At 64.8% G+C, this 57,671-nt stretch carries 47 protein-coding genes and 1 other RNA gene (2 of these 48 cut by a window edge); 25 read left to right on the top strand and 23 right to left on the bottom strand.

Going from position 1 to position 57,671, the window contains the following annotated elements; all coding sequences use genetic code 11:
* The 7 genes from BN2476_RS19690 to BN2476_RS19660 all read right to left on the bottom strand — a co-directional run.
* Positions 1–843, bottom strand: partial view of a bifunctional UDP-4-keto-pentose/UDP-xylose synthase gene (locus BN2476_RS19690; RefSeq protein WP_087735823.1) — the 5' portion only. Its footprint begins 204 nt before the window's first position; 843 of the gene's 1,047 nt are visible here — the first part of the coding sequence; it begins with the start codon at positions 841–843; its stop codon lies beyond the left edge, outside the window.
* Positions 840–1,775 (bottom strand): formyltransferase, encoded by a 936-nt coding sequence (locus BN2476_RS19685; protein ID WP_087735822.1) that lies wholly within the window; start codon positions 1,773–1,775, stop codon positions 840–842. Before BN2476_RS19685 ends, BN2476_RS19690 begins: the two co-directional genes overlap by 4 nt.
* Entirely contained in the window at positions 1,772–2,848 is a 1,077-nt protein-coding gene (locus BN2476_RS19680; protein ID WP_235850885.1) for a glycosyltransferase, read from the bottom strand. The genes BN2476_RS19685 and BN2476_RS19680 overlap by 4 nt, the downstream gene beginning before the upstream one ends.
* A gap of 18 nt (positions 2,849–2,866) precedes the next feature.
* Positions 2,867–4,018, bottom strand: coding sequence for a DegT/DnrJ/EryC1/StrS family aminotransferase (locus tag BN2476_RS19675; protein ID WP_087735821.1), 1,152 nt, complete (start codon positions 4,016–4,018; stop codon positions 2,867–2,869).
* 294 nt (positions 4,019–4,312) lie between these two features.
* On the bottom strand, positions 4,313–4,684 hold the full coding sequence (locus BN2476_RS19670) for an SMR family transporter (protein ID WP_087735820.1): 372 nt from the start codon (positions 4,682–4,684) through the stop codon (positions 4,313–4,315).
* A 52-nt stretch (positions 4,685–4,736) separates the two neighbouring features.
* The gene (locus BN2476_RS19665; RefSeq protein WP_087735819.1) at positions 4,737–6,578 is read right to left on the bottom strand and encodes a glycosyltransferase family 39 protein; all 1,842 of its coding nucleotides are present in this window, start codon (positions 6,576–6,578) and stop codon (positions 4,737–4,739) included.
* A gap of 420 nt (positions 6,579–6,998) precedes the next feature.
* Positions 6,999–7,373, bottom strand: coding sequence for an Mth938-like domain-containing protein (locus tag BN2476_RS19660; protein WP_087735818.1), 375 nt, complete (start codon positions 7,371–7,373; stop codon positions 6,999–7,001).
* Between the two features lie 634 nt (positions 7,374–8,007).
* Between BN2476_RS19660 and BN2476_RS19655 the strand changes: the two genes are divergently transcribed.
* From BN2476_RS19655 to moaE, 6 genes are all read left to right on the top strand, one after another.
* Entirely contained in the window at positions 8,008–9,255 is a 1,248-nt protein-coding gene (locus BN2476_RS19655; protein WP_087735817.1) for a pyridoxal phosphate-dependent aminotransferase, read from the top strand.
* A 57-nt stretch (positions 9,256–9,312) separates the two neighbouring features.
* A complete protein-coding gene (locus BN2476_RS19650) occupies positions 9,313–10,644 on the top strand; it encodes a homoserine dehydrogenase (RefSeq protein WP_087735816.1) in 1,332 nt (443 codons plus the stop codon).
* Between the two features lie 52 nt (positions 10,645–10,696).
* Complete coding sequence (gene thrC, locus BN2476_RS19645; RefSeq protein ID WP_087735815.1) at positions 10,697–12,148, top strand: threonine synthase; 1,452 nt, start codon at positions 10,697–10,699, stop codon at positions 12,146–12,148.
* A gap of 185 nt (positions 12,149–12,333) precedes the next feature.
* Positions 12,334–13,641, top strand: a complete 1,308-nt coding sequence (locus BN2476_RS19640; protein WP_438942889.1) for a molybdopterin molybdotransferase MoeA — start codon at positions 12,334–12,336, stop codon at positions 13,639–13,641.
* A 29-nt stretch (positions 13,642–13,670) separates the two neighbouring features.
* Positions 13,671–13,928, top strand: coding sequence for a molybdopterin converting factor subunit 1 (gene moaD / locus BN2476_RS19635; protein WP_087735814.1), 258 nt, complete (start codon positions 13,671–13,673; stop codon positions 13,926–13,928).
* A 30-nt stretch (positions 13,929–13,958) separates the two neighbouring features.
* The gene (moaE, locus tag BN2476_RS19630) at positions 13,959–14,435 is read left to right on the top strand and encodes a molybdopterin synthase catalytic subunit MoaE (protein ID WP_087735813.1); all 477 of its coding nucleotides are present in this window, start codon (positions 13,959–13,961) and stop codon (positions 14,433–14,435) included.
* A gap of 12 nt (positions 14,436–14,447) precedes the next feature.
* Here moaE and BN2476_RS19625 read toward each other — a convergent pair whose 3' ends face one another.
* A complete protein-coding gene (locus BN2476_RS19625; RefSeq protein ID WP_087735812.1) occupies positions 14,448–15,008 on the bottom strand; it encodes a group III truncated hemoglobin in 561 nt (186 codons plus the stop codon).
* 256 nt (positions 15,009–15,264) lie between these two features.
* Between BN2476_RS19625 and BN2476_RS19620 the strand changes: the two genes are divergently transcribed.
* Together BN2476_RS19620 and clpB are read left to right on the top strand one after the other, a co-directional pair.
* Entirely contained in the window at positions 15,265–15,768 is a 504-nt protein-coding gene (locus BN2476_RS19620; protein ID WP_087735811.1) for an Rrf2 family transcriptional regulator, read from the top strand.
* 288 nt (positions 15,769–16,056) lie between these two features.
* Positions 16,057–18,654, top strand: a complete 2,598-nt coding sequence (gene clpB, locus BN2476_RS19615; RefSeq protein WP_087735810.1) for an ATP-dependent chaperone ClpB — start codon at positions 16,057–16,059, stop codon at positions 18,652–18,654.
* A gap of 164 nt (positions 18,655–18,818) precedes the next feature.
* Here the strand turns inward: clpB and BN2476_RS19610 are convergent, their stop codons facing one another.
* The 4 genes from BN2476_RS19610 to BN2476_RS19595 form a co-directional block, all read right to left on the bottom strand.
* On the bottom strand, positions 18,819–19,265 hold the full coding sequence (locus tag BN2476_RS19610) for a YidB family protein (protein ID WP_087735809.1): 447 nt from the start codon (positions 19,263–19,265) through the stop codon (positions 18,819–18,821).
* 168 nt (positions 19,266–19,433) lie between these two features.
* Positions 19,434–20,006, bottom strand: a complete 573-nt coding sequence (locus tag BN2476_RS19605; RefSeq protein WP_087735969.1) for a ComEA family DNA-binding protein — start codon at positions 20,004–20,006, stop codon at positions 19,434–19,436.
* Between the two features lie 224 nt (positions 20,007–20,230).
* On the bottom strand, positions 20,231–22,633 hold the full coding sequence (pbpC, locus tag BN2476_RS19600) for a penicillin-binding protein 1C (RefSeq protein ID WP_173819643.1): 2,403 nt from the start codon (positions 22,631–22,633) through the stop codon (positions 20,231–20,233).
* Positions 22,634–22,667: 34 nt separating this feature from the next.
* Positions 22,668–28,730, bottom strand: coding sequence for an alpha-2-macroglobulin family protein (locus BN2476_RS19595; RefSeq protein WP_087735808.1), 6,063 nt, complete (start codon positions 28,728–28,730; stop codon positions 22,668–22,670).
* A 166-nt stretch (positions 28,731–28,896) separates the two neighbouring features.
* Here BN2476_RS19595 and BN2476_RS19590 point away from each other — a divergent pair, with 166 nt between their 5' ends.
* A complete protein-coding gene (locus tag BN2476_RS19590) occupies positions 28,897–29,304 on the top strand; it encodes a MerR family transcriptional regulator (RefSeq protein ID WP_087735807.1) in 408 nt (135 codons plus the stop codon).
* A gap of 9 nt (positions 29,305–29,313) precedes the next feature.
* Complete coding sequence (locus tag BN2476_RS19585) at positions 29,314–29,751, top strand: carboxymuconolactone decarboxylase family protein (RefSeq protein WP_087735806.1); 438 nt, start codon at positions 29,314–29,316, stop codon at positions 29,749–29,751.
* 262 nt (positions 29,752–30,013) lie between these two features.
* On the opposite strand, the gene BN2476_RS19580 is transcribed toward BN2476_RS19585, so the two are convergent.
* The 8 genes from BN2476_RS19580 to trxA form a co-directional block, all read right to left on the bottom strand.
* Positions 30,014–31,393 carry an MATE family efflux transporter gene (locus BN2476_RS19580; RefSeq protein ID WP_087735967.1) on the bottom strand — a complete coding sequence of 460 codons (1,380 nt, stop codon included), beginning with the start codon at positions 31,391–31,393 and terminating at the stop codon, positions 30,014–30,016.
* Positions 31,394–31,395: 2 nt separating this feature from the next.
* Positions 31,396–33,153 carry an ArnT family glycosyltransferase gene (locus BN2476_RS19575; protein ID WP_087735805.1) on the bottom strand — a complete coding sequence of 586 codons (1,758 nt, stop codon included), beginning with the start codon at positions 33,151–33,153 and terminating at the stop codon, positions 31,396–31,398.
* Between the two features lie 473 nt (positions 33,154–33,626).
* Entirely contained in the window at positions 33,627–33,890 is a 264-nt protein-coding gene (locus BN2476_RS19570) for a type B 50S ribosomal protein L31 (protein ID WP_008921611.1), read from the bottom strand.
* A gap of 170 nt (positions 33,891–34,060) precedes the next feature.
* Complete coding sequence (locus BN2476_RS19565) at positions 34,061–34,897, bottom strand: M90 family metallopeptidase (RefSeq protein ID WP_087735804.1); 837 nt, start codon at positions 34,895–34,897, stop codon at positions 34,061–34,063.
* A gap of 51 nt (positions 34,898–34,948) precedes the next feature.
* The gene (locus BN2476_RS19560) at positions 34,949–36,505 is read right to left on the bottom strand and encodes an MFS transporter (RefSeq protein WP_087735803.1); all 1,557 of its coding nucleotides are present in this window, start codon (positions 36,503–36,505) and stop codon (positions 34,949–34,951) included.
* On the bottom strand, positions 36,502–37,008 hold the full coding sequence (locus BN2476_RS19555; protein ID WP_087735966.1) for a MerR family transcriptional regulator: 507 nt from the start codon (positions 37,006–37,008) through the stop codon (positions 36,502–36,504). The genes BN2476_RS19560 and BN2476_RS19555 overlap by 4 nt, the downstream gene beginning before the upstream one ends.
* Positions 37,009–37,166: 158 nt before the next feature.
* Positions 37,167–38,429, bottom strand: coding sequence for a transcription termination factor Rho (gene rho / locus BN2476_RS19550; protein WP_012400357.1), 1,263 nt, complete (start codon positions 38,427–38,429; stop codon positions 37,167–37,169).
* 277 nt (positions 38,430–38,706) lie between these two features.
* Complete coding sequence (gene trxA / locus BN2476_RS19545) at positions 38,707–39,033, bottom strand: thioredoxin TrxA (RefSeq protein WP_007586494.1); 327 nt, start codon at positions 39,031–39,033, stop codon at positions 38,707–38,709.
* 457 nt (positions 39,034–39,490) lie between these two features.
* Between trxA and ffs the strand changes: the two genes are divergently transcribed.
* The 8 genes from ffs (at position 39,491) to BN2476_RS19505 (ending at position 47,437) form a co-directional block, all read left to right on the top strand.
* Positions 39,491–39,589, top strand: an RNA gene (gene ffs, locus BN2476_RS19540) — signal recognition particle sRNA small type.
* 184 nt (positions 39,590–39,773) lie between these two features.
* On the top strand, positions 39,774–42,134 hold the full coding sequence (gene dnaX / locus BN2476_RS19535; protein WP_087735802.1) for a DNA polymerase III subunit gamma/tau: 2,361 nt from the start codon (positions 39,774–39,776) through the stop codon (positions 42,132–42,134).
* Between the two features lie 62 nt (positions 42,135–42,196).
* Complete coding sequence (locus tag BN2476_RS19530; protein ID WP_006048866.1) at positions 42,197–42,523, top strand: YbaB/EbfC family nucleoid-associated protein; 327 nt, start codon at positions 42,197–42,199, stop codon at positions 42,521–42,523.
* Positions 42,524–42,614: 91 nt separating this feature from the next.
* Positions 42,615–43,211, top strand: a complete 597-nt coding sequence (gene recR, locus BN2476_RS19525; RefSeq protein WP_087735801.1) for a recombination mediator RecR — start codon at positions 42,615–42,617, stop codon at positions 43,209–43,211.
* Between the two features lie 76 nt (positions 43,212–43,287).
* Positions 43,288–44,529: a CaiB/BaiF CoA transferase family protein gene (locus BN2476_RS19520; RefSeq protein WP_087735965.1), complete on the top strand. Its 1,242-nt coding sequence runs from the start codon at positions 43,288–43,290 to the stop codon at positions 44,527–44,529.
* A gap of 90 nt (positions 44,530–44,619) precedes the next feature.
* Positions 44,620–45,657, top strand: coding sequence for an ABC transporter substrate-binding protein (locus BN2476_RS19515; RefSeq protein ID WP_087735800.1), 1,038 nt, complete (start codon positions 44,620–44,622; stop codon positions 45,655–45,657).
* 129 nt (positions 45,658–45,786) lie between these two features.
* Positions 45,787–46,611 (top strand): ABC transporter ATP-binding protein, encoded by an 825-nt coding sequence (locus BN2476_RS19510; protein WP_087735964.1) that lies wholly within the window; start codon positions 45,787–45,789, stop codon positions 46,609–46,611.
* A gap of 1 nt (position 46,612) precedes the next feature.
* Entirely contained in the window at positions 46,613–47,437 is an 825-nt protein-coding gene (locus BN2476_RS19505; RefSeq protein ID WP_087735799.1) for an ABC transporter permease, read from the top strand.
* 86 nt (positions 47,438–47,523) lie between these two features.
* On the opposite strand, the gene BN2476_RS19500 is transcribed toward BN2476_RS19505, so the two are convergent.
* Positions 47,524–48,498 (bottom strand): NADPH:quinone oxidoreductase family protein, encoded by a 975-nt coding sequence (locus BN2476_RS19500; RefSeq protein ID WP_087735798.1) that lies wholly within the window; start codon positions 48,496–48,498, stop codon positions 47,524–47,526.
* A 274-nt stretch (positions 48,499–48,772) separates the two neighbouring features.
* Here BN2476_RS19500 and surE point away from each other — a divergent pair, with 274 nt between their 5' ends.
* Genes surE through BN2476_RS19475 form a run of 5 tightly spaced genes read left to right on the top strand, consistent with a single transcriptional unit; the run spans position 48,773 to position 53,438 of the window.
* Complete coding sequence (surE, locus tag BN2476_RS19495; RefSeq protein ID WP_087735797.1) at positions 48,773–49,531, top strand: 5'/3'-nucleotidase SurE; 759 nt, start codon at positions 48,773–48,775, stop codon at positions 49,529–49,531.
* Positions 49,528–50,616 (top strand): protein-L-isoaspartate(D-aspartate) O-methyltransferase, encoded by a 1,089-nt coding sequence (locus BN2476_RS19490; RefSeq protein ID WP_087735796.1) that lies wholly within the window; start codon positions 49,528–49,530, stop codon positions 50,614–50,616. Before surE ends, BN2476_RS19490 begins: the two co-directional genes overlap by 4 nt.
* Positions 50,617–50,621: 5 nt before the next feature.
* The gene (locus BN2476_RS19485) at positions 50,622–51,545 is read left to right on the top strand and encodes a peptidoglycan DD-metalloendopeptidase family protein (RefSeq protein ID WP_087735963.1); all 924 of its coding nucleotides are present in this window, start codon (positions 50,622–50,624) and stop codon (positions 51,543–51,545) included.
* A 16-nt stretch (positions 51,546–51,561) separates the two neighbouring features.
* The gene (rpoS, locus tag BN2476_RS19480) at positions 51,562–52,656 is read left to right on the top strand and encodes an RNA polymerase sigma factor RpoS (protein ID WP_087735795.1); all 1,095 of its coding nucleotides are present in this window, start codon (positions 51,562–51,564) and stop codon (positions 52,654–52,656) included.
* Positions 52,657–52,661: 5 nt separating this feature from the next.
* The gene (locus BN2476_RS19475) at positions 52,662–53,438 is read left to right on the top strand and encodes a 3'-5' exonuclease (protein WP_087735794.1); all 777 of its coding nucleotides are present in this window, start codon (positions 52,662–52,664) and stop codon (positions 53,436–53,438) included.
* Between the two features lie 66 nt (positions 53,439–53,504).
* Here BN2476_RS19475 and BN2476_RS19470 read toward each other — a convergent pair whose 3' ends face one another.
* Positions 53,505–54,368, bottom strand: a complete 864-nt coding sequence (locus BN2476_RS19470) for an endonuclease/exonuclease/phosphatase family protein (protein WP_087735793.1) — start codon at positions 54,366–54,368, stop codon at positions 53,505–53,507.
* Positions 54,369–54,594: 226 nt separating this feature from the next.
* Between BN2476_RS19470 and rlmD the strand changes: the two genes are divergently transcribed.
* Positions 54,595–55,899 (top strand): 23S rRNA (uracil(1939)-C(5))-methyltransferase RlmD, encoded by a 1,305-nt coding sequence (gene rlmD / locus BN2476_RS19465; RefSeq protein WP_235850899.1) that lies wholly within the window; start codon positions 54,595–54,597, stop codon positions 55,897–55,899.
* Between the two features lie 160 nt (positions 55,900–56,059).
* On the opposite strand, the gene BN2476_RS19460 is transcribed toward rlmD, so the two are convergent.
* Positions 56,060–56,863, bottom strand: coding sequence for an outer membrane protein assembly factor BamD (locus BN2476_RS19460; RefSeq protein ID WP_438942891.1), 804 nt, complete (start codon positions 56,861–56,863; stop codon positions 56,060–56,062).
* A 92-nt stretch (positions 56,864–56,955) separates the two neighbouring features.
* On the opposite strand from BN2476_RS19460, the gene BN2476_RS19455 reads away from it, so the two are divergent.
* Positions 56,956–57,671: the 5' portion of an RluA family pseudouridine synthase gene (locus tag BN2476_RS19455; RefSeq protein WP_087735790.1), read on the top strand. Its footprint extends 574 nt past the window's final position; only the first 716 of its 1,290 coding nucleotides appear in the window; its start codon is at positions 56,956–56,958; its stop codon lies off the right edge, out of view.

The following is a 57,671-nucleotide window of genomic DNA, read 5'->3' as shown; positions in this document are numbered from 1 at the left end:
CTTCGCCGACTCCGCGTACTCGGAGAATTCGGCCGCGAGCGCGAGCATCTTGTGCGCGAGCTCGCGCACCGAGAAGTTGTTCTTCGGATTGCCGATGTTATAGATCTTGCCCGTCGCGACGCCGTTCTTGTTCTCGATGATCTTCATCAGCGCGCTGATGCCGTCGTCGATATCGGTGAACGCGCGCTTCTGCGCGCCGCCGTCGACGAGGCTGATGTTCTCGCCGCGCACGATGTGGCCGAGGAACTGCGTGACCACGCGCGAGCTGCCTTCCTTCGGCGTGTAGATCGAGTCGAGGCCCGGGCCGATCCAGTTGAACGGACGGAACAGCGTGAAGTTGAGGCCTTCCATGCCGTAACCCCAGATCACGCGGTCCATCAGCTGCTTCGAGCACGCGTAGATCCAGCGCGGCTTGTTGATCGGGCCGTAGGTGAGCGCGGATGCGTCCGGATCGAACTGCTCGTCCGCGCACATGCCATAGACTTCGGACGTCGACGGGAACACGAGGTGCTTGCCGTACTTCACGGCCGAACGCACGATGGGCAGGTTCGCCTCGAAGTCGAGCTCGAACACGCGCAGCGGCTGCTGCACATACGTTGCGGGCGTGGCGATGGCGACGAGCGGCAGGATCACGTCGCACTTCTTCACGTGATACTCGACCCACTCCTTGTTGATCGTGATGTCACCCTCGAAGAAGTGCATACGCTCGTGGTTGACGAGATCGCCGAGGCGCTCCGTCTGCATGTCCATGCCGAACACTTCCCAGTCGGTCGTTTCGAGAATGCGCTTGGACAGGTGATGGCCGATGAAGCCGTTCACGCCCAGAATCAGGACTTTTTTCATGCGTTACGGGAAGATTGAGTGAGCTGGGTGAATTCGGCGGGGGAGACGACGCGCTCTTTGCCGTCGCGCTGATGCCGCAATTCGTGGATGGCGATGACGCGGCCGTCGCCGCATGTCGCAAAAAAGACATTATCGCCTACGTGGACGCCGGGCGGCAAATCCGCGCCGGCCGCGCCGGGCTGAGCCAGCCGCGCCCGCGCAATGACGAACCGCTCGCCGTCGATGTCCGTGAACGCGCCCGGATACGGCGGCGCGACGGCGCGAATCAGGTTGTAGACCTGCTGGCCGCTCTGGCTGAAGTCGATGCGCCCGTCTTCGGGCTTGCGTCCGCCGAAATAGCTGCCGTGTGCGAGGTCGTTCGGCAGATGCGGCGCTTCGCCCGCGAGCAGAGCGGGTAGCGCGCGCCACAGCGTCTGCTCGGCGGCGACCGTCACCTTATCGAACACCTGCGCGGCCGTGTCGTCGGGCAGGATCGGGACGGGCGTCTGCGCAATGATCGCGCCCGCGTCGGGCTTCGCGCCCATTTCGTGCAGCGTCGCGCCCGTTTCGGTTTCGCCGTTGAGCACGGCCCAGTTGGTCGGCACGCGTCCGCGATATTTCGGCAGCAGCGACCCGTGCACGTTGTACGCGCCGCGCGGCGCGACGGCGAGCAGATCGACGGGCAGCATGTGCCGGTAGTAGAACGAGAAGATGAAGTCGGGCTGCGCGTTGACGACGAGCGAGCGCAACTCCGGACTCTTCGGATCGGCGGGCGTCACGACGGGAATGCCGTGCCCGGCGGCGACAGACGCCACGCTGCCGAACCAGATGTTCTCGGTCGGATTGTCTTCGTGCGTGACGACGAGCGTGACGTCGACGCCGCGCGCGAGCAGCACCTGCAGGCAGCGCACGCCGACGTTGTGGTAAGCGAATACGACGGCGCGCGGCTTCATTTGCTCGGCCCCTGATCGGCGCTGATGGCTTGCGGCGAGTGCGTCGACTGCCCGTCGTGCATGCCTTGCGCACCCTGTCCGGCCGGCTGGCGAGGCTGCGGCGGCATGGGGTCGCCTTCGCGCTGCTCGAGAATGGTCTGCACCAGATAGCGCGGACGCGCGCGCACCTGCTGATAGATTCGCCCGATGTATTCGCCGAGCAGGCCGAGCGCGAAGATGATCACGCCGAGCATGAAGAACGTGATCGCGAAGAGCGTGAACACGCCTTGCACTTCCGCGCCGATGATGAAGCGGCGAATCAGCAGCAGCACGAAGAGGCCCGCCGAGCCCATCGACAGGATCACGCCGATGAACGACAGCCATTGCAGCGGCACGACCGAGAAGCCCGTGACGAGGTCGAAATTCAAGCGGATCAGGCTGTAGAACGAATACTTCGATTCGCCCGCAAAGCGCTCTTCGTGCGCGACTTCGATCTCGACAGGATTCTGCGCGAACGTGTACGCGAGCGCGGGAATGAACGTGTTGATTTCGCCGCAGCGGTTGATCGTGTCGATGATGTGGCGGCTGTACGCGCGCAGCATGCAGCCCTGGTCGGTCATCTTGATACGCGTGATGCGCTCGCGCAGGCGGTTCATCGCGAGCGACGCCTTGCGCCTCCAAAGGCTGTCCTGGCGCTGCATGCGAATGGTGCCGACATAGTCGAAGCCTTCGCGCATCTTTGCGCACAGCTTGCCGATTTCCTCAGGCGGATTCTGCAGGTCGGCATCGAGCGTGACCACGATCTCGCCGCGCGACTGCTCGAAGCCCGCGAGAATCGCCATGTGCTGTCCGTAGTTGCCATTCAGCAGAATCACCCGCGTCGTGTCGGGACGGGCCCGGAACTGCTCCGCGAGCAGCGCCGCCGACCGGTCGCGGCTGCCGTCGTTGATGAAGATCACCTCGTAGCTCGTGCCGAGCGCGTCGAGCGCAGGGTACAGGCGCGAGAAGAGGGCACCGAGTCCCGCCTCCTCGTTGTACACGGGGATGATGACCGAGACTTCGGGGGCGACCGGGCTTGGGTCCGTTTGATTCATTTCCGCTGGGTTTCCGCTTTATTGACCGTATTGTTGGCAAATCTCGTTCACCGCGCGGCACACGCGCTCGACATCGCCTTCCGTCATCTGCGTGAAGAGCGGCAGCGTGACCGTGCTCGCGCCATAGTGCTCCGCATGCGGGAACATGCCTTCCCTGAAGCCGCGCGCGCGGTACAGCGAGAACAGGTGGATGGCCGGGTAGTGCACGCCGGAGCCGATGCCGCGCTCCTTCAGTTGCTCCATGAAGCCGGCGCGGCCGATCGACAGGCGCGCGAGCGGCAGCGTGACGAGGAACATGTGCCAGTTGCTGTTCTCGAAGTCGGCGAGCGGCAGGCCCATGCCGAGCCTGACGGCCACGCCGCCTTCGAAGCCCGCGAAATAGGCGCGCGCGAGCGCGTGGCGCTGCGCGCGGAAGCGCTCGATGTGCGGCAGCTGGCCGAGGCCGACGCGCGCCGCGACGTCCGTCAGGTTGTACTTGCCGCCGAGCAGCTCGCAGTCCATGCCGTCGAAGCCCGTGCGCACGATGCCTTGCAGGCGGTACTTCTGCGCGAGCACGGCTTCCTCCTCGTTGTTCAGCACGAGCGCGCCACCTTCGATCGAGGTCAGGTTCTTGTTCGCGTGGAAGCTGAACGACACGATGTCGCCGAGCTTGCCGATGCGCTCGCCTTTCCACGTCGAGCCGAACGCCTGCGCCGCGTCTTCGATCACGCGCAGCTTGTGCGCGCGGGCGATCGCGTAGAGGCGGTCCATGTCGACGGGCAGGCCCGACAGGAAGACGGGAATGATCGCCTTCGTGCGCGGCGTGATCGCCTTTTCCATTAGGTCCAGATCGATGTTGCGCGTTTTCGGGTCGATATCGACGAACACGGGCGTCGCGCCGACCTCGATGATCACGTTGCTCGTCGCGACCCACGACGCCGGCGTCGTGATGACTTCGTCGCCGGCTCCGACGCCCGCGATGCGCAGGCCGATCTCCAGCGTCGCGGTGCCCGAGTTGAACGTGCGCACCGGGCGGCCGCCGCAGTATTCCGACAACGCCTTTTCGAACGCCTGGTTCTGCGGGCCCGTCGTAATCCAGCCGGAGCGGAGCACGTCGGCAACACCGCGGATCGTTTCTTCATCGATCTCGGGACGAACGAACGGCAGGAACGGAACGGATGACTCGGTCATGGATGGTTTTGCTCGACAAAAAAAGGGGCACGGTCTGACACAATACTGACAATCGGCTTAATTCAAGCTTAAACTGCCGCGCCTACGTTGATCGGTACCTCGATGCGGCGGCGATAATGTGCGACTTCTGCACCGATGTCCAGTACTCGAAACAATTCAAGAGACATTAGCAGACGGGAACGTGCTTGCCAGGGGATTATTCTGCGGCAGGGCAGCGTCGATAGCGCCGACGATGCCCATAACGCGCGATCGCGCCGCCTCGCCACACCTCATGCCCGCTGTGTCCCACGTCCGTCAACTGCGCGCGACGAGGAACACACCCACCAGGATCACGCCGATGCCGACGAGACGCTGCGCCGACAGCACTTCGCCGAACAGATACCACGCAGCAATCGCGTTTACAACATAGCCCAGCGACAGCATCGGATAGGCAATCGACACATCCACGCGCGACAGTCCGACGATCCACACGACGACGCTCAGCACGTAGCAGGCGAGCCCGCCGATGATGGGCAACTGCGTCGCGATCCTGAGCCCGATGGGGACGATGTTGGCGACGGTGAAATCGAAGTGGCCGACGGCGTTCGTGCCGGCCTTCAAAAGCAGCTGGGCCGTCGCGTTCAGCGCGACGCCCGCGAGGATGCAGAAGAGCGAAATCGGATTCATGGAATAGACGTTTGGGTGATGGAGGCGGTCAGGGCTGCTGCGCTCGCGGCGTTCATTGCGTTTGCTGCGGCGCGGAGGCCGCCGGCGCGGCACCGGATTGCGCAACGGCTGGCGCGGCGGCGCCTTGCTGCGCGCCCGCCTGTTCGGAGCCCGGCTTCTCGACGATCACGCGCCGGGCGTCGCGCGCGACGACGGTCATCGGCAAGTGTTGCGCGCTGAGTTCCTTGTAGCGGTCCGGCGACATCAGCGCCATCGCGTAGCGGTCGGCTTTCCAGCGCTCGATCCATTGCGGGATCGTCGGCACCCATTTTTGCGGTTCGACCGACACGCCGAACGCCAGTTCGTCCGCATGCTCGACCATGATCATCGTGTGGCCGATGTAGAACGGCACCGTGTGATCGAGCACGCCAACCGAGTAGAACGGCGTGTCGGCGGGCAGTTTCGCGAGTTCGGCCTTCACGCCCGGGGCGAGCGGCGCGCCCGACGACAGCCGGCCGAACGCGTCGTGCCCCGTGCCCGCGATCACGGCGAGCAGCACCCATCCGAAGCCGAAAACCGTGGCGGCGCCGAAGAGGCCCGCACCCGGAGTCCGCGCTGCGCCGTTCTGCGCACCCGCCTGCAAGACAGCGGACGAGCCGTTCGCGGCGCGTCGCGTGCGCCAGTTGAGCCAGATCGACGCTAGCGTGAGGACAAAGCCGACGGCGAGCGCCGCGAACACCCAGATGCGGAACTCGAGGTACAGCGCATTCGGGTTGCGCTTGTCGCCGAAATGACCGAGGAACACTGCGCCGAATCCGGCTGCGACGAGAAACACCGCGTAGCCCGTCAGGTGCCGGTGGAACTGCTCGCGCGTGACGAGGGGCAGATACAGGCCGATCACGAGCGCGATGGGAGGCGCGACGGGCAGCGTGTACGACAGCAGCTTCGAATGCGACGCGCTGAAGAACAGGAAGATGAAGACCGTCCAGACGAACAGCATCGTCACGGGCGAGAAGCCGTTCGCCTGGCGCGGCATGCGCAGCGCGTTGCGCACGCTCTGCACGCTCACCGACAGCCACGGCAGGAAGCCGACGATCAGCACGGGCACGAAGTAATAGAACGGGCCGGGACGGTTCTGCTCGGGCGTCAGATAGCGCCTGAACTGCTGGACGATGAAGAAGAAGTTGAAGAATTCGGGGTTGCGATCCTGCACGATCACGAACCATGGCGTGACGATCGCGAAGAAGACGATCAGGCCGCTCACGAGGTAGAGGCGCTTCCAGATCGCCCAGTCGCGCGAGATCAGCGCGTACAGCACGAGCACCGCGCCCGGCAGGATCAGGCCGATGAGCCCCTTCGACAGCACGGCGAGCGCCATCGACGCCCACACCACCCACATCCACAGCCGATGCTCTCGCGACGCGAGGCCTGGGCGCTGCGCGAGCAGCAAGCCGAAGAGCGTCAGCTCCATCCAGAACGACAGGCCCATGTCGAGCGTGTTGAAGTGGCCCATCAGGTTCCAGTACGGCGCGCTCGCGAGCACGAGGGCGGCGAACAGGCCCGTCGCGACGTTGAACACGCGGGCCCCCGTGTAGCCTATCAGCAGCACGCCCGCGAAGCCGGTGAGCGCGGTATAGAGACGCGCCTGCCACTCGCCGATGCCGAACCACGCGAACGACAGCGCATTCGCCCAGGTTTGCAGCGGCGGCTTCTCGAAGTACTTGTAGCCGTTGTAGCGTGGCGTGATCCAGTCGCCGGTGACGAACATCTCGCGCGCCATTTCGGCGTAGCGGCCTTCGTCGCTCGGCAGCAGATGGCGCCAGCCCAGCGGCACGAACCAGATCACAGCCAGCGTGAGCACGAGCAGCAGGACCGTCGTGCGATTGAGCGTCAGCCCGAACGGCTTGTCGTTCATGTGTTGTTCAACCCTTCTCGGCGCCGCTTGCGCGGCTTCGTTCTTATCTCGACCGGACGGGAGTCCGGTTGTTGCGGTGCGCCCGGCGAGCACGCGGTGCGCATCGCCCGGCCGGTGCGCCGTCGGGCGCCAGGTGGCGCGCGTTATCGGCACGCTATCGGCATGTTATCGGGCCCGTTGCGCGGAGCAGCCGCCGATTCTCCATCGGCGACGCTTACGACACCCTTATCCGGCAGCTTGCGGCAACCGCCCACTCCTGCTTGCGGGCAGGCCTTTGGCAGCGCGCGATGCGGCGCGGCTGCCATGACGCGCGCAGGCGCGCAGTGTACTTGATCCGCGTGACGCGCCGGCCAAAAGGTGCCGGGGTGCCGCGCGAAAACGCCGTTCCGCCCTCGGCCCAATGGGCCGCGAGCGCCGCTGCTAGCCTTCGATCAGCAGCGCGGCGGCGACCTTGCGGCCTTCCGCCATCAGAATGTTGTAGGTCCGGCAGGCGGCCTTGAAGTCCATCGTTTCGACGCCGATCCGCTGGGCCACGAGGGCGGCCGTGAGCCGCGGATGCGGAAAGCGAAGGCGCTCGCCGCTGCCGAAGATGACGACTTCCGGCGCCGGTTCGATCAAGAGCGCGAAGTGCTCGGGCGAGAGGGCCTCGAATGACGATACAGGCCAGCTCATGACGGGGCCTTCCGGCAGCACGATGATGCTGCCCGTATGACGTTCGAGATTGATTTCGACATAGTCGGCGCCGTAACCCGTGACGGTGTTCAGGGCGCCGCTTGCATCCTGGTGTAATTTCAAACTGGTTTTCCGTGGTCGTCGTAAGGCACGCACTGCGTGCGTCGTGTGTCGCGTTTCGACCGAAAGGCGCGACAACGGGTTCAATGCACGGGTTCAATGCGGGTTCGATGCCATGTGCGCGGGCATCATGGCCTTGCGTGGTGCATTGCGGAAGTTGGCCAATATCCGCTAAATTATAACTTTTTAGCCGCCCGGCGGCTCCCCTCGAGGTCCGCGCGCCGCCACAAGCCGCGCCCGCAAGGCTGGCGACTGCGCCCGCCGTCCACAGTGGGGTGCCCGGAACGCGCCGGCACAGGCGTCAACGAGACGCCCGCCCGCGCGTCGACTGGGGTGTCGACCGAGGCGTCCGAAGTGTCGGCAGTGCGCGCGAATCGCCAGCGAATGGCCAGCAAAGCGGCCAGCAAAATGCGAGCAACGCGCGAGCAACACGCGCCGTGCGCATGCCGTACGCGATGGCGCATCAGGCGGCATGCCCGCGCCCGCTCAGCCGCTCGATGGCCGTGCGCGCCGCGCCGCCCGCGTCCCGCACGATGTCCTGCACCGGTCCGCCGCCCGGCTGTGCAAACTCCGTCCTCATGGCTTGCCCGCTGCATGGGGCGCAGCTCAGTGGTCCCGCTCATTTACCCAGGATGAAGTGCCCGTCGTGAAACCGATACTGAAATCAAACAAGCTGTTGAACGTCTGCTACGACATTCGCGGGCCCGTTCTCGAACACGCGAAGCGCCTCGAAGAAGAAGGCCATCGCATCATCAAGCTGAACATCGGCAATCTCGCGCCGTTCGGTTTCGACGCCCCTGACGAAATCATCCAGGACATGATCCGCAATCTGCCCGACTCGTCGGGTTATTCGGACTCGAAGGGCGTGTTCGCGGCGCGCAAGGCGATCATGCATTACGCGCAGCAGAAGGGCGTCGTTGGCGTCGAGCTGGACGACATCTACATCGGCAACGGTGCGTCCGAGCTGATCGTGATGGCGATGCAGGCTCTCCTCAACGACGGCGACGAAGTGCTGCTGCCCGCACCCGACTATCCGCTGTGGACGGCGGGCGTGAGCCTGTCGGGCGGCACGCCCGTGCATTACGTGTGCGACGAATCGAACGCGTGGATGCCCGACCTCGACGACATCCGCGCGAAGATCACGCCGAACACGAAGGCGATCGTCGTGATCAACCCGAACAACCCGACGGGCGCGCTGTACTCCGACGAACTGCTGCTCGCGCTGATCGAGATCGCGCGCCAGCACGGGCTCGTCATCTTCGCGGACGAGGTCTACGACAAGATCGTCTACGATGGCAAGAAGCACACGTCGGTGGCGGCGCTGTCCGAAGACGTGCTGACTGTGACGTTCAACAGCCTGTCGAAGAGCTACCGTTCGTGCGGCTATCGCGCGGGCTGGATGTGGGTGTCGGGCCTGACGGGCGAAAACCGCCGCCGCGCGAAAGACTACTTCGAGGGCCTCGGCATTCTCGCGTCGATGCGCCTGTGCCCGAACGTGCCCGGCCAGTACGCGATCCAGACGGCGCTCGGCGGCTATCAGAGCATCAACGATCTGATCGCGCCGGGCGGGCGGCTCTACAAGCAGCGCCAGCTCGCGTACGACATGCTGACGGCCATTCCGGGCGTGACCTGCGTGAAGCCCGAGGCGGCGCTGTACATGTTCCCGCGCCTCGATCCGAAGCTGTATCCGATCGAGAACGACCAGCAGTTCATCCTCGACCTGCTGCTGGAGGAGCGCGTGCTGCTCGTGCAGGGCAGCGGCTTCAACTGGAAGGCGCCGGATCACTTCCGTGTCGTGTTCCTGCCGAACGTCGACGATCTCGCCGATTCGATCCACCGGATCGCGCGCTTCCTCGACGGCTATCGCAAACGCCACGCGGCCTGAGGGCGCGCATCGGCGCCCGAACCGATTTTCCACTCTCTCACTAGACACACACGCTGCATGGAACCGATCAAAGTTGGACTGCTGGGCTTCGGCACGGTAGGCAGCGGCACCTTCACGGTACTGCGCCGCAACCAGGAAGAAATCAACCGACGCGCGGGCCGCGGCATCGAGATCGCGCGCATTGCCGTGCGCAATCCCGCGAAGGCCACGGCGGCGCTCGGCAGCGCGGCGGGCACGGTCGCGATCACCGACGACTTCGGTTCGGTCGTCGACGATCCGTCGATCGCCATCGTCGCCGAAATGATCGGCGGCACGGGCATCGCGCGCGATCTCGTGCTGCGCGCGATCAGGAACGGCAAGCATGTCGTGACGGCCAACAAGGCGCTGCTCGCCGTGCACGGCACGGAAATTTTCGAGGCGGCGCGCGCCAACGGCGTGATGGTCGCGTTCGAAGCGGCCGTCGCGGGCGGCATCCCGATCATCAAGGCGCTGCGCGAGGGCCTCACGGCCAATCGCATCCAGTACATCGCGGGCATCATCAACGGCACGACGAACTACATCCTGTCGGAGATGCGCGACCGCGGCCTCGACTTCGCGACGGCGCTGAAGGCCGCGCAAGAACTCGGCTACGCGGAAGCGGACCCGACCTTCGACATCGAAGGCGTCGACGCCGCGCACAAGGCGACCATCATGAGCGCGATCGCGTTCGGCGTGCCCGTGCAGTTCGACAAGGCATACGTCGAAGGCATCGGCAAGCTCGCCGCGATCGACATCCGGTACGCGGAAGAACTGGGCTACCGGATCAAGCTGCTCGGCATCACGCGGCGCAGTGACAAGGGCATCGAGCTGCGCGTGCATCCGACGCTGATCCCCGGGAAACGCCTGCTCGCGAACGTCGAAGGCGCGATGAATGCCGTCGTCGTGCATGGCGATGCCGTCGGCACGACGCTGTATTACGGCAAGGGCGCGGGCGCTGAGCCGACGGCGTCCGCCGTGGTCGCCGATCTCGTCGACGTGACGCGCCTGCACACGGCCGACCCCGAGCACCGCGTGCCGCATCTGGCGTTCCAGCCGGACCGTCTGTCGAGTACGCCGATCCTGCCCATCGACGAAGTGACGAGCGGCTACTACCTGCGTCTGCGCGTCGCCGACGTGACGGGCGTGCTGGCCGACATCACGCGCATCCTCGCGGACACGGGCATTTCGATCGACGCGCTGCTGCAGAAGGAATCGGAGCAGGTCGACGTGTCGAAGAAGGGCGAGACCGACATCATCCTGATCACGCACGAGACGGTCGAGAAGAACGTCAACGCGGCGATCGCGAATATCGAGGCGCTGAAGACGGTTGTGTCGAAGGTGACGAAGCTGCGCATGGAAGCGCTGAACTGACGCACGCAAAGCACACGACGTACGACACGCACACTCGTAACGAGGCAAGCTCATGAACTACATTTCCACGCGCGGCGCCGGCATCGGCGAGCGCCACACGTTCTCCGACATCCTGCTCGGCGGTCTCGCGAAGGATGGCGGCCTGTATCTGCCGGGCGAATATCCGCAGGTGTCGGCGGATGAACTCGCGCGCTGGCGCGCGCTGCCGTACGCCGATCTCGCGTTCGAGATCCTGCGCAAGTTCAGCGACGACATTCCCGTCGAAGACTTGCGCGAGCTGACGCGCCGCACGTACACGGCGCAGGTGTACTGCAATGTGCGCGACGAAGAGAACGCCGCGCAGATCACGCCGCTGAAGACGCTCGGCGTCGAAGAGGGCGCGCCGCTGTCGCTGCTCGAACTGTCGAACGGCCCGACGCTCGCGTTCAAGGACATGGCGATGCAGTTGCTCGGCAATCTGTTCGAGTACGCGCTCGCGAGGCACGGCGAAACGCTGAACATTCTCGGCGCAACATCGGGCGATACGGGCAGCGCCGCCGAATACGCGATGCGCGGCAAGAAGGGCATTCGCGTCTTCATGCTGTCGCCGCACAAGAAGATGAGCGCGTTCCAGACGGCGCAGATGTACAGCCTGCAAGATCCGAACATTTTCAACGTCGCGGTCGACGGTGTGTTCGACGATTGCCAGGACATCGTCAAGGCCGTGTCGAACGATCATGCGTTCAAGTCGCAGCAGAAGATCGGCACGGTCAACTCGATCAACTGGGCGCGCGTCGTCGCGCAGGTCGTGTACTACTTCAAGGGCTACTTCGCGGCCACGAAGCACAACGACGAGCGCGTGTCGTTCACGGTGCCGTCGGGCAACTTCGGCAACGTCTGCGCGGGGCACATCGCGCGGATGATGGGGCTGCCCATCGAAAAGCTCGTCGTCGCGACGAACGAGAACGACGTGCTCGACGAATTCTTCCGCACGGGCATTTACCGCGTGCGCAAGTCGGCGGAGACGTATCACACGAGCAGCCCGAGCATGGACATCTCGAAGGCGTCGAACTTCGAGCGCTTCGTGTTCGATCTGTTGGGCCGCGATCCGAAGCGCGTCCTGCAACTCTTCCGCGACGTGGAGGAGAAGGGCGGCTTCGATCTGCAGGCGAGCGGCGATTTCGCGCGCGTGCAGGAGTTCGGCTTCGTGTCGGGGCGCAGCAGCCACGACGACCGCGTCGAGACGATTCGCGACGTGTTCCAGCGTTACGACACGATGATCGACACGCACACGGCCGACGGCGTGAAAGTCGCGCGCGAGCACCTGCAGGCGGGCATTCCGATGATCGTGCTGGAGACGGCGCAGCCCATCAAGTTCGGCGAGACGATCCGCGAGGCGCTGGCGCGCGAGCCGGAGCGTCCGGCTGCGTTCAGCGGGCTCGAAGACCTGCCGCAGCGCTTCGAGGTGCTGCCGAACGACGCGCAGCGCGTGAAGGACTTCGTCGCGGCGCATACGAGGGCTTGAACAGGCGGTCAATCGATCGCAGCAGAGTCGCGCAAACGGCGCACGTTCTTGGACGTGCGCCGTTTTGTTTTGCAGCGCGCGTCGATCCGCGCAACCCTCGGTAACGCCAGGATAAAAGCGCCCGGCGACGCGACGCGGCTGCGCCCGCTACAATGATTCTTTTCGAATCGCTTCATTTCCGATCGATGTCCACACCTACGCCTCCGACGCCTCCGCAATCCGCGCCGCGCGCGCCGATGCTGTCGACGGCCGACGCGCTCGCTACGCTGCTCGGCGCCGCCGTGCAGATCGACGGCACCGAAACGCTGCCGACACTCGACGCGATCAACCGCGTGCTTGCCGCGGACGTGATCTCGCCGCTCGACGTGCCGCCGATGAACACGAGCGCGATGGACGGCTATGCGGTGCGTGTCGCCGAGCTATCGCAGGGTGAGCGGCGCTTGCCCATCTCGCAGCGCATTCCGGCGGGCCATGCGCCGCAGCCGCTGGCGGAAGGCACGGCGGCGCGCATCTTCACGGGCGCGACGGTGCCGCCCGGCGCCGACGCGATCGTGATGCAGGAGCAAACCGAACCAGCCGGCGACGAAGTGGCGATCCTGCACACGCCGAAAGCGGGCGAATGGATCACGCAGCAGGGCGCCGACATCCGCAAGGGCGCGACGATCCTGCCCGCTGGCACGCGGCTCACGCCGCAGGCGCTGGGGCTTGCGGCGTCCGTCGGATGCGCGAATCTCGAGGTCGTGCGCCGCGTGAAAGTCGCCGTGTTCTTTACAGGCGATGAACTGACGATGCCCGGCGAGCCGCTCAAGCCCGGCGCGATCTACAACTCGAACCGCTTCACGCTGACGGGCCTGCTGCAGAAGCTCGGCTGTGAAGTCACCGATTTCGGCATCGTTCCCGACAGGCTCGACGCAACGCGGCAAACGCTGCGCGAGGCGGCGCAGGCGCACGATCTGATCCTGACGTGCGGCGGCGTGTCGGTGGGCGAGGAGGATCACGTGAAGCCCGCCGTCGAAGCCGAAGGACGCCTGTCGATGTGGCAGATCGCGATGAAGCCGGGCAAGCCGCTTGCGTTCGGCGCGATTCGCCGCGCGTCGCCGAAGGGCAAAGGCGTGGCAGCGGAAGGGGCGGGTGCATCGGGTGCGGCAAACGAAACGTTCTTTATCGGCCTGCCGGGCAATCCCGTGTCGACATTCGTCACGTTCCTGCTGTTCGTGCGGCCGTTTCTGCTGCGCCTCGCGGGGGGGCGGACGGTGACGCCGCGCGCGCTGTCGCTGCGCGCCGACTTCACGCAGCAAAAGGGCGACCGCCGCAACGAATTCCTGCGCGCGCGCGTGAACGCCGCGGGCGGTCTCGATCTGTTCCCGAACCAGAGCTCGGCGGTGCTGACGTCGACGGTCTGGGGCGACGGCCTGATCGACAATCCGCCGAATCATGCGATCAGCGCCGGCGAGACCGTGCGCTTCATCCCGTTTTCCGAACTGCTGAACTGAGCGCGGCCGTTACCGGGCCGCTACCGAGAATGAAGATCCAGCTGAAATATTTTGCGAGCGTGCGCGAAGCGCTCGGCCGGTCGGACGAATCCGTGGACGTGCCCGAAGGCATCGCGACGGTCGGCGATGTGCGCGCCTGGCTACGCGTGCGCGGCGGTGCGTGGGCCGAGACGCTCGCGGAAGGCCGCGCGCTGCGCATGGCGTGCAACCACGTGATGACGGACGCGGGCACGCGCATCACCGACGGCTGCGAAGTCGCGTTCTTTCCGCCCGTCACGGGCGGCTGAATCGGGCCATTTGAAGCGGGAGGGCGAACGATGACGGTCCGTGTCCAGGCAGATGATTTCGACCTGACGACGGAAGTCGCCGCATTGCGCGCGCAGAATCCGAAGGTCGGCGCGGTGGCGTGCTTCGTCGGCACGGTGCGCGACATCAACGAGGGCGAAGCCGTCGAGACGATGGAGCTCGAGCACTATCCGGGCATGACGGAGAAGTCGCTTGAAGCGATCGTCGACGCGGCCCGCGAGCGCTGGCCGGGCACCGATGTGCTGATCGTGCACCGCGTCGGCAAGCTGATGCCGCTCGATCAGATCGTACTGGTCGCGACGACGTCGAAGCATCGCGCGAACGCATTCGCGTCGTGCGAATTCGTGATGGACTACCTTAAGACCCAGGCGCCATTCTGGAAGAAGGAAAAGACGGAAAGCGGCGAGCGCTGGGTCGATGCACGCGTGACCGATGACGAAGCGCTCGCGCGATGGGGACTGAAGTCGGCGAACTCGAAGGCGGATTGAGCGAAGTTCGAGTCAATCGCCGTCGCGCGATTTGCCGATGATTTTCGCCGGAAACGGCTCGCCGCGCGGCCGCGCATGTTCTGCCTCATGCTCTTCGCGCGAACGACGGCGCGGCGCGATGCGCTCCAGCAGCGCCTGCTGTTCGGCGGGAATCTGATAGTCCCAGCCGAAGCGGCTCAACTGCAAGCTCCGTGCGATACGCAGCGCCGGCTCCATGAAGCGCACGGCGGCGGCCGGTTCATAGCGCGACTCGACGGTATCGAGGAACAGATAAAGCCAGTGGCTGAAGTGCCGCGGCTCGACGCCGGCGAGCGGCATGTGCGCCTGCTGCACGTTGCCGCGATATTGCTTCGCGCCCAGTACGAGCGATCCCCAGAAAACGCACATCTTCGGCAGATGCTCGTCCCAGCGGCCCGCCAGCTTCTCTTCGAACACGGGACCGAGCAGCGCGTCGGCACGCACGCGGTCGTAGAAGGCGTAGACCAACTCGCGGATGTTCTCTTCGTCCGGTTCGGCGTAGCGCGTGGCGAGACGTTCGGCGGCGGAAATAGTGGAAGAAATTTCGGACTTCATAGCTGAAATAAGTGAGATGCGGCAAGCACTCCGACATCACGCGGACGCAAACCCGTCGCAAACGTTGGGCGCGCTCATCTAAAGTCAGAAAAAGTGCGCTTCAAACGAAAGTTAGCGTTTATAGTTACGCGAAATAACGAGATAAACGCGCCAATAAGATGTGACTTATACGCATGTTATTGCGCGCTGCAGTACCGGCGTTTATGGGTGTGTCGTGAACATTCCGCACGTCATCCCCGTCGCGACTTGCCTTTCAATGAGACTGACAGACTATACCGATTACTCGCTGCGCGTGCTGCTCTACCTCGCAGTTCGTCCCGAAGGACTGGCGACAATCCAGGACATTTCGGACGCGTACGGCATATCGAAGAACCATCTGATGAAGGTGGTTCAGCGGCTTGCGGAACTCGGCTGGGTCGAGACCGTGCGTGGACGCAACGGCGGTCTGCGGCTGTTCGAGCATTCGTCCGCGTTGACCATCGGCGAAGTGGTGCGCGCAGCCGAGAGCGACTTCACGCTGGTCAGCTGTTTCAACGGCAGCGATCCGGGCGCGCATCGCGAATGTGTCATTCAGTCGCAATGCCGGCTGAAGGGCGTGCTCGAAGCGGCGCGCGCAGCGTTTTTCCGCGAGCTCGACGGCTTTACGATCCGCGATATCGCCGAGCCTGCGTCGCCGCTGATGTCGCTGCTCGGGCTCAAGCCGTCGGCCACTGTCGTGCCGATCGTGCCCATCACGCCTGTCGTCCCGACGGGCACCTGAGCCAGCCGCACGATCGGTCGCCGGTGCGGCCGTTATTCGAAGCGGCATTTGCGCGTCTGAACGGCTTGCGGGCAGGCTCGCGCCCGTTCGCGGCGCCCGCCGAGCCGCTGCCTGCCATCTCCCGCCTTTGCTTTTCCCGTGCTGGTCGCGGGGCTAAACTGCGCTGTGTCCCGTGCCGGATGCGGCAACGCGGCCGCCGTGCGAATTCTCTCTCCCTGATGCAAAAAAGCGCTTGAAACCTGCCTAAAACGCCTCATTTTGGTGGTAATCGAAATTGGAGGTCTCTTGATGAGAATCGACAAACTCACCACTAAATTCCAGGAAGCGCTGGCCGATGCGCAAAGCCTTGCCGTCGGCCATGACAATCAGTACATCGAGCCCGTTCACCTCCTCGCGGCTCTCGTCGCGCAACAGGACGGCTCGGCGCGTTCGCTGCTGTCGCGCGCCGGCGTCCACGTGCAGGCGCTGCAAACCGCGTTGAACGACGCGATCACGCGTTTGCCGCAAGTGCAGGGGACGGACGGCAACGTGCAGATCGGCCGCGACCTCACGGGTCTGTTGAACCAGGCCGACAAGGAAGCGCAGAAGCTCAATGACACCTACATCGCGAGCGAAATGTTCCTGCTCGCCGTCGCCGACGACAAGGGCGAAGCCGGCCGTCTCGCGCGCGAGCATGGCCTGTCGCGCAAGTCGCTGGAAGCGGCCATCGTTGCCGTGCGCGGCGGCTCGCAGGTGCACAGCCAGGACGCCGAAAGCCAGCGCGAAGCGTTGAAGAAATACACGATCGATCTGACCGAGCGCGCCCGTGCAGGCAAGCTCGACCCCGTCATCGGTCGTGACGACGAAATCCGCCGTTCGATTCAGATCCTCCAACGCCGGACCAAGAACAATCCGGTGCTGATCGGCGAGCCGGGCGTCGGCAAGACGGCGATCGTCGAAGGTCTCGCGCAGCGCATCGTCAACGGCGAAGTGCCGGAGACGCTCAAGGGCAAGCGCGTGCTGTCGCTCGACATGGCCGCGCTGCTCGCGGGCGCGAAATACCGCGGCGAATTCGAAGAGCGTCTGAAGGCCGTGCTGAACGACATCGCGAAGGACGAAGGGCAAACTATCGTCTTCATCGACGAGATTCACACGATGGTCGGCGCGGGCAAGGCCGAAGGCGCGATGGACGCGGGCAACATGCTGAAGCCGGCGTTGTCGCGCGGCGAGCTGCATTGCGTCGGCGCGACCACGCTCGACGAATATCGCAAGTACATCGAAAAGGATGCCGCGCTGGAGCGCCGTTTCCAGAAGGTGCTCGTCGACGAACCGACGGTCGAAGCGACCATCGCGATCCTGCGCGGCTTGCAGGAGCGCTACGAGTTGCATCACGGCGTCGACATCACCGACCCGGCGATCGTCGCGGCGGCGGAACTGTCGCATCGCTACATCACGGACCGCTTCCTGCCGGACAAGGCGATCGACCTGATCGATGAAGCGGCGTCGAAGATCAAGATGGAAATCGACTCGAAGCCCGAGGAGATGGACAGGCTCGACCGCCGCCGCATCCAGCTGAAGATCGAGCGCGAAGCCGTCAAGAAGGAGAAGGACGAAGCGTCGCAGAAGCGCCTGCAACTGATCGAGGAAGAAATCGAGCGGCTCGACCGTGAATATTCGGATCTCGAAGAAATCTGGACGGCGGAAAAAGCGGCCGTGCAGGGCAGCGCGCAACTGAAGGAAGAGATCGAGAAGACGCGCGCGGAAATCACGCGTCTGCAACGCGAAGGCAAGCTCGAAAAGGTCGCCGAATTGCAGTACGGCAAGCTGCCGCAGCTCGAGGCGCAACTGAAGCAGGTCACGCAGGCCGAGGCGCAGGAGCAGAACAATCCGACGCGTCCGCGGCTGCTGCGCACGCAGGTCGGCGCGGAGGAAATCGCGGAAGTCGTGTCGCGTGCGACGGGCATTCCCGTGTCGCGCATGATGCAGGGCGAGCGCGAGAAGCTGCTGCAGATCGAAACGAAGCTGCACGAGCGCGTGGTCGGTCAGAACGAAGCGATCAGCGCCGTCGCCGATGCGATCCGCCGTTCGCGCGCGGGGCTGTCGGACCCGAACCGTCCGTATGGCTCGTTCCTGTTCCTCGGGCCGACGGGCGTCGGCAAGACGGAGCTGTGCAAGGCGCTCGCGGCCTTCCTGTTCGACGCGGAAGATCATCTGATCCGCATCGACATGAGCGAGTTCATGGAGAAGCACAGCGTCGCGCGTCTGATCGGCGCGCCGCCGGGCTATGTCGGCTACGAAGAAGGCGGCTATCTGACGGAAGCGGTGCGCCGCAAGCCGTATAGCGTGATCCTGCTCGACGAGATCGAGAAGGCGCACCCGGACGTGTTCAACGTGCTGCTGCAGGTGCTCGACGACGGCCGCATGACGGACGGCCAGGGCCGCACCGTGGACTTCAAGAACACGGTGATCGTGATGACGTCGAATCTCGGCTCGCAGGTGATCCAGTCGATGGTCGGCGAGTCGCAGGAAGCCGTGAAGGATGCTGTCTGGGAAGAAGTGAAGCTGCACTTCCGGCCGGAGTTCCTGAACCGGATCGATGACGTCGTCGTGTTCCATGCGCTCGGCCGCGACAACATCCAGTCGATCGCGAAGATCCAGCTGGAGCGCGTGCACGAACGGCTCGCGAAACTCGACATGCAACTGGTGGTGTCGGATGCGGCGCTGGAGTTGATCGGCAAGGTCGGCTATGACCCGCTGTTCGGCGCGCGGCCTTTGAAGCGCGCGATCCAGCAGGAGATCGAGAACCCGGTCGCGAAGCTGATTCTGGCCGGCAAGTTCGGGCCGAAGGACGTGATCCCCGTCGAGGTGGAGAACGGCAAGCTCGTGTTCGAGCGGGTGGTGCACTAAGGCACACAGGGACGGATGCGCCGACAACCGGTGTATCCTCTCGCGATCAGAAGCAAAAAAGCAAAAAGGCAACGAAGCGATTCGTTGCCTTTTTGTTTTTGTGCGCGGCGCTTCAAGCGCTACGCACGTCGAAGCAAAGCGGAAGCGAAGATGAAGTAACGCGCTCAGGCGCTCTTGTTGCCGCCGAACAGACCGGCCAGCGCGCCCAGCGAGCCGAGTGCGCCCGCGAGGCCGCCCGCGTCGACCTTGCCGTCGGCGGGCACTTCGCCGTTCGGCGTCGCGGCGTTGACGACGTGCGGCAGCACTTGCGACAACAGGCCCGTCACCGCCGACGGATCGACGCCGGCCTTCGATGCGATGTTGGTCACGGCGTCCGAGCCGAGCACGTTATGCAGTGCGTCGGCGGCGATCGGCTGGTTCTCGCCGTTGCTGACCCAGGAGTTGATGATGTCGCCCGCGCCGTTCTGCTGGAAGCGTTGGATCAGCCCGTTCAGGCCGCCCGGCTGGTTGTTGATGAATTCGAGCGCAGCGGCGATCAGCGCCTGCTGGCCGCCGCCTTCGGGCGTATTGCCCCCGCCGAGCATGGAACCGAGGGTGTCGAGTAGGCTCATGACGATCTCTCTCTGTGGAGGCCGGCGCGACGCTCGTGAAAGCGTGCGCCGACGGGTAATGAAACGCCGGAAACGCCGCGCGAGCGCGGCACCGACAGTGTTGACAGACGTAGACGTAAAGCAGTGAGGCCATCGGACGCGCAGCGAAGCGCGTCACGATTCGAGTCCTTATACGCCCGACGCAGCAGACGCGGCCTTGCTCTTCTTCGATTTCTTCGACTTCGAGGCGGTCGTATCCGACGCCATTGCAGGCGCGGATGCCGCCGCAGCAGCGGGCGCGGATGCCGCCGCAGCAGCGGGCGCGGATGCCGCAGCGGCGTCCGCCTTGCTCTTCTTCTTTGACTTCGAGGCCTTCGTGCCCGATGCCGCTTCGGCAGGCGCGGAAGGCGGCGTTTGCGCAGTGGTTGCGGGCGCAGCCGCCGGCTTCGACGTCGTCGCGGCGGGCTTGGTGCTTGCGCCCGTCGGCGCTGCGGACGAGCCGTTGATCGTCAGGCCCGCGGCTTCGAGGTTCTTCACCGACTTCTGGCCGATGCCCTTGACGCGATTCGCGAGGTCGTCGGCATCCTTGAACGGGCCGTTCTTCGTGCGTTCGTCGATGATCGCTTTCGCATGGACGGGGCCGATGCCCTTGACCGATTCGAGTGCCGCCTCGTCGGCGGTATTGACTTCGACGGCGGACGCAAATCCCGCCGACAACGACAGCATCAGCACGACGCAAAGCATTAACAGCTTTTTCAACATGGCAATCACTCCATTGAGGGCAAACAGGTAGCCGGAACGGACGATGCTTTCACGTTAGCAAGCACTGCGTTCAAGCATAGAACATTTACGGTTCTCTTTCGCCGAACGGCGCGCGACGTTGCGCGAATCGGGCGATTTATACCGGTGCGTCCGTGACAACACAATCGGGCCGCACCAAATTTAAAGCTTTTGCCAGCTCGCGGGGCTGGCATCGAGTACGGATGTCAGGGGAGTTTGATGGGGGATCGAGCCGGTCCGGGGCTCGCTGGTCCCGGCGCCATTGCGCTCGCTTTGGTCGTGTTAGCTTTCGTCGCGTCCGCTTTCGCGGGGCTACGCGCCGTCGCGCCGCGCACTTCGAAACGCACGGAATCGACGCTCGATCCATCCGCGCCAACGAGTTCCAGCACGTGACGCCCAGGCCGGGGCAGCCACAGCACGCGTTCGTCGTGGCCGAGCGAGCGGCCGTCGAGACGCCAGGTGCTGCTCGCGGACGAACCGCTTGCGCGCTCGAACACGATGCGCTGGCGCGTGGCGGGGATGTCGGGGTCGAACGCGAAGAGCGTGCCGTCGGTCGGCGAGCCGATGCGCGGCGCGCCGTTCGATGACGATACGCCAGCACCGTTCGACGCACGCACGAGCGTCGCCGAGCGCGGCATCCGCGCGACGGCTCGCGCGCCCTCCGTATTGCTGGCATTCGCCGCGAGTCCGATAACGGGCGTTTGTGTGCCGCTCACGAACCATTCGTTGCGCGCGGGCTCGATGTTCTGGTCGAAGGTCACGCGCGTCTGCACGACGCCTGCTGGCGCGCGTGGCGCGACGCTCGGAACGCGCCGATGCAGATAGCCGACGATGGCCGCCCAGATCGGCGCGGCGCCCGTCACGCCGGACACGTCCCACATCGGCTGTCCGTCGGCATTGCCGACCCACACGCCGACCGTATAGCGCGACGTGTAGCCGATCGTCCAGTTGTCGCGCATGTCCTTGCTGGTGCCCGTCTTGACGGCGGAAAAGAAGCGCGTCGCAAGCGGACTGTCGAAGCCGAACGTGCGCGTGCGCGCGTTGTTGTCCGACAGCACGGTCGTGATGATGTAGCTCGCATCGGCGGTGAAGACACGTTGCTTCGCGGCAGGCTCATGCAGGATCGATGCAGGCGCATGGCGCGGCACGTCATAGGTCGGCGAGGCGACTCCGCCGTTGGCGAGCGCGCGGTACGCATTGGTCAGCGACAGCAGCGTCACGTCCGCGCTGCCGAGCGCGAGCGAATAGCCGTAGTAGTCGCCGCTTTGCGAAAGCGGCAGGCCGAGCGCCGTGAGCGTTTTCGCGAAGCGATGCGGCGTGACCATCACGAGCGTGCGCACGGCGGGCACGTTCAGCGACGAGCCGAGCGCCGTGCGCACGCTCACCCAGCCCTTGAAGTCCTTGTCGTAGTTTTGCGGAATATAGAGACCGCCGCCCGCTGCGAGATCGAGCGGCGCATCGTCGAGCAGCGAGGCCGTCGTGAGCCGCCGTTCGTCGATGGCCTGCGCGTAGAGAAATGGCTTGAGCGTCGAGCCCGCCTGGCGGCGCGCGACAACGGCATCGACATCGCGCGCGCCCGACAGTCCACCCGACGATCCGACCCACGCGAGCACCTCGCCCGTCGCGTTATCGAGCACGACGACGGCGCCGTCGTGCACATTGCGCGGATGCGCGGGCGCGTTGAGCTCGACGAGCGTGCGCGTGAGCGTGTCGCTGGCGAAGCGCTGCAACTTCGCGTCGAGCGTGCTCGTCACGCGCGCGCCCGCCGCCGGATGCGTTTCGCTCGCGATGCGTCGCGCGAAATGCGGTGCGAGCACGGGCGCATCGGCCGATACCGATAGCAGCGCGGGAGCAGGGCGCGCAAACGCGAGCTGCACGAAGCTCGCGAGATTCGCGCAGCGCTCGGGCGCCTTCATGTCGCGCAGAATGCGGCACGCGCGATCGCTGACCTTCGTGTACGACGCATTCGGCGAGCGGACCAGCGCGGCGGCAACGGCGGCTTCGCGTTCGTCGAGGCCGGACGGCGCCTTGCCGAACAGCGTGACCGACAGTGCTGACAGGCCGACCGTCTCGCCGCGAAACGGCACGAGATTCAGATACGCCTCGAGAATCTGGTCCTTGCGCCACGTGCGTTCGAGCCACAGCGCGCTCACGGCCTGGCTCGCCTTCTGCGTGATCGAGCGTTGTCCGGAGCGCTGCGGGTCGTCGTTGAGCAGACCCGTGAGCTGCATCGTGACCGTCGATGCGCCGCGCGTGCGCGTGTTCCACAGGTTCGCCCACGCCGCCGCCGCTGCGCCGCGCCAGTCGACGCCGCTGTGCTCGTAAAAGCGCTTGTCCTCCGACACGACGATCGCTTCACGCAGCGCGGGCGACACATCCGTGAGCGCGACCCAGTCGCCGCGCCGCCCGGTATTGTCGATGCGCGTGCGCTGTAGCGGCACGCCGTCGCGCGACAGCAGCAGCCAGTCGGAGCTGCGCCATTGCATGCGGACATCGTCGAACGTCGGCAGCGCGTGGGCGGCGAGCGGCGTGGCGATCAGCAGCGAGCACAGCACGATGCGCGCGGACGCGATGCGCCACGGCCCGTTCAACGGGCGATTGCGGCTCATCGCGTTCATGCGGTCCATCGTCATGCGCTCCTCGTTACTTCGCTGCCGCCGCGGGCTTCACGACGACGGGCGCATTCGGCAGCACGCCGAACGACGACGGCGCATAGAGCGCTTCGACGCGCGTCGGCGGCAGGCCGAACGTGCCGACGTTGTTCAGCCGTATCGTGTACTCGACCGAGAATTTGCCCTTCGGCACATAGTCGTAGTACGCGCGATACCCGTCGAAACCGCGCTCGACGAACGACGGCCACGCATAGCCCTTCGACTTTTCGCCTTGCGTCGCCGCTTCCGAATCGCGGCCCAGACCCGAGCCGAGGATCGTCGCGCCCGCGGGCACGGGGTCGTTGACGACGACCCAGGTCATGTCCGTCTGCGCGTCAATGTCGAGATGCACGCGCACGATATCGCCGCGCGTATTCACGCCCTTGACGGCGGGGTCGATCGGCGTGACCGTCTTCGTGATCCTGTAGCCTGCGGCGAACGGCGCTTTCAGCGCGACGGCGGCGAGGCTCTCGATCGTCGCCCACGGCTTGCCGGTGCCGTCGTGCGTGAGCGTCAGCGGGACGGACGCGCTGCGTGCGCCGGTCGGCCATGGCAGCAACTGACTGCGCGTGTCAGCCGTCTTGGTCACGGCTGTCGCGGACGCATCGTTCGTGGCAGCGGAAGGGGGCTGGCTCCATGAGATCGCCTTGTCCGTCGCGCCGAGTTGCAGCTTCGTCTGCCCCGTCACGGGCACGCTCTCGAAGACCTGCGAGAAACGCTGCACGGCAATCGAGCCCCACAGGTTCGCCGTCGTCGTCTGCCATGCGCCGTTCCTCTGCAACGCCAGCAGACCCGCGACGAGGCGCGGCATCTCGTCTTTCCATGCGGGCGTCTCGACGAACATGAGCGCGGTGCGCGCGGCGTTCGTTTCGGTGCCCGTCATCAGCCACCAGAGGTCGTCGTTATCGGCCGTCGAGAACGTGAGGCGCGTGCCCTGGTACGTGAGCCGCGAGCGGATGATCTGCTCGGCTTGCGCGAGCTTTTCTTCGCGTCGGGGAATGTCCTTCACGCGCGACAGCACCGCGTAGTAGTCGAGCACCGCCGACGTCGGCCACTGGTTCGGCGCGATTTCGATCGAGCCGAGCATGCTGGAGCGCGCCGCGCCATGACGCGACAACGCTTCGAGCGCGGCGAGCTTGCGCAGGTCGAGATCCTTGCGCGGCGCCCAGACATCGCGCGCGAGCCGGCCTTCGACGAAATTCACGAGCCCGCCTTCGAGCTTCGCCCGAAGGTCGTCGGGCAACGCGAATCGCGGATCGAGCTTCGCGGCTTCGTCGGTGACGGACAGCAGATACGCGGTGAGCGCCGTGCTGCCCGTGTTGCCGCTGTCGTCGGAGGGCGGGAAGTAGTTCGCGAGGCCGTCCTTGTCCAGATAGACGGGCATGCGCGCGACGACGGCCTGCCAGCGCGCCGGATCACGCAAGCCGAGTGCTACGGACGTCTGCTGTTCGAGGCAGCCATACGGATAGCGCTCGAACCAGCGGCGCACGCCGGGCATGCCGTCGGAGAGCTTCGATTGCAGCGATATCGCGATGCCGCCGCGCAGCGCGCCCGCTTGCGTCATTGTCGCGTCGGGCGGCGCGGCGACGGGCAGCGAGAACGAGCCGTCGATTTGCGTGAGTGTCGCCTGCTGAACGGTGACGGGAATGGCGGCCGTCACGCGCTGCGTGACTTTCAGCGCGTCCGTAGCGTGCGGCGCACCTTGCTCCGTCGCGCCGACGCTCCACGCGAGCGCAGCGGAGGCAGCTTCGGACAGGCCATCGGGCGGCGTCACCGTCCATGCGACTTCGCGGGCCGAGTCCGCTGCGACGTCGACCGTTTGCGGCTGCAACGACAGCCCCGGCACGTTCGGCGTGACGACGACTTTCATTGCGCGCGTCGTCGTGTTGCGCACGGTGAATTGCGCGCGGAACTGATCGCCTTCGCGCACGAGCGGCGGCAGGCCGGAGATCAACTGCAGATCCTGCGTGCTGCGAATCGACGTGCTGCCCGTGCCGAACTGGCCGTCGCCGACAGCCGCAATCGCGACGATGCGAAAGCTCGTCAGCGAATCGTTGAGCGGCACGTCGACGAAGGCGTCGCCGTTGGCGTCAAGCGTCACGCGCGGATTCCACAGCAGCAGCGTGTCGAACAGCTCGCGCTGCGCGCTGTGTCCACCGCCGCCGCCCGCGGGCACCGCCTTGCGCCCGAAGTGTCGGCGGCCGACGATCTCCATCTGCGCGGTCGCCGTTTCGACGCCGTAAGCACGCCGTTGCAACATCGCATCGAGCACGTCCCAGCTGTTGTTCGGCATCAGTTCGAGCAGCGCTTCATCGACGGCCGCGACGGCGATCTGCGTGCCGGCCGGCGCGGGCTTGCCGCCCGGCATCTGCACGCGCAGCTTCACATGCGCCTTGCCGCGCACGGTGTACAACTTCGCATCGGGCGTCACCGTGACCGCGAGCCTGTGCGCCGCAGTGCCGACCTTGATTTCGGCGAGGCCATAGCGGAACGCGGGCTTCGACAGATCGACGAGCGGCGTCGGCGCTTCGTAGTAGCGGCCTTCGTACCAGAACGCGCGCGCCCATTCGAGCGGCGCCTTCCAGCCCCACGTGAAGAACGAGTACCACGGCACTTCGCGGATGCGCCCGCGCAGCGCGAGCACCGACACATACACGTTCGGCCCCCACGCTTCGTTCACTTTCAGCTCGACGGTCGGGTCCTTGCCGTCCAGCTTCACGACATGCGTCTCGACGATGCCTTCGCGTTCGACGGCGACGAGCGCGGTCGCAAAACGGAAGGGCATGCGCACCTGGAAGCGCGCCGTCTCGCCCGGCTCGTAAGCCGTCTTTTCGGGCAGCACGTCGATGCGGTCGGTGTTTTCGCCGCCGAACCACAGGTCCTCTTCGCGCGTGACCCAGACGGAGGTCGCCGCCGTCGACAGATTGCCGTCGCCGTCCTTCGCCGTCACGACGAGATCGACGTTGCCCGCTTCCTTGAGCTTCGCGTCGCAGTTCATCAGGCCGTGGTCGTCGCTCTTGCCGCTGCACAGCGTGCCGAGGTCTTTTGTTTCGATGTGGTTGTCGTATGCGTAGAAGCCGCCGACCATGCGCTTTCTCGACGTGATCGTGATGCGCGCGATGCCGCGCACGTCGAGCGGCACGCCCGCGCGCGGCTTGCCTTGCAGATCGACGGCGAGCGCCTTCACGGGCACGGTGCTACCCACCGATACCCATTGCCCCGACTTCACCCCCGCGACGACGGCGGCGGGCCACAACGTCGCATCGCCGCTGATTGTCTGCACTTCGCCGTTCGGATCGGCGAAGGTCGCTTCGAGCGCAAGGCGCTTCGGCGCATCGACATGCGGCAGGTTCTTCAGCGTCAGGCTGCCTGCGCCGTTGCGGTCGAGCGTGACGGGTTCCTTGTCGGCGATCAGCTTCGATGTGTCGTCATCGGATTGCGGCTCGCTTTCTTCGTCATCCGAAGATGTCGATTCGCCGCTCTCGTTGTGCTTCCTGTATGGCGCAAAGCTGAATTCCGGATAAGTGCCGGCGAACGCGGGCGTCGTGTTCTTCACCAACGCCGATACCTGCACGGGCAAACCCGACGCGCCGCCGCCCGACATATAGTCGATCTGCAATGCGAGCGGCGCTTCCTTCGCGGCGACGAGCGGTTGCGTCTTCGCATCGCGCACGGCGATCGTGCCTTTGAACACGGGCAGGCGGAACTCCTCGACGCGAAAGCTGCCGGATGGATAGCTGTGGCGCGGCGTGGCGGTGTCGTTGGCGTCGCTGTCGTCGTTGTTTTCAGTCGTGCTTTCGGCGGAGGCCGTGGCGGCATCGCCGTCGTCGAGCGACACACTGTACTCGCCGAGCTTGGCCGATGCGGGAATCGCGAAGGTCGAATCGGCCGTGTGATCGGCGGCCCATTTGAGCGGCATGTGCCACGTCTGTCCGCTGCCGAGATGGCGGAACGTCACGCGCGCCGGATACGCCTTCGGGAACGTGATGCCGTGCATCGTCTCGATGCGGATCATATGCTTCATCGACACCGTTTCGCCCGCGCGCAGCAGCGTCCGGTCGAACACGGTATGCGCGCGCACGGTCTGTTCGACGCTCGTATCTGTCGGCACGTTGAAGCGCCACGCTTCGATGCCCTGGTTCCAGTCGGAGCGCACGAACGCCATGTCTTGACCCGTCTTCGGATCGTCGATGCGCGCGGACACGAAGAAGCCTTCGAAACCGTCTTCGTTGCATTCGCGGCGCGAGGCCAGCGACCGGCTGATCGTCAGCACGCCGTGCGCATCGGTCTTGCCCGACGCGACTTCGTCGCCGTTGCAGTCGCTCACGTGCACGTCCGCGTTCGGCACGGGCTGGCCCTTGTCGAGCGTCGTCACCCACACGACGCTGTTCTCGCGGCCCTGCTTGAAGTGCACGCCGAGATTCGTGACGAGCACGGCCGTGCGCGCGTACATCGGCGCGTGCTTGCCGAGCAGCGAAGCACCGAGCGCGGGCGACGCGAGTTCAATCACATAGAAACCGGGCTTCGTCACCGGCACGCCGACCACTTCGAACGGACGCAGCGTTTTCGGATCGGCCTTCGGCAGCGCGAGCGTCTCGACCTTCGGCTCGCCGGCGAGCAGCGACAGCGAGCGCACGTCGATCAGCGGATTCTTGCGGTCTTCGGCCGGGTCGGCGTCTTGGGTATTGCGCGGCACGATCACGGGATGCGGATTGTGCGCGAGCAGTTGCGGCATCTGCTGATCGATCGACTGGCGATCCATCATGAAGCCGTCGAAGCGGTCGACGTTGCGCATCCAGCGCCGGATGTCGCTATCGGCGTCGACGCGCAGCTTCGTGAACTGCGCGTTGCCCGCGTTGAGTCCGGCGATATGCAGGTCGGCCTCGACGTTGCGCAGCGTGACGGGCACGAGCGCGGGCATGTCGGGTTCCGCGAAGCGCTCGATGATGCCGAACGTACCCGACGAAAACTTCGCGAGCGGCGGCAGCGGGGCGGTGTTTGTCTTGAGCGGAAACAGGTCCGCGTTAGTCAGCGCGCGGCCGCTTGCGTCCTTCAGATTCGACGGAATGTCGATGGCCAGCTCGGCGCGCTCGGGCAGCGGCGCGGCGAATTCGACGGTCGTGGTCTGCGGGTCCTTGTCGTCGGCGGAGAACGATGGCTTGATCTCGCCGTTCGGTCCCTTGAGGCGGATCTTTTCGGCATCGGCGCGCAGGATGGGCGCATTGAACTGCACGCGCAGCGGACGCAACGGCGTGCAGGGCGCCTTCGCGTTCTCGCGTTCGCAGCTGAAGCTGGCGGCGAACGGCTCGCGCACGGTGAAGTCGAAGCGTCGCTCGACGTCGTTGACAATACCGCTCGGGCTCGCGACGCCCTTGCCATAGACGAACTGCGCCTTCGCGCCCGACGGCAGCGCCTGCTGGCATTGCAGCGTCAGCACGCGCGCCGCTTCCTTTTGCAGCCTGAAGCGCTTGAGCAGCGCCGTGCGCGTGGCGGCGTCGACGTTCCTGACGGGAATGCGGTTGCCGAGTCCGCTCGATTCGCACCACACGTTCTGACTGACGGAGGCCTCCGTCGCCGGTCCGTTCAAACGGACGACGAACGCCTGGTCTTCTTCGATTTCGCCGCCATACGGCTCGATGCTCTGCACGAACGGGCCGCCCGTTTCGAACGCGTAATGGCGCGGGCCCGTCAGCGCATGGCCCGCCGACGATTTCAAGCCGTCGTTCAGATCGACGGAACATGCGACGCCTGGCGGCAGATCGGCGGCGAAATCCCAGGCCCAGGTTTTGTCGTCGATCCAGCGCGGCTGGCCGGCGCTCGCGGACGCGTCGCCGCACTTGATGCGCGCGGGCGCGGGCAGATTCGGCGCGCCGAACGCGACCATCGATTCGTCGAACTTGACGACGACCTGGCGCACCTGCGCGACCTTGCCTTGCGGCGAAACCTGCGTGATGCGGGCTGCATCGGCTCGCCATGCGAGCGTGGCCAGAAGGCCGAGCGCCACAGCCGTCGCGACCGCCCCTATCCATTGACGTTTGATGGTGCCGCTATGCATCGACTGCGCTCCCGGTTTCGTTTTTCTTTCGGATTGCCGCCCGCCGATTCTAGCCGATGCACCCGTCGTTTCAGCCTGGATGCGCTGTAGGATTTCGTTGAATTTTGTCGATCAACAGATCGTGCTTGACTTAGAGTTCACTCGAAGTCCTAACCTGAGTTCCGTCATGTCGAAAGCTCTCACCATCGGTCAGGTCGCCGCGACGAGCGGCGTCTCCGCGCATACGCTGCGCTACTACGAGCAGGCCGGGTTGTTGCTCCCGGTCGGCCGCACGGACGCGGGCCATCGTCTTTATTCGCCCGCCGATCTCGATTGGCTGCGCTTCGTGATGCGCCTGAAAGCGACGGGGATGCCGATCGCGGGCATGCAGGCGTTCGCCGCGCTGCGCGCCGAAGGCGATGCGACGATCGGCGCGCGGCGCGAGATGCTGATCGAGCATCGCGAGGCCGTGCTGGCGCGCATCGCGGAGCTGCAGACCAATCTCGCCGCGATCACCGACAAGATCGCGGTCTATGAGGCGGTCGAGCGTGAGGCGGCATCGGCAGGACATATCGGAAACGCACGACTTGATTGAGGACTCGCAATGAACCACGCACATGCAAAGGCACAAGAACAAGCACAGGACAAAGCACGCGGCGATCGCTATGCGCGCGGCTGGGAGAAGCTGAAGGAAATCGACGGAACGGCGGGGGAGAAGGTGATCGCGTCGCTCGCACCGGTTGCGCCCGAATTCGCGCGGCTGCTGATCGAGTTTCCGTTCGGCGATGTGTACAGCCGTCCGCAACTGGACCTGCGCGCGCGCGAGATCGCGACGATCGCCGCATTGGCCGCGCTCGGCAATGCGCAGCCGCAACTGAAGGTGCACATCGAGGCGGCGCTCAATGTCGGATGCACGCGCGATGAGATTGTCGAGGTGTTCATGCAGATGGCCGTGTATGCGGGCTTTCCGGCGGCGTTGAATGCGTTGTTCGCGGCGCGTGAAGTGTTCGCGCAGCGCGACGAGGAAGAGGCGGCTGCGTAGACGATGTCTGCGCGATAACTGCGACGATCGCGGGTTCATGGAAGGATTAAGGTGCAACTAACGGTCTGTTTTTGCTGCTCACATCCACAGGGCGTGAGCGGCGTGCACCTGAGGCTTTGTCTCTAGAGGGATGCCGTTGCTTCCGGCGATCGCGGCATACTGCTTTGTCGAAGGCGGCCGCGAGCACGAGCAAGCGGACCGCACCAGCGCATCTGAACACCGATCGATGCGCATGCCACCAGCATGAAAAGCGCCTGGCCGTTCAGGCCGCGCTATCGGCCTGCATCTGCGCGCCCATCCGCACCGACTGCTTGCTGATCCAGCGCAGATAGAACGCGAGACCGACGCCCGCAATCGCCAGGCTCGCCGTGTTCGCGAGCCAGAAGCCGCGTGCGCCCGTGAACGATGCGGGCACCCATCCGCCGACGTCGAAGCCGAGCGCATAGCCGCCGCCCAGTCCGACGCCCCACAACGCGACCGCGTAGATAACGGTCGGCACGACCGCGACGCGATACGCGCGCAGCACGAAGGCCGACGTAATCTGCAGCGCATCGCAGAGATGGTAGAAGACGACGATCAGCACCAGCGGCATCGCCGCCGCCACAACCCGCGCATCCGGCGTATAGCCCGCGATGATCAGCGGACGCAGCGCGAGCACGATTACGCCGTAGCCGCACGCAATCGCGACGGCCATCGCGATGCCGTGCCGCGCGAGCGTGCGCGCCGCTTCATAGCGATGCGCGCCGAGCGCCTGGGCGACGAGCGTCGACGTCGCGATGCCGATCGACAGCGGCGTCATGTACAGCACGGCGCCGATGTTGCCCGCGATCTGATGCCCGGCCAGCGTGGTTGTGCCGAAACGCGCGATGAAGAGCGCCATGAACGTGTACGACGTGACCTCGATCAGATAGGAAAGGCCCATCGGAATGCCGAGCTTTAGTTGCGCGGCCTGACGGCGCCATACGGGCCGGCAGAAGTGCGCGAAAATCGCGAATGGCCGGAATACGTCGAGCTTCGTCATCGCCAGCATGCCGACGACGGCGAGCGCCCAGTTGATCAGCGTGCTGGCGAGCGCGCAGCCTGGGCCGCCGAGCGCCGGCACGCCGAGTCCGCCGAAGATCAGCCATGTGTTGAGCGGCAGCTTCAGCATCAGCGCGCCAATCTGCAGAATCATCACGAGCCGGGGCTGGCCGACGGCATTCGTCAGCGAGCTATAGACGCGAAACGCAAGGCTCGCCGGCAAGCCGAACGCGACTATCTGCAGGTACGACACGGTGCGCTCGCGCAGCGCCTCGGGCGCGCGCGCAAGCTGCAGCAGCGGGCGAGGGAAGTAGAGAATCAGGAAGCCGATGACAGCGAGCGCGAACGCAAGCCACAGCGCCTGGCGCACTTCCTCGCCGATCTCGTCGTAGCGTGCGGCGCCGTACAACTGGCCCGCAATCGGCTGCAATGCCGTCAGAATGCCCGTCAGTCCGATATACACGGAGATGTAGATCGACGAGCCGAGGCCGAGCGCGGCCAGATCCGTCGCCGAGTAGCGGCCGACCATCGCCGTGTCGATCACGCCGAACGCGATGATCGCCAGCTGGCCGATCAGCACGGGCCATGCGAGCCCGGCGATTTTCCGCACATCGGCGAACATCGTCAGCCGCGTTTCTTCGGGCGCCATGGGTGGCGTTTGACGGGCGGCTGCGGGCGGTCGATGCGCACGTACAGCCGGAAGCGTTCGTCGCGGTCGGCGGCGCGGCGGCCTTCCCACACGAGCTTCCACACGAAGTTCGACATCGAGCTCGGCTCGCCGAAGTCCTGTGTGTCCTGGCGCAGGATCACGTCGCAGTCTTCATCGAACGAAAAATGCATGTCGCCGAAATACGCGAACGTCGCGATCTGCGCGTCGCCGAGACGCACGGGCGCAATGCAGTTGTAGTCGGACGGCAGGTGCGCGGAGATCTGCTCGGCCACGTCCTTGTACGTCCGGCTGTAGTTGACGACGGGCAGCCAGAGGGTCATCAGCAGCACCCACATCAGCGTCGTGCCCGCGCTCGACAGCACGACGCTGCGCCACAGCACCTTCGGATGGCGCGCGACGCGCCACTGCACGAGCGCGAACCAGCAGAGCGTCACGGCCACCGCGCACAGGAACGACAGGATCTTGAACTGAGGCGTGAAGCCCGGCGCGAGCCGCGCGAGATTGCGCGCGAGCTGATGCGGAAAGCCCGTCATGCCCGCGAGCCACACGAGCCACACGAACGTGCCGAGCACCGTGAAGCTCAGCACGGCGAACCAGTCGATTGCGTTGATCGCGCCGCGCTTGAGCGTCGGCAGCGCGAATGCGGCGATCACCGCGAGCGCGGGCATCAGCAGCATGAAAAGGCGGTTCGTCCCCTGGCTTTGCAGCACGACGAGAATCAGCAGCGGCGCGATCACCGCCAGCGGAATCGCGATGTGCGGCGCGCGCCGCAGCCCCGCCCAGCTGAACCACGCCCAGATCGCGAGCGGCCACGCGGGCCACGCGTAGAGCGGGAGGTTCTTGATGGCATACAGCAGCGTCGAGCCGTACGGGCCGGCGAACGCGTGCAGGCTGGTGCGCATCCACTGGTGAAGGAACCAGACGGCGTCGTCGGGGAAGAGCGCGATCGCCGTGAGCGGCCACACGACCGAAAGCACGAGCGCGACGGGCAGACCCGCGAGCATCAGCGTGCGCCAGTGCGTTTCGTGCACGATGATCAGCATCGCGAACGTGCCGACGAGCAGCGCGCCCACCAGCACGGGATTGCTCGTCAGCGCGACGAGGCCGATCGCGCAGCCCCAGATCAGCGCGCCCTGGACGGGCTTGTCGATCATCCGCACGAGGCCGTAGACGAGCATCGCGATGCAGACGAATTGCGCGATCTGCGGCGTCGTTTCGTGGCCGCGCTCGGCGAGGCCGAAGATCGCGAGCAGGACCAGCAGCGCGCCGTCGCCGAGCGTGCGGCCGTAGTCGCGCGGCTCCGGTTCGCCGCCGAATGCGTACTTGAACGGCTGCACCTCGGGCCGGCGGCCGAGCAGATAGGCCGCGTACCAGACGAACGCGCAAGCCGCGCAGAACAGCAGGCCCGTGAACACACGCGATGCGTTGCTTGCGTCGACAAGCGGGTCCAGCACGCGGATCGCGCTCGCGCCGAGCCAGTAGCCGAGCGGCGCATCCGACGTGATGTACTTGCCGACGAGATTGGGCAGCATCCAGTCGCGCAGCGTGCCGTTGGCCATCGTCCACATGACGCCGAAGCCGGCTGCGTCTTCCGTCTTCCACGGGTCGCGGCCGAACAGGCCAAACGACGCGTACACGACGCAGATGGTGAGCAGCAGCCAGCGCGGCAGCGCGCTGGTGGCGGAGGCAGTGAGGCGAACGACAGATCTCATGCGGTGTTCGTGTGAGGCTGACCGGGCGGCAGCCGTGAGTTATTGATGGAGCGCAGGAGGCGTCTCTGAATCAGCATGCGGCATTGTAGACGCGCGGCACGGTGCCCGTCACAAACGCACTTCGACGCGGCGGATGGCAGCAGGGCGGCGAAGCGGGCTTTCAGGGCGGCGTTCGGCGTGGACCGGGCGGGTGTTGCGGAGGGCGTCAGGCGGGCTTTGCTTCGAAGTCTGCCGTGGCGCCGAGTGTGCCGTTGCGGCGTGCAGGCATCGAAAGCAATGGATGAAACCCGCATGCAACCCGCATGCAACGCGGCGCAATGCCGTATCGGGCGAAGCGGAGGCATGCGGCAAGCGAGCACGACTCAGCCCAACAAAAACCTTCCGCCGACAAAAAAGGGCAGCTTGCGCTGCCCCTCTTGCATCGTAGCGGCCCGGACGGGAGTCGGGGCCTGCAACGTGTACTGCACTGCTGCTTACTTCGCGGCCTTGCCCGAAGCGCGGGCGCCGAACTTCTTGTTGAACTTCTCGACGCGGCCTGCCGTGTCCATGATCTTCTGCTGGCCCGTGTAGAACGGGTGCGATTCCGACGAGACTTCGATCTTCGCCAGCGGGTACGTCTTGCCGTTGAATTCGGCCGTTTCACGCGTCTGGATGGTCGAGCGCGTCACGAACTTGAAGTCGTTCGACATATCGACGAACAGGACTTCGCGGTAATTCGGGTGAATGCCTTCTTTCATGGTCTTTCCTTTAATCTGGCGGTAGCCAACCCGGGAGCCGGAGAACTCCGCAACCGCGAGCCACTTGCCTAAGGTCGAAAAACGGCAATTATGCCAGAAAATCAGTCGTTTGACGAGGTTCGTGGAGGTTTTTTCGCAGGCTTCGACGGCTGCCCGCTTCTTGCGATGCGCTACGCGTCCGTTTGCCCGAGCGCGCCCGTTTGCGCCGGGTCCTGTCGGTAGTAGCGGGCGAGCAGCCGGTAAAGCTCAGGATATTCCGCCTCGAACTCGTGCGGCTTCACGAACAGCGCTTCGCTGCACACGGCAAAAAATTCCGATGGATGGTCGGCGGCGTACGGATCGATCAGCGATTCGCGTTCGAAGCGCGCCCAGCGCCGCTCCGGCACGGCATCCACCTTCGCGCAGAACTGGTCGTACGCGTGGTCGAACACGTCCGCCCACTGCGCGGAATCGAGCGGCGCATGCAGCTTGCGAAAGAGGGGTGGGTGGCCATCGGCTTCGCCAGTCACCATGTCGATCTTGTGCGCGAACTCGTGAATCACGACGTTGTACGCATCCGAGCCGTCCGTCATCTGCGCGTCTTCCCATGACAGGATCACGGGGCCGCCTTCCCACGCTTCGCCGCTCGCATCGTGCTCGACTTCATGGACGACGCCGTCCTCGTCTTCGACGGTCTTGCGGATCACGAACTCGCCCGGATAGACGATCACGCCGACCCAGCCGCGATACAGATCGAGCCCGAGATTCAGCACGGGCAGGCACGCCTGCACGGCGATCGCGACGGTGATCTGATCCGTCAGCTCGAGATCGTGCGCGGTCGAGAACTCCTTTTGCGCGATGAAGAGGCTCGTCATGTCGCGCAGGCGCGCGAGGTCGGCGGCGCCGAGACGCGTGAGGAACGGCAGGCCATCGAGCGTCGCCCGCCAGAGCGCGTCGTCGATCGCGTGGGTGCGCAGCGCGCGATCGCGGCGGCGCGTGTCGAGCCATTGAGTGAATTTCGAAAGCATCGCGCAGTTGCCTCGCAGTTGCCCGTTTTCGCTAGCGTTACCGATATGAATCTAATCGATCTGCTTTTGCCATGCGGCGAAAATGCCGCCGCATACGGCCACGCCGATCAGAAAGTAAAAGCCGTCGAGCGACGCGAGAAAGCTCGCCTGTTGCGCGACCATCCGGCTCACCTCGACGACGGCCAGTGCATGCGCGTCGGCGGCGGAGCGGCCGGCCGCCGCGAAGCCGTGCGCGAGCGCCGCGATCGTATTCTCGAAAGCCGGATTGTACGGATTCGCGAACTCGGCGAGCCGCGTCTGATGCAACGCCTGACGATGCTGCTCGACGATGATCACCGATGCCGTCGCGAATGAAATCGTCAGTTGCCGGACGATGTTCTTCAGCCGGTAGCCGTGCGAGAACTCCTCGATGGCGAAGATTCTAAACGTCAGATTCGCGACGGGCAGCACGATGAAGAGCAGCAGCAAGCCCCGCAGCAGAAGCGGCACGATCAACGCTGCTTCGCCGACGGCGGGCGACATGCGCGTCATCCACGCGGCCGCGAACGCCGCCACCGCGAAGCCCGGCACGATGATCCATTTCTTGCGCGGCAGCAGTTTCGCGTAGCGCAGATACGCGAAGAGCGCCGTCGCCGAAATCAGCGACGTGACGCCGACCAGCTGGCCCGTGTTCTCGACCGGATAGCCGAGGCCGGTTTCGAGAAAGCGCGAGATCAGATAGCTGAACGCCGTCGATTCGTAGTAGTAGAACATGTACAGCACGAGCCCGACCTGGAAGGTCTTTTCGCGCAACGCGTGCAGCCGCACGAGCGGCGACGGATGATGCCATTGATGCCAGACGAACCACGCAAGCGCCGCGATGCCCGCCGCGGTCAGAATCAGCAGATTCGGCGATGTGCTGAAGAGCTGAAAGCGCACCTGCTGCATCACGATCTGCAGCGCGCCTTGCGCGAACGCGAAGATGATGTATGGCCAGAAGTGGGTCGCGCCGCGTTCCTCCGGCGTGCGGCCGCCGGAGTCGGGCAGCGCGAGCATCGCGAGCACGGCGAACAGCACGCCGAACGGCGCGGTGCACGCGAAGAGCGCGCGCCACGTGAAATGCGCGACCAGCTGTCCGCCGACGAGCGGCGCGAGCGCGCTGCACAGCACGATCAGAATCAGGAAGGCGCGCGTTGCGGCTGGACGCCGCTGCGGCGTGAAGCTCCGTTGAATGAGGATGCGGCACGTGCCCATCATCGGGCCGATGAAATAGCCTTGAAAGCCGCGCGCGAACAGCAGGCCGAACGACGTATCGCACAGCGCCGCCGCGACGGCGCCCGCCGCATAGAGCAGCATGCAGCCGGCCACGTAGCGCCGGTAGCCGACGCGGTCGACCCACCATTGCTGCTGGAGGATGCCGAGCACGGCCGCGACGGCATATGCGCTCGACGACCACACCAGTTCGTCCGGCGAAGCGTTGACGCCGCCCGCGATGTAGCTGGCGAAGAACGAAAAGATTGCGTTGTCGAAGTAATCGAGGCCGGTGACGACGGCCAGCACCCACGGGAAGAAATCGCCGCGCAGTTTCTCCGCGCTGAAGATCTGCGCGCGCAGTAAGCCTGCATTCATGCTTTCGTGCCCTTGCTCCCGGCACGTTTGGTGGCGGCCGCGGCGCGGCGCTGACTGATCAGCTCATCGGCGCTTTCGCCGGCGAGACGCCGCTCGACGTAATTGAGGTCGTCGGCGAGTTCGGACTTGAGCTTCTGCACTTCTTTCAGTTCGCGCCGCACGGATTCGATGCGCGCATCGATTGATTCGATCTGTTGTGCAAGGCCGTCGCGAATCTGCTGCAACGAGTCCATCGAGTAGCGGTTGCGTCCGCCTTCCGTCGTTTCGAGCGGGCGTTTCAGCATTTCCGTGATGCCCGCCAGCGAGAAGCCCAGAGCGCGCAGGCGCAGGATGCGCGAAAAGCGCTCGAGGTCGTCTTCGTCATACAGGCGATAGCGGCCTTCGCTGCGGCTGGGCGTGACGAGGCCGCGTTCTTCGTAATACTTGAGGGTGCGCGGCGTGACGTTCAGACGTTCGGCGGCGTCGCGCACAGTCAGCAGAGTGGGGGAGTCGTCGTTCGGCATGGCGATGCTCCACATGTCGGGCGTGATGCGAGCATTATAGATCAACGTGTACGTTCACGTACATGATTGCGCGTTGATCACAGAACGTACGGACGAAAAAAACGCCTGCGCGATGGCAGGCGTTCTTGTGTTCGAAGGTTCGAAGCGCTGGGTGGTGATCAGCCGCCGCGGCGCATCATGTCGAAGAACTCGGCGTTGTTCTTTGTCTGGCGGATCTTGTCGAGCAGGAATTCCATCGCTTCGACTTCGTCCATGTCGTGAATGAACTTGCGCAGCACCCAGATCTTTTGCAGGATCTCAGGCTTGATCAGCAGTTCTTCGCGGCGCGTGCCGGACTTGTTCAAGTTGATAGACGGATAGACGCGCTTTTCCGCGAGACGGCGCTCGAGGTGCACTTCCATGTTGCCCGTGCCCTTGAACTCTTCATAGATCACGTCGTCCATGCGGCTGCCCGTTTCGATCAGCGCCGTGCCGATGATGGTCAACGAGCCGCCTTCTTCGATGTTGCGTGCCGCGCCGAAGAAGCGCTTCGGACGCTGCAACGCGTTCGCATCGACACCGCCCGTCAGCACCTTGCCCGACGCGGGGACGACCGTGTTGTACGCGCGCGCGAGACGCGTGATCGAGTCGAGCAGAATCACGACGTCGTTCTTCATTTCGACGAGGCGCTTCGCCTTTTCGATCACCATTTCGGCGACCTGCACGTGACGCGCGGCCGGTTCGTCGAAGGTCGATGCGATCACTTCGCCCGCCACCGAGCGCTGCATTTCCGTCACTTCTTCCGGACGCTCGTCGATGAGCAGCACGAACAGGATGACGTCGGGGTGGTTCTGCTTGATCGCGTGCGCGATGTGCTGAAGCATCACTGTCTTGCCCGACTTCGGCGACGCGACGAGCAGGCCGCGCTGGCCCTTGCCGATGGGCGCGATCATGTCGATGATGCGGCCCGTGACGTTCTCTTCGCCGCGCATCTCACGTTCGAGCAGCAGCACCTTGTTCGGGTGCAGCGGCGTCAGGTTCTCGAACATGATCTTGTGCTTCGAGGCCTCGGGCGGCTGGCCGTTGACCTTGTCGACCTTCACCAGCGCGAAATAGCGCTCGCCGTCCTTCGGCGTACGGACTTCGCCTTCGATGGTGTCGCCCGTATGCAGGTTGAATCGGCGGATCTGCGACGGGCTGATGTAGATGTCATCCGTGCTTGCGAGATACGAGGTTTCCGGCGAGCGCAGGAAGCCAAAGCCGTCAGGCAGCACTTCGAGCGTGCCGTCACCGAAGATCGTTTCGCCCGTTTTGGCGCGTTTTTTTAGAATGGCGAACATCAGTTCCTGCTTGCGCAGGCGGTTCGCACTTTCGATCTCGAGACCATTGGCCATCTCGATCAATTGGGACACGTGTAGCGTCTTAAGCTCGGATAAATGCATACGGAGAACCCGCAGAGAAGGTGCGACCTGAAATGAAATCTGGGAGGAGAAGTGAGCGGAACCGCTCAAGGACCTACTCGTCTTTTAGACGTTTTATAGATTCTAGCATAGCACACGCCAATTCCAGCCTGCGCGGCCGGTTGGACCTGACGCATGATTCGTGTTGTCACGGGACAACACGAATCATGCGGCTCGCTCGATGCATCAACTCACTGCAAGTTTTGCGAGCCGTGCGGCGCGCATGCGATGCATGCGTGCCGTGTCTGCGTGTGGCGGATTAAAGATTGCCGTCGAGGAACGCGGTGAGTTGCGACTTCGACAGTGCGCCGACCTTCTGTGCAGCAACTGCGCCGTTCTTGAACAGGATCAGCGTGGGGATGCCGCGCACGCCGAACTTGACAGGCGTGGACTGATGTTCGTCGACGTTGATCTTGGCGATCTGCAGGCGATCAGCGTAGTCCTTCGCAACTTCGTCGAGGATCGGCGCGATCATCTTGCACGGGCCGCACCATTCCGCCCAGAAGTCGAGCAGCACGGGTTTATCGGATTTGACGACGTCCTGTTCAAACGATGCGTCGCTGATATGCTTGATGTGTTCGCTCATTGTGTGAATACCTCTTTCGGTTCGAGGCCTGCTTTGATTGCCCGCCACGATACAACAAAATCAGAAAACTTTCCGTTCGCTTTACCACAGGACAAACCATGAAAGCCAACGCGCGAAGCACTGTGGGGACAGTTTCGGGAAGGCGACCTGGCTTGGCTTTGCGGGTCACTTGAACGTCAGTTTAGCCTAAATTGCTATGCGTTGCCCGCCGTGATAGTACGCCTTCGGGCGGTAGGGTCTCACACCGCGCGTGGCAGCACTGGCAAGGCTTCGGCCCATATCCCGAATGCCTCGCGCGCGCATGTCGTGCACGCCGCAACCTGTCGTGACAAACACTATCTGGAGATCGTGCGCGCGAACACAAGAGGAGTGGGGCGCCGAAGTTGCCGTTCCGTTACGGCGGCTTTTGTCCCGATGCCTCTCGCGCGGCGCAACAAGCGATGTTAGAATACGACGTGACGGGCCTCCTCGCATGGAGGGGCGGTCAACCTGGTCAGGTCGGGAACGAAGCAGCCACAGCCGTTTTCCGCCAGTGCCGAGGGTCGGGCTCGTCACCTTCCTTTTCTTCCCATCTGCCTCACTTTCCTCCCAGTATTTCTCGTCATCTGCGTTGGTCGAAACGCGGCATGTTCTGGCGCTTGTCTCACGAAATTCAATGAGCCGTCAGAGCGTTGTCACGCCTTGCGCGAGCGCACGATCGATTCGTCTTTTCGCGTCAGCGTTGCTGATACAATTTCCGGATGACCTATCAAGTTCTCGCACGCAAATGGCGGCCGAAGGATTTTGCTTCGCTCGTCGGACAGGAGCACGTGGTGCGCGCGCTCACGCACGCGCTCGACGGTGGCCGTCTGCACCACGCCTATCTGTTTACGGGCACACGCGGCGTCGGCAAGACGACGCTCTCGCGTATCTTCGCGAAGGCGCTCAATTGTGAAACGGGCGTGACGGCCACACCGTGTGGCGTATGTCGTGCTTGCCGCGAGATCGACGAAGGGCGCTTCGTCGATTACGTCGAAATGGACGCGGCGAGCAATCGTGGTGTCGACGAAATGGCTGCGCTGCTGGAACGCGCCGTGTATGCACCCGTCGATGCGCGCTTCAAGGTCTACATGATCGACGAAGTGCACATGCTCACGAACCACGCCTTCAACGCGATGTTGAAGACGCTGGAAGAGCCGCCGCCGCATGTGAAGTTCCTTCTCGCGACGACCGACCCGCAGAAGATTCCCGTCACGGTGCTCTCGCGCTGCCTTCAGTTCAATCTGAAGCAGATGCCGGCAGGACATATCGTGTCGCATCTCGAGCGCATTCTCGGCGAAGAGAACATTCCGCATGAAGCGCAGGCGTTGCGCCTGCTCGCGCGCGCCGCGGACGGCTCGATGCGCGATGCGTTGTCGCTGACCGACCAGGCCATCGCGTATTCGGCGAATCAGCTCACTGAGGAAGCCGTGCGAGGCATGCTCGGCGCGCTCGATCAGAGCTATCTGATTCGTCTCCTCGATGCGCTCGTCGCGGGTGACGGTGCCGCAGTGTTGTCCGTCGCCGACGAGATGGCGTTGCGCAGCCTGTCGTTCTCGACCGCGCTGCAAGACCTCGCGGGACTTTTGCACAAGATCGCGTGGGCGCAATACGCGCCGTCGTCGGTGCTGGAAGAGTGGCCGGAGGCCGCCGACCTGCGCCGTTTCGCCGATGCGCTGAGCCCCGAGCAGGTTCAGCTCTTCTATCAGATCGCGACGATCGGCCGAAGCGAGCTGGGCCTCGCGCCCGACGAATACGCCGGCTTCACGATGACGCTGTTGCGGATGCTCGCCTTCGAGCCGGCGCCGAATGGTGGCGGTGGTGGCGTGACGCCTGCGGGACGCTCGACGGTTCCGGCTGCGGCTGGATCGAAGCGTGCGGGCGCGCCCGTCGCGGCGGCTCCTGTGCGCGAGGCACAGGCTCATCCAATCGAGAGGCCTGCTGCCGCACCCAAGCCCGAATCTGCGGCCGCTCAGCCGAAAGCAGTCAGCGAAGCAGCTGAAATCGCAACAGCCGCAACGGTCGATGCCGGTGTGACACCGATGATGTCCGCCGCCGGGTCCAAGGAAGTCGACGAAGCATCTACTGCCTCAAACGCCTCAGAAGCTTCGCCCAGTAACCCCGCCACGCCGGACGACAACCCACCCGCGCAAGCCGCGGCCGTGCCGCAACGGCAGTCTGAAGCCGCGCCGCGCCGCGCGGGCGGCGCGAGCGCCGCGCTCGACGTGCTGCGCAACGCGGGCATGAAAGTATCGACGGATCGCGGCGCTTCAGCCCGTTCCGCTGCGCCGGCTGCGGCTGCGTCTCCCGCGCCGACGGCGAAGCCTGCCGCGCCCCGCGTCGCCGTTCGCGTCCCGACACCCGATCCGGCCCGCCGCGCCGCAGCCGCCGCGCAACAGGAGACGGCCGCTCGCACCCTATCTTCGCGTGGTGCGCAGCAGCAGGGCGGCTCGTCCGTTCCGCCGTGGGAAGACATTCCCCCTGACGACTACATTCCCGCTTCGTCGGACGATGCGTTCTTCGCGCCTGCCGACGACAACTTCATTCCAGTTTTCGACAGCGGCCCCGATGACGTGGTCGTCGCGCGAGGCAGCGCGTCCGCCGCGGCGCCCGCACCCGCGCCCGTCGTCGACGTCCGCACGCTGCCGCCCGCCGTGCCGCTCAATGCGATCGGTTTCGACGGCGACTGGCCGGCGCTCGCCGTCACGCTGTCGCTCAAGGGCATTTCGTATCAGCTCGCATTCAATAGCGAGCTGATGGCCGTCGAAGGCAAGACGCTGAAGCTCAACGTCGCGGTCCAGCTCTACGCCGAGCCCGCGCAGATCGCGAAGCTGAAAGCCGCGCTCGCCGAACGGCTCGGCAGTGAGATCGACGTGCAGGTCGACGTCGGTCCCGTGCAGCGCACGGCCGCGGTGCTCGATGCGATCGAGCGCGCGAAGCGTCAACGGGAAGCCGAGCGCGAAATCGGCGCCGATCCGTTCGTGCAATCCCTGATCCGCGAGTTCGGCGCGAGCATCGTGCCGGGCTCGGTGCGCCCGCTCACGCCGGGCGCCGACGGCGGCCAGGACGCCGCCAGCCACTGATTCCCGCGCGCGCCGGATGAACGCGCGTCAACCGGAATTCACCATTACGAAGGAGCAAGTCCATGATGAAAGGCCAACTCGCCGGGCTGATGAAGCAAGCCCAGCAGATGCAAGAGAACATGAAGAAGATGCAGGAGCAACTCGCGCAGATCGAAGTCGAGGGGCAGTCGGGCGCGGGGCTCGTCAAGGTGACGATGACCTGCAAGAACGACGTGCGCCGCGTGTCGATCGATCCGAGCCTGCTCGCCGACGACAAGGACATGCTCGAAGATCTCGTGGCGGCTGCGTTCAACGACGCCGTGCGCAAGGCGGAAGCCACCGCGCAGGAGAAGATGGGCGGCATGACCTCGGGCCTGCCGCTGCCGCCGGGCTTCAAGCTGCCGTTCTGATCGCGCGGGGAGTTCGCGCGCGGGCATCGGGCGCTCCGCCCGCAGCCCGTGCGCGACTCGCCGAACCCACTATCGACGCCGCCGTTCCAGCATGAAACAACCTTCCGCCTTGTCGGCGCTCGTCGAAGCGCTGCGCGTTCTGCCCGGCGTCGGGCCGAAGTCCGCGCAACGCATGGCGTACCACCTGATGCAGCACGATCGCGACGGCGCCGAAAAGCTCGGCCGCTCGCTGCTGTTCGCGACCGAGCATCTGCAGCACTGCGAGAAGTGCAACACCTTCACGGAAGCGCAGATCTGCGAAGTCTGCAGCGATACCGAACGCGACCCGACGCTGCTGTGCGTCGTCGAAACACCCGCCGATCAGATCATGCTCGAACAGACGATGACGTATCGCGGGCTGTATTTCGTGCTGATGGGGCGCCTGAGTCCGCTCGACGGCATCGGCCCGAAGGAAATCCATTTCGACCGGCTCGTCAAGCGCGCGTCGGATGGCGTCGTCAAGGAAGTCGTGCTCGCAACCAACTTCACGAACGAAGGCGAGGCGACGGCGCACTACCTCGGGCAAACGCTGAAGGCGCGCGGCCTGTCGGTAACGCGTCTCGCGCGCGGCGTCCCCGTCGGCGGCGAGCTCGAGTATGTCGATGCGGGCACCATCGCGCGCGCGATGCTCGACAGGCGCTCGATGTAGCAGCTCACGCGCATCGAACGCGTTGCGAACGGACGCATCGGCCGCGTCTGGCAAGTACAAGAAGATCGGGAGACACATGAACACATCGACTGCAACGCCAGAGGAACAACGCAAAGGACCAACCCAGGGCCCGCTCGCGGGCGTCAAGGTGCTCGAACTCGGCACGCTGATCGCCGGGCCGTTCGCCGCGCGCTTTCTCGGCGAGTTCGGCGCGGACGTGATCAAGATCGAAGACCCGAAGGGCGGCGATCCGCTGCGCAAATGGCGCAAGCTCTATCCCGAAGTGGGCGGCACGTCGCTGTGGTGGGCCGTGCAGGCGCGCAACAAGAAATCGGTGACGATCAACCTCAAGGCTGAGGAAGGCAAGGAAATCGTCCGCAAGCTCGCGAAAGAAGCGGATATCGTCGTCGAAAATTTCCGGCCGGGGCAGCTCGAAAAGCTGGGGCTCGGCTATGACGTGCTGTCGAAGGAGAACCCCGGCCTCGTGATGGTGCGCCTGTCCGGCTATGGGCAGACGGGGCCGTATCGCGACCGTCCGGGCTTCGGCGCGATCGCGGAATCGATGGGCGGTCTGCGCCATATCACCGGGTATCCGGATCTGCCGCCGCCGCGCATCGGCATTTCGATCGGCGATTCGATCGCGGCGCTGCATGGCGTGATCGGCGCGCTGATGGCGCTGCATCACCGCCAGGTGAACGGCGGCAAAGGGCAGGTCGTCGACGTCGCGCTGTACGAAGCCGTCTTCAACATGATGGAAAGCGTGGTGCCCGAGTACGGCGTCTATGGCATGGTGCGCGAGCGCACGGGCGCTTCGCTGCCGGGCATCGTGCCGTCGAATACCTATCCGTGCCGCGACGGCAGCATCGTGATCGGCGGCAATAGCGATCCGATTTTCAAGCGGCTGATGATCGCGATCGACCGCGAAGACCTCGCGAACGATCCGGCGCTCGCGCACAACGACGGCCGCGTGCCGCGCACACAGGAGATAGACGGCGCGATCGCGGCGTGGCTCGCGAATCGCACGATCGACGAGGCGCTCGATGTGCTGAACGCCGCTGACGTGCCCGTGGGCCGCATCTACAGCGTCGCGGACATGTTCACCGATCCGCAATACGCCGCGCGCCAGATGATCCAGAGCTTCAAATGGCAGGACGGCCGCGACATCGCGCTGCCGGGCGTCACGCCCAAACTCTCCGAAACGCCCGGCGAAACGCGCTGGCTCGGGCCCGAACTGGGTGAACATACGGATGAAGTTCTGCAATCGCTGGGTTATGATGCGGACCACATCGCAAGGTTGCACGCGCAACAGATCGTTTGAGCGTTGAAGAGGCCGGCGCACGCGAAGTGTGCGCAGACCGGCCGACCAGACCGGCGACAGAACAACGACAGAAGAAACGGAGACAGGACCATGCAACGAAGAAGCTTTCTCGCAGGCACCGCGGCGCTCGCGGGCGCATCGCTCGTCGGCTCGCCGCTCGCATTCGGGCAAGGCAAGCTGGAGACGTCGAAAGTCGCGATTGCCGTCGGCGGCAAGAATCTTTTCTACTATCTGCCCCTGACGATTGCCGAGCGCCGTAATTTCTTCAAGGACGAAGGGCTCGAAGTCGAGATCTCCGACTTTGCGGGCGGCTCACAGGCGTTGAAGGCGGCCGTCGGCGGCAGCGCCGATGTCGTCTCCGGCGCGTTCGAACACACGCTGCTGCTGCAGGCGAAGAACCAGTACTTCCGCGAATTCGTGCTGCAAGGGCGCGCGCCACAGATCGTGCTCGCCGTGTCGAAGAAGACGATGGCGAACTACCAGTCGATCGCGGACCTGAAGGGCAAGAAGATCGGCGTGACGGCGCCGGGTTCGTCGACGTCGATCATGGCGAGCTTCGTGCTCGCGAAAGCGGGGCTGACCGCGAAAGACGTGTCGTTCATTGGCGTCGGCGCGGGCGCGGGGGCGATCGCCGCGCTGCAATCGGGGCAGATCGACGCGCTCGCCAATCTCGATCCGGTGATGACGAAGCTCGAACGCTCGAGCGAGATTCGCGTCGTGTCCGACACGCGCACGCTCAACGATACGCACACGGTGTTCGGCGGCAACATGCCTGCCGGTTGCCTGTATGCGTCGCAAGCGTTCATCAGCAAGAATCCGAACACGACGCAGGCGCTCGCCAACGCGATGGTGCGCGCGCTGAAGTGGCTGCAGACGGCGACGGGCACCGAGCTGATCAACACCGTGCCCGAATCGTATCTGCTCGGCGACCGCGCGCTGTATCTGGATTCGTGGCAGCACGTGAAGGAAGCGATGTCACCCGATGGCCTGATGCCCGCCGACGGCCCCGCGACGTCGCTCAAGACGCTGCAGGCTTTCGACGACACCGTGAAGGGCAAGCCGATCGATCTGTCGAAGAGCTGGACGAACGACTTCGTGAAGAAGGCGATCACGACGGTCAAGGCGTAACGCACTGACGCAAGGACAAGGGGCGAGCGCTTGCGTCGCGCTCGCCTTTCACGCAACACGCGCAGTCACGCCGTCACATCCTTGTCCAAAACCTCGAACCATCAAAGCATCGAAGAAGTGAGCCGAACGATGACCGTTGCCGCCCTGGCGCTCGAAAACATCACCTGCACGTTTGCGTCGCGCGAGAATCGCGGCCAGCGATACACCGCCGTCAAGGACACGACCTTGCGCATCGCGCCGGGCGAATTCGTATCGGTCGTCGGGCCGACGGGTTGCGGCAAGTCGACGTTGCTGAACGTCGGCGCGGGGCTGCTGGAACCGTCGTCGGGCGCGGTGACGGTGTTCGGCGAGAAGCTCTCGGGCATCAACCGGCGCGCGGGCTACATGTTCCAGGCGGACGCGTTGATGCCGTGGCGTTCGGCGCTCGATAACGTGACGGCAGGCCTGTCGTTCCATGACGTGCCGCGCGCCGAAGCCCGCTCGCGTGCTGAGGATTGGCTCAAGCGCGTCGGTCTCGGCGGCTTCGGGGACCGTTATCCGCATCAGCTGTCGGGCGGCATGCGAAAGCGGGTTGCGATGGCGCAGACACTGATTCTCGATCCCGACATCATCCTGATGGACGAGCCGTTTTCCGCGCTCGATATCCAGACGCGCCAGCTGATGGAAAACGAGCTGCTCGATCTGTGGGCCGCGAAACGCAAGGCCGTGCTGTTCATCACGCACGATCTCGACGAAGCGATCGCAATGTCGGATCGCGTCGTCGTGCTGTCGGCGGGGCCGGGCACGCGGCCCATCGGCGAGTTCACGATCGATCTGCCGCGTCCGCGCGACGTCGCCGAGGTGCGCTCGGATCCGCGCTTCGTCGAACTGCATGCGCAGATCTGGAGCGTGCTGCGCGATGAGGTGCTGAAGGGTTATCAGCAGCAACTGACGGCTGTGCAGGAGAGCAACTGAGATGTGGAAAGTCTTGCGTCCGAACCGCGCGAATCTCGTGATCTGGCAGTGGCTGCTGCTCGTGCTGAGCTTTGTGCTCTGGTACGTGCTGACGAGCCCGACGCTGTTGCCCGCGTTCTATTTCGACGATCCGAACAAAGCCGCGTTCTTCTTCGGCGAGCCGCAAAAAGTGCTCGTGCGGATCTGGGAGTGGTTCGCGTCCGGCGAAATCTATCTGCATCTGTGGATCACGCTGATCGAGACGGTGCTCGCGTTCGCGCTCGGCACGATGCTGGGACTCGGCGTCGGCCTGTGGCTCGCGCTGTCGCCGCTCGCGAGCGCGCTGTTCGATCCGTACATCAAGGCAGCAAACTCGATGCCGCGCGTGATTCTCGCGCCGATCTTCGGCGTGTGGTTCGGCTTGGGCATCTGGTCGAAGGTTGCGCTCGGCGTGACGCTGGTGTTCTTCATCGTGTTCTTCAACGTCTATCAGGGCGTGAAGGAAGTGAGCCCCGTCGTGCTCGCGAACGCGCGCATGCTCGGCGCGAACCGCAAGCAGCAGCTGCGGGCCGTCTATCTGCCGAGCGCGATGAGCTGGGTGTTTTCGAGCCTGCATACGTCGGTGGGGCTCGCGTTCGTCGGCTCGGTAGTCGGCGAGTACCTGGGCTCGGCGCGCGGCGTCGGCTATCTGATCCTGCAGGCGGAAGGCACCTTCGATATCAACACCGTGTTTGCCGGCATTCTTGTGCTGACGGCCTTCGCGCTGATACTCGATGCGATCGTCGGCATGCTGGAGCGGCGCCTGATGAAATGGCAGCCGAAGTCCGGCGAGACAGAAAAGATCTGATCGCCGGTGCATCGAAAGAAGAACGGCGCGTGACCTGGAAGGGGCACGCGCCGTTTGTCGTTTATCGTTGAGCGGCCCGCTCGCGCTTACGGCGTGATCACGATCTTGCCGAGCACGCGCCGCTGCGCCATGTCGTTGAGCGCGCGCGGCGTGTCTTCGAGCGGATAGCGCGCCGACACCAGCGGCTTGAGCTTTCCCTCGCGAATCCAGCCGAGCATTTCCTGGAATGCCGCCGCGTTGCGCTGCGGTTCGCGGCGCGCGAAATCGCCCCAGAACACGCCGACGATGCTCGCGCCTTTCAGCAACGCGAGATTGAGCGGCAGCTTCGGAATTTCGCCGTTCGCGAAGCCGACGACGAGATAGCGCCCACGCCAGCCGATGCTGCGAAATGCGGGCTCCGCATAACTGCCGCCGACAGGGTCATAGATCACGTCGGGACCTTTGCCGTCCGTCAGCGCCTTGATGCGTTCGCGCAGGTCTTCCGTCGCGTAGTTGATGGTTGCATCGGCGCCATGCGCGACGCACGTCGCGAGCTTCTCGTCGCTCGACGCCGCGGCGATCACGCGCGCGCCGAGCGCCTTGCCGATTTCGACGGCCGCGAGCCCGACGCCGCCCGCCGCGCCCAGCACGAGCATCGTCTCGCCCGCTTTCAACGCCGCGCGATCGACCACGGCATGATGCGACGTGCCGTAGGCAAGTGTGAAGATCGCGGCCGTCTCCATGTCGGCGTCATCGGGCAGCGGCACGCATGCGCGGGCATCGGCGAGCGCCTGCTCGGCGAAGCCGCCTTGCTGCGTATAAGCGACCACGCGCATGCCCGGCTTGAACTGCGTGACGCCTTCGCCGACGGCGCGCACGATGCCCGCGACTTCCGCGCCGGGCGTGAAGGGCAGGGGTGGCTTGAACTGATACCTGTTCTGGATGATCAGCACGTCAGGAAAATTGACGCTCGCGGCTTTCACGTCGATCACGATCTGGCCGGCTTGCGGCTGAAGATCGGGTAGTTCCTCGATGCTGAGTGTCTCGGGCGGACCATACTGGTTACAGCGGATTGCGCGCATCGTGTCTCCAATCGATAAGTGTCATTGCAAGCTTGACGGGTTCATAAGCGTGCTTTTGGTCTGGTCAGCCTGTTTGCGGCGATCTTCGCGCACTGTTCAGGCAACGTAGCGCGGCAACCAAACGAACCCTCGCAACGAAGCAGTGTAAAGCAAGCGCGAACGACCGTGCGCTTCCAGTGCCGCGCGAAGCCCGTGAAGCCATACGTTCGGACATAGGCATGCGGCGGGCCAGCGTGTCGTTCGCGTGCCTTGTTTCCTCGGTTACAATCGCCGCATGCGAATCCTACTCAGCAATGACGACGGTTATCTGGCGCCCGGCCTTGCCGCGCTTTACGAAGCGCTGAAGCCGCTCGCCGATGTCACCGTGATGGCACCCGAACAGAATTGCAGCGGCGCGTCGAACTCGCTGACGCTCTCGCGGCCGCTGTCGGTGCTGCGCTCGGCCAACGGCTTCTACTACGTGAACGGCACGCCGACGGATTCCGTTCACATCGCGCTGACGGGCATGCTCGACCATACGCCGGACCTCGTCGTGTCGGGCATCAACAACGGCCAGAACATGGGCGAGGACACGCTGTACTCGGGCACGGTCGCCGCAGCGACGGAGGGCATCATGTTCGGCGTGCCCGCAATCGCGTTTTCGCTCGTCGACAAAGACTGGGTGCACCTCGAAGATGCCACGCGCGTCGCCGCCGAAATCGTCGCGCATTATCTCGAACGTCCGCTGCCGGGCCATCCACTGCTGAACGTCAACATCCCGAACCTGCCTTACGAGCAGTTGCGCGACTGGCGCATCACGCGTCTCGGCAAGCGGCATCCGTCGCAGCCGGTGATCAGGCAGACCAATCCGCGCGGCGAGCCGATCTACTGGATCGGTCCGTCAGGCGGTGCGCGCGATGCCAGCGAAGGCACCGACTTCCATGCAGTCGCGAACGGCTTCGTGTCGATCACGCCGCTGCAACTCGATCTGACCGACACGGCCATGCTGCCCGCGGCGAGCGACTGGGTGCGCGCCGGGAGCGGCACTTCATGACTGGCGAGCGCGCAAAGCGCTTCCCGCTTGGACTCGAAGACCTGGTGCGCGAGCCGCGCCGGGCCGACGTACGCGCGGGCGATGCGCGCGGCGCGAAGACGCCCGTCAAGCCGGCGGCATCGAACGCGAACTCGCAAGCGGGCCGCACGCGCAGTGGCGTGAGCGGCACGGCGGGCGTCAAGTCGTCGGCGGGCGCGAAGGGCGCTGCCGGCGTGCTCAATCCGGGCGCGAAGAACGCGAACCCCGGCGCATCCACGCGCGCGCCTTCGATTGCAAAAAACGCGGCGGGAATCGTCAATACAAAGAGCGCGAAGAGCACAACCGGCACAACCGGCGCGACCGCGATCCGCAACGACGGCGCGCGCAACCAGTTGCCGCGTCCCGTGACGACATCGTCGGATCGCACGGGCGCGCCGAACGTTGCGCTCAGCAGCGCGTTGACGCTGACTTCCGAACGCGTGCGCGAGCGGATGGTCGAACGGCTGCGAGCGAACGGCGTGTCGGACTCGCGCGTGCTCAACGCGATGGCGATGGTGCCGCGCCACATGTTCGTGGACCCCGGTCTCGCTACGCAGGCGTATGAAGATGCGGCGCTGCCCATCGGCCATCACCAGACAATCTCGAAGCCATCCGTGGTCGCGCGGATGATCGAGCTGGCCGCGCAGGGCCGCACGCTCGCGAACGTGCTCGAAATCGGCACCGGCTGCGGCTACCAGGCTGCCGTGCTGAGCCAGGTCGCGCGCGACGTGTATTCGATTGAACGCATCAAACCGCTTTACGAGCGCGCGAAGACGAACCTGCGTCCGCTGCGCATCCCGAACATCCGTCTGCATTACGGCGACGGACGCGTCGGTTTGCCGTCGGCGGCGCCGTTCGATGCAATCGTGATCGCGGCGGCGGGACTCGATGTGCCGCAGGCGCTGCTCGAGCAGCTCGCCATCGGTGCGCGGCTCGTGGCGCCCGTCGGATCGCAGGACGGACAGTCGCAGGTGCTCACGCTCGTCGAGCGCACGGGACCCGCGCAATGGCGCGAATCGCGGCTTGATCGCGTTTTCTTTGTCCCCTTAAAATCCGGAGTGATTTGAACCTGATGAGTATGTTTCGCGCGATGCAAAGAACCAGCCAGAATGTCCCGTTGACCATCGTTCAGCGCAGCGTTTGCGTGGCCATGCTTTCCGTGTTGGCGGCATGTGCCACGCGCCTCGATCAGGCGCCCGTCGTCGATCGCTCCGGCACCCTCGGCACCGTCACGCAAGGGGGCGGTGCGCCCGGCGCGCAGCCTGCCGCGCCGCTCGGTCCGCCACCTCCGGGCTACTACCGAGTGAAGCCGGGCGACACGTTGTATAGGATCGCGCTCGAAAACGGTCAAAACTATCGCGACATCGCCACGTGGAACAACCTGACGAACCCGAACCAGATCGAGGTCGACCAGTTGCTGCGCGTTGCGCCGCCGGGCGCGAACGGTGCGCCTGTCGTACCGGGTGTCGCGACGGCGCCGATCGGCGGTGGTGCAGTGCAGAGCGCGCCGCTGAACGGCGCGCCGCAGGCGAACCAGCCGCCGCTCTTCGGTGCGGCGCCGGGCGCGTCGGGCACGCAGGCGACGACGATTCCGCCGCAGGGCGCCAGCGATACGACGGCGTCGAACGGAAACGTGTCGTTCGCATGGCCCGTTCGCGGGCCGCTGCTCAACGGCTTTGACGATTCGAAGAACAAAGGCGTGAACATCGGGGGCTCAGTGGGCGAACCGGTAAAGGCTTCCGCTGATGGCCGGGTGGTTTATGCAGGAAATGGGCTGCGCGGTTACGGCAATCTCATTATCATCAAACATGACGCGACGTATCTCACAGCGTATGCACATAATCGTGCTTTGATGGTAAAAGAGGGTGACGCGGTAACCAAAGGTCAGAAGATCGCCGAAATGGGCAATAGTGATTCGGACCGCGTGATGTTGCATTTCGAAGTTCGCCGCCAGGGCAAGCCTGTCGACCCATTGAAGTATTTGCCGCCGCAATAAGCGAAGCGATACGACCATGCCGAAATCGAAGCGCCGCACACCGCAAGCAGAGACTGAGTCACTCAGCCGTGCCACGCATGTTTCGGTGGACGACGCTGGCGCTTCCGACGTCGAGGACGAATCGGTCGACGATCTCGAAAGCGCCAATGATCTCGACGAACGCGCATCGGGTTCCGAAGAAGAATCCGAGTCGCGGGAAGGCGCAAACGATTCCGCACCCGACGCCGACGATTTCCGTGCGCTCCTGCAGGCCGAGCTCACGGCCGATACGATCCAGCACTACCTGAACCGGATCAGCGTGAAGCCGCTGCTCACCGTCGAGGAAGAGCAGCGCTATTCGCGTCTCGCGAAAGCGGGCGAGTTCGAAGCGCGCCAGGTGATGATCGAGCGCAATCTGCGGCTGGTGGTCAGCATCGCGAAGGGTTATCTGAATCGCGGCGTGCCGCTGCTCGATCTGATCGAAGAGGGCAACCTCGGCCTGATGCACGCGATCGAAAAGTTCGATCCGACGCGCGGCTTCCGCTTCTCGACTTACGCGACGTGGTGGATCCGCCAGAGCATCGAGCGCGCGATCATGAATCAGGCGCGCACGGTGCGGCTGCCCGTGCATGTGATCCGCGAACTGAACCAGGTGCTGCGCGCGAAGCGCCACCTCGAAAAGAATTCGATGAACTCAGGCGAGGCGGCCGACCGCCGCGACGCGAGCATCGACGATATCGCGTACCTGACGGGCAAGACAACGGACGAAGTGACCGACATCCTCGCGCTGAACGAGCACACGGCGTCGCTCGACGCGCCGCTCGATCTCGATCCGGCGAGCAGCCTGCTCGATCTGCTGTCGGACGACCAGAGCCAGTCGCCGGACGCGGAGGTGCAGCATCGCGAACTCGAAACGCTGACGCGGGCATGGCTCGCGCGGCTGTCGGACAAGCATCGGCATGTGATCGAGCGCCGCTTCGGACTCAATCACATCGAACCGGCGACACTCGAAGAACTCGCCGATGAAATGGGCCTTACGCGGGAGCGTGTGCGCCAGATCCAGCAAGAGGCGCTCGTGCGGCTGAAACGCTTCTTTGCCTCCAATGGCGTGCGTAAGGACGCCGTTCTTTAGAAACAATGACTCCAATTCTGGTTTTCGACATCGAGACGATTCCCGATGTCGCCGGCATTCGCCGGCTTGAAAGTCTTCCCGCCACGATGTCCGACGAAGAAGTCGCCGAGCATGCTTTCGCGGCGCGGCGCGAAAAGACGGGCAGCGATTTCCTGCCGCATCACCTGCAGCGCGTTGCGGCGATTTCATGCGTGTTCCGCGACAACAACGGCTTTCGCGTGCGCTCGCTCGGCACGCCTGAAGACGGCGAAGCGGCGCTCGTGCAGTCGTTCTTCCGGACCATCGAGAAATACACGCCGCAGCTCGTGTCGTGGAACGGCGGCGGCTTCGATCTGCCCGTGCTGCACTACCGCGCGCTCGTCAACGGCATTCGCGCGAACCGCTACTGGGATCTCGGCGAAGAAGACCGCGACTTCAAGTGGAACAACTACATCAGCCGCTATCACTCGCGTCACACCGACCTGATGGACCTGCTCGCGATGTATCAGGCGCGCGCGAACGCGCCGCTCGATGCGCTCGCGAAGCTGTGCGGCTTTCCCGGCAAGCTGGGGATGGACGGCGGCCAGGTGTGGCACGCGTTCCTGGCGGGCCGTATCGATGAGATTCGCAACTACTGCGAGACGGACGTCGTCAACACGTATCTGCTGTACTGCCGTTTCCAGCTGATGCGCGGCGGCTTCTCGCCCGAAGAGTACGCGGACGAAATCGCGTTCGTGAAGAACTCGCTCGCGCAGGAGTCGGCGCCGCATTGGGCCGAATACCTGGCTGCGTTCGAGAACTGATCGCTGCGCGGAGTCTCGTGCACGCGCCGCCGATGATGCGTGCGCGCCGCGTGCACGCCGGCTCGGTCAATCCATCTCCAGCACGATCGGCTGATGATCGGATGCGCGCGTCGCACCGTCGATCTCGCAGCTTCGTAGCCGCGTGCGCAGGTCTTCCGTGACGAACAGGAAGTCGCACGTGAGCGGCCCGTCCGACCACTGCGCCTTGTCGTAGACGCCTGCCGTCATCGGCGGCGTCTGGTTGGGGTGCAGCGCCGTCCATGCGTCGACGAAGGATGGGCTGCCGTCGAGCGGCTCCAGCATGCGCCGGTATGCTTCGCTGTCGTACGCGCTGTTGAAATCGCCGCAGACGATCGCGCTGACAGGCCGCCCCGTATCGGTGAAAGGCCCGATCGCGTTTTCAGCGGGCGCGGGGTGCCTGGCATGCGCGGCCGCCTCCTGCTGCATCGCGCGCAGATGGTTCACCTGCGCGAGCCGTTGCTTGAGCGAATAGAACTCCAGATGCGTGACGATCACGCGCAGCGGGCCGCTGGGGGCGCGCAGCACGGCTTCGAGCGCGACACGCTGCATCGACGGCGCTTCCGGGTCGGCGGGCCACGGCAGCGAATGGCGGATCACGCGCTCGATGGGCAGACGCGTCGCGAGCACGTTGCCGAACTGCCGGCGCGGCGCGGCGGGCGCATCGAGCTTGAGCGGCGCCAGATCCGCGCCGATCGCGCCCAATACCGTGTAGCCGGGCAGCAGATCGGCCAGCTCGGCGAACTGGTCGTCGCCCGGATGGCCCGCAAGCACCGAAAAGCCGCGCGTGATTTCCTGCAGGCACAGCACGTCGAAATCGGCGAGCCGCCGTGCTTCGTCGATCGTGCGCGACAGGTTCACGTCCCCGTGCGCACTGCGTCCCCACTGGACGTTCCAGCTGATCAGTCGCATCGTCAAATCTCCGTCGGTGTTTGTCGTTCGTCTACAATCTCATGTTTGGTCCCGCCGATTTTTCATTTCGGGTCCCACTTTTACACAGTCTGTCAGGAAGTCGCAGGTGTCTGAAACTGTTACCCCCATTGGTAAGACGCGCTCGCCCCGCAAGAGCAAGCAGGCGCGCGACGAGGCTGCCGCCGGCCCGTTCAAGGCCCCCGAACTCGATATCGACTCGCTCGACATGGAAGCGCGCGGCGTCGGCCGCACCGTCACGGAAGACGGCTCGCCCGGCAAGGTCATCTTCGTCGAGGGCGCGCTGCCCGGCGAACGCGTCACCTATTCGAGCTACCGGAAGAAGCCGAGTTTCGAACAGGCGCAGGTCGTCGATATTCTTAAAGAGAGCGTGATCCGTACCCGCCCACAGTGCAAGTTTTTTGGCACGTGCGGCGGTTGTTCGATGCAGCATCTCGACGTGCGCGCGCAGATCGCCGTCAAGCAGCGCGTGCTCGAAGACAATCTGATGCATCTGGCTAAGCTGCGCGCCGAAACCGTCTTCCGGCCGATCCACGGCCCGTCGTGGGGCTACCGCTATCGCGCCCGGCTGACGGTGCGCAACGTCGTGAAGAAGGGTGGCGTGCTGGTGGGCTTCCACGAGAAGAAGAGCAGCTACGTCGCCGACATGACGAGCTGCGAAGTGCTGCCGCCGCATGTGTCGGACATGCTGGTGCCGCTGCGCCACCTGGTCGAAGGGCTGTCGATTCGCGAGCGTATGCCACAAATCGAACTGGCCGTCGGCTCGTCGGTGACGGCGCTCGTGCTGCGCATCCTGGAACCGATCAACGCCGCCGACGAACAGCTGCTGCGCGATTTCGCCGACCAGCACAACGTCCAGTTCTGGCTGCAGCCGAAGGGGCCGGATACCGTCTATCCGTTCTATCCGCTCGACCGGCAGCTCGACTACACGCTGCCCGAGTTCGGCATCCGCATGCCGTTCCGCCCCACCGATTTCACGCAGGTCAATCACCAGATCAACCGCGTGCTGATCGGCCGCGCGCTGCGCCTGCTCGCGCCCGCAAAGACCGACCGCGTGCTCGACCTGTTCTGCGGCATCGGCAACTTCACGCTGCCGCTGGCGCGGGTTTCGCGAGAAGTGGTGGGCATCGAAGGCAGCGACGTGCTGACCACGCGCGCGCTCGAAAACGCGAAGGAAAACGGCGTCGACGGCCATACGTCGTTTGCGTGCCGCAACCTGTTCGAAGTCAGCGCCGATGACATCCGCGCGCTCGGCCACTTCGACAAATACCTGATCGATCCGCCGCGCGAAGGGGCGCTTGCCGTATCGAAGGCGCTCGCGGATATCGCGCAAAGCGGCGAAGGGTCGCTGCCGAAGCGCATCGTCTACGTGTCGTGCAACCCGGCGACGCTCGCCCGCGACGCCGGCCTGCTCGTGCATGAAGCCGGCTATCGGCTGAAGGGCGCGGGCGTCGTGAACATGTTCCCGCACACGTCGCATGTCGAGTCGATTGCGCTGTTCGAGCGTGACTGACCGGGCTTGACCGACGCGAACGGAGCGCGCCCGTCATGAAGCGCGTCCGCGTATTGCGGGCGCCAAAATGGGCAGAGCGGGCACCAATGCGGGCCTCCACAAACAAAAACGCCACGGTATCGAACCGTGGCGTTTTTCATATCAGCTGACGATCAGCGGGTCAGAACTGCCACCACGACTTTTCCTTGCCGGGACGCGCATGGCCGGTGATATACGGGCTGTCCGGGAACGTGCCTGCCAGCACGCGCTTCGTATCGTCGGCGAGCTGGGGCTGGTCCAGCTTCTGATACGACAGCATCATGATGTGCAGCGCGTCTTCGATCGCGGGCGCGTTCTTGTATTCCCTGATCGCGAGCTGCGCGCGGTTGATCGCGGCCACGTAGGCGCCGCGGCGATAGTAGTAGTCGGCCGCGTGCACTTCGTGCGAAGCCAGCGCGTTCACGATGTAGCGCATGCGCTGAGCCGCATCGGGCGCGTACTTGCTTTGCGGATACTTGTCGACGACCACCTTGAACGCGTCATACGACTCGCGCAGCGACTTCGGATCGCGCTCGCTCATGTCCTGGCCCGAGAAGCGGCCGAACAGACCCAGGTCGTCGTTGAAGTGGATCATGCCCTTCAGGTAATACGCGTACGCGATGTCCGGATGGTCCGGGTGCAGCTGGATGAAGCGGTTGACGGCCTGGTCGGCGGCATCCGTTTCGCTGTCCTTCCAGTTGCAGTACGCGACGTTGATCTGCGCCTGCTGCGCGAAGTGACCGAACGGGTCGCGGCCTTCGAGCGCTTCGAAGTATTTCGCGCACTTGCCGAAGTCGCCGCCGCTCAGGGCGTCTTGCGCCTCCGTATATAATTTATTGTTGGTCCACGTCGCCGTTTCGTCCGTCTTCTGAGGCAGGCCATGACAGGCCGCCACCAGCGTCACGGCTGCCGCGCAAGCGACATAGATGGCCACCTTCCTGGCCATCTGTTGGGCCACCGTCTTTCGAACAGTTTGAGTAATGATGTTCAAGGCTCGCATTTTCCAGTCTAGCTTTACGTCCAGGTGACCCAGTCTCGATGACCCGTTCCAATACTCCGCGCCCCGTTCAGGGCGCGCGGAAGAGCAGCAAGGATTATAGCCCAAGCGCCAACCCCGCCGACGCATTGCCGGACGATGGCGCGAGCGATGCGCTCGACGACGATTTCGGCGGCGACGCACCCGCTTCCGAAGCCTCGAACGCCGATGCCGAAAGCGCCGTGCCGCATGCCGACGAAGCGCCGCGCGTCGTCACGGTGCCGCCCGAGCTTGCGGGCGACCGGTTCGACAAGGTGCTCGCTAAGGTCTTTCCCGAGTTTTCGCGCAGCCGTCTGCAAAGCTGGATCGAGGCGCAGCGCGTGCGCGTCGACGGACAGCCCGCGAAGATCCGTCAGCCGGTGCCGCTCGGCGCGACGATCGAGCTCGTGCCCGATCTGCTGCCCGAGCAGCTCGCGTTCACGCCGGAACCCGTGCCGCTCGATATCGTCTATGAAGACGAGACGCTCGTCGTGATCAACAAGCCAGCCGGGCTCGTCGTGCATCCCGCCGCCGGCAACTGGAGCGGCACCGTGCTGAACGGCCTGCTGCACCGCTATGGCGACGCCGCCGCGGGCTTGCCGCGCGCGGGCATCGTGCATCGGCTGGACAAGGAAACGTCGGGGCTGATGGTGGTCGCGCGCACGCTCGAAGCGCAAACGGATCTCGTGCGCCAGTTGCAGGCGCGCACGGTGAAGCGCCGCTATCTCGCGCTGGTGTG

The organism is Paraburkholderia piptadeniae (genome assembly GCF_900007165.1).
Lineage (GTDB): Bacteria > Pseudomonadota > Gammaproteobacteria > Burkholderiales > Burkholderiaceae > Paraburkholderia > Paraburkholderia piptadeniae.
Note: the sequence above shows the minus strand (reverse complement) of the source record. Positions and strands in the feature narration are given on the sequence as shown.

Bases quoted from the DNA above. Each gene is read 5' to 3' on its own strand.
- BN2476_RS19685 (WP_087735822.1), bottom strand. From the start codon at position 1,775: ATGAAGCCGCGCGCCGTCGTATTCGCTTACCACAACGTCGGCGTGCGC.
- BN2476_RS19680 (WP_235850885.1), bottom strand. From the start codon at position 2,848: ATGAATCAAACGGACCCAAGCCCGGTCGCCCCCGAAGTCTCGGTCATC.
- BN2476_RS19675 (WP_087735821.1), bottom strand. From the start codon at position 4,018: ATGACCGAGTCATCCGTTCCGTTCCTGCCGTTCGTTCGTCCCGAGATC.
- BN2476_RS19670 (WP_087735820.1), bottom strand. From the start codon at position 4,684: ATGAATCCGATTTCGCTCTTCTGCATCCTCGCGGGCGTCGCGCTGAAC.
- BN2476_RS19665 (WP_087735819.1), bottom strand. From the start codon at position 6,578: ATGAACGACAAGCCGTTCGGGCTGACGCTCAATCGCACGACGGTCCTG.
- BN2476_RS19650 (WP_087735816.1), top strand. From the start codon at position 9,313: ATGGAACCGATCAAAGTTGGACTGCTGGGCTTCGGCACGGTAGGCAGC.
- thrC (WP_087735815.1), top strand. From the start codon at position 10,697: ATGAACTACATTTCCACGCGCGGCGCCGGCATCGGCGAGCGCCACACG.
- BN2476_RS19640 (WP_438942889.1), top strand. From the start codon at position 12,334: ATGTCCACACCTACGCCTCCGACGCCTCCGCAATCCGCGCCGCGCGCG.
- moaD (WP_087735814.1), top strand. From the start codon at position 13,671: ATGAAGATCCAGCTGAAATATTTTGCGAGCGTGCGCGAAGCGCTCGGC.
- moaE (WP_087735813.1), top strand. From the start codon at position 13,959: ATGACGGTCCGTGTCCAGGCAGATGATTTCGACCTGACGACGGAAGTC.
- BN2476_RS19625 (WP_087735812.1), bottom strand. From the start codon at position 15,008: ATGAAGTCCGAAATTTCTTCCACTATTTCCGCCGCCGAACGTCTCGCC.
- BN2476_RS19620 (WP_087735811.1), top strand. From the start codon at position 15,265: ATGAGACTGACAGACTATACCGATTACTCGCTGCGCGTGCTGCTCTAC.
- clpB (WP_087735810.1), top strand. From the start codon at position 16,057: ATGAGAATCGACAAACTCACCACTAAATTCCAGGAAGCGCTGGCCGAT.
- BN2476_RS19610 (WP_087735809.1), bottom strand. From the start codon at position 19,265: ATGAGCCTACTCGACACCCTCGGTTCCATGCTCGGCGGGGGCAATACG.
- BN2476_RS19605 (WP_087735969.1), bottom strand. From the start codon at position 20,006: ATGTTGAAAAAGCTGTTAATGCTTTGCGTCGTGCTGATGCTGTCGTTG.
- pbpC (WP_173819643.1), bottom strand. From the start codon at position 22,633: ATGAGCCGCAATCGCCCGTTGAACGGGCCGTGGCGCATCGCGTCCGCG.
- BN2476_RS19595 (WP_087735808.1), bottom strand. From the start codon at position 28,730: ATGCATAGCGGCACCATCAAACGTCAATGGATAGGGGCGGTCGCGACG.
- BN2476_RS19590 (WP_087735807.1), top strand. From the start codon at position 28,897: ATGTCGAAAGCTCTCACCATCGGTCAGGTCGCCGCGACGAGCGGCGTC.
- BN2476_RS19585 (WP_087735806.1), top strand. From the start codon at position 29,314: ATGAACCACGCACATGCAAAGGCACAAGAACAAGCACAGGACAAAGCA.
- BN2476_RS19580 (WP_087735967.1), bottom strand. From the start codon at position 31,393: ATGTTCGCCGATGTGCGGAAAATCGCCGGGCTCGCATGGCCCGTGCTG.
- BN2476_RS19575 (WP_087735805.1), bottom strand. From the start codon at position 33,153: ATGAGATCTGTCGTTCGCCTCACTGCCTCCGCCACCAGCGCGCTGCCG.
- BN2476_RS19570 (WP_008921611.1), bottom strand. From the start codon at position 33,890: ATGAAAGAAGGCATTCACCCGAATTACCGCGAAGTCCTGTTCGTCGAT.
- BN2476_RS19565 (WP_087735804.1), bottom strand. From the start codon at position 34,897: ATGCTTTCGAAATTCACTCAATGGCTCGACACGCGCCGCCGCGATCGC.
- BN2476_RS19560 (WP_087735803.1), bottom strand. From the start codon at position 36,505: ATGAATGCAGGCTTACTGCGCGCGCAGATCTTCAGCGCGGAGAAACTG.
- BN2476_RS19555 (WP_087735966.1), bottom strand. From the start codon at position 37,008: ATGCCGAACGACGACTCCCCCACTCTGCTGACTGTGCGCGACGCCGCC.
- rho (WP_012400357.1), bottom strand. From the start codon at position 38,429: ATGCATTTATCCGAGCTTAAGACGCTACACGTGTCCCAATTGATCGAG.
- trxA (WP_007586494.1), bottom strand. From the start codon at position 39,033: ATGAGCGAACACATCAAGCATATCAGCGACGCATCGTTTGAACAGGAC.
- dnaX (WP_087735802.1), top strand. From the start codon at position 39,774: ATGACCTATCAAGTTCTCGCACGCAAATGGCGGCCGAAGGATTTTGCT.
- BN2476_RS19530 (WP_006048866.1), top strand. From the start codon at position 42,197: ATGATGAAAGGCCAACTCGCCGGGCTGATGAAGCAAGCCCAGCAGATG.
- recR (WP_087735801.1), top strand. From the start codon at position 42,615: ATGAAACAACCTTCCGCCTTGTCGGCGCTCGTCGAAGCGCTGCGCGTT.
- BN2476_RS19520 (WP_087735965.1), top strand. From the start codon at position 43,288: ATGAACACATCGACTGCAACGCCAGAGGAACAACGCAAAGGACCAACC.
- BN2476_RS19515 (WP_087735800.1), top strand. From the start codon at position 44,620: ATGCAACGAAGAAGCTTTCTCGCAGGCACCGCGGCGCTCGCGGGCGCA.
- BN2476_RS19510 (WP_087735964.1), top strand. From the start codon at position 45,787: ATGACCGTTGCCGCCCTGGCGCTCGAAAACATCACCTGCACGTTTGCG.
- BN2476_RS19505 (WP_087735799.1), top strand. From the start codon at position 46,613: ATGTGGAAAGTCTTGCGTCCGAACCGCGCGAATCTCGTGATCTGGCAG.
- BN2476_RS19500 (WP_087735798.1), bottom strand. From the start codon at position 48,498: ATGCGCGCAATCCGCTGTAACCAGTATGGTCCGCCCGAGACACTCAGC.
- surE (WP_087735797.1), top strand. From the start codon at position 48,773: ATGCGAATCCTACTCAGCAATGACGACGGTTATCTGGCGCCCGGCCTT.
- BN2476_RS19490 (WP_087735796.1), top strand. From the start codon at position 49,528: ATGACTGGCGAGCGCGCAAAGCGCTTCCCGCTTGGACTCGAAGACCTG.
- BN2476_RS19485 (WP_087735963.1), top strand. From the start codon at position 50,622: ATGAGTATGTTTCGCGCGATGCAAAGAACCAGCCAGAATGTCCCGTTG.
- rpoS (WP_087735795.1), top strand. From the start codon at position 51,562: ATGCCGAAATCGAAGCGCCGCACACCGCAAGCAGAGACTGAGTCACTC.
- BN2476_RS19475 (WP_087735794.1), top strand. From the start codon at position 52,662: ATGACTCCAATTCTGGTTTTCGACATCGAGACGATTCCCGATGTCGCC.
- BN2476_RS19470 (WP_087735793.1), bottom strand. From the start codon at position 54,368: ATGCGACTGATCAGCTGGAACGTCCAGTGGGGACGCAGTGCGCACGGG.
- rlmD (WP_235850899.1), top strand. From the start codon at position 54,595: ATGGAAGCGCGCGGCGTCGGCCGCACCGTCACGGAAGACGGCTCGCCC.
- BN2476_RS19460 (WP_438942891.1), bottom strand. From the start codon at position 56,863: ATGGCCAGGAAGGTGGCCATCTATGTCGCTTGCGCGGCAGCCGTGACG.